The following is a 55805-nucleotide window of genomic DNA, read 5'->3' on the forward strand; positions in this document are numbered from 1 at the left end:
TTCCTTTCCGCGGGGGCCGTTGTTCCGGTCCTACGACGGAGAAGGCGCCGGCTTCGTTCAGGTGGCCGGAGTCGCCGCCGGGCGGCGGCCCGCGGCGGCCGCGGTGAGGCGGCCGAGGGCCTCGTCCCGGTCGCAGGCGTGGGCGCCCAGCCCGGTCTGGTGGGCGATGATCGAGCGTTCCAGGCGCATCAGGCGCCAGCCGCGGCGCAGGAGGAACGGGACCGACTTGCGGCCCTCCTTCAGGTCGCGCACGAAGCGGCGGCGGAAGGTCTTCACCGGTCCGCGGCTCAGGCACAGCGCGTCGGCCAGCACACCGAGTTCCCGGCAGCGGTTCACGATCTCGGCCGCGAAGATGCCCTCCGCGATGAACAGTGGGGTACGGCCGATCTCGACGGTCTCCTCGCCGGTGCGGGCGCTGAGCGAGATGTCGTACAGCGGCACGTTCGTACGGCCCGTGCGGCACAGCTCCGTGATCGCCGCCACGGCCGTGTCGGCGTCCCACGAGTCGGGGTGGTCCCAGTCGATGTCGGAGCTCCCGGGGACCTGCGGCAGGGTCGGGTCGTCGCCCTCTTTGTAGAAGTCGTCGAGCCGTAGCACCGGAAGGCCGGAGCGGGCGGCGAGAAGGGACTTGCCGGAGCCGGAGGGGCCGCAGAGCAGCACGACTCGCGTCGGTATGGGCGGATGGGAACTCACGGGACACCAGTGTGAGGCATGGCAGGGGCCGGGAACGACCCCGCGGGTCGGCTTTGCAGCGCGCGTCACATCCCAACTGCCCTTCGTGATGGACTGATTGCCCTGTGTGACGGGCGGGTGGCATGGCAGAGAGCCGCGCTTCCCCTGGACGGAGGGGAAACGCGGCTCTCCGGTCTCAGCGCCCGGCAGGCCTCAGCGGCCTCAGTACGACGAGCCCGACGCGCCCAGCGACCCCGTCGGGTGCCAGACCGTCTTGGTCTCCAGGAACGCCGTCATGCGGTCGATGCCGGGGGTGGCCGTGTAATCCACAGGCTGTGGACGCAGGACGCGCTTCAGGTTGTCCGCCGCCGCGATCTCCAGTTCCTTCGCCAGCACCTCGTCGGCGCCCGCGAGGTCGATCGCGTTGACGTCCTGGTGCGCGGCCAGCGGCGTCGCGATCTCGGCCGTACGGCCGGAGAGGACGTTGACCACGCCGCCGGGGAGGTCGGAGGTGGCCAGGACCTCGCCGAGGGAGAGGGCGGGGAGCGGGGACTTCTCGGACGCCACCACGACCGCCGTGTTGCCGGTGGCGATCACCGGGGCGACGACCGAGACCAGGCCCAGGAAGGACGACTCCTGGGGGGCCAGGACGGCCACGACGCCCGTCGGCTCCGGGGAGGAGAGGTTGAAGAACGGGCCCGCGACCGGGTTGCCGCCGCCGACCACCTGGGCGATCTTGTCGGTCCAGCCCGCGTACCAGACCCAGCGGTCGATCGCCGCGTCGACCTGCGCCGCCGCCTTCGACTTCGACAGGCCCTCGGCATCGGCGACTTCGCGGACGTACTGCTCGCGCCGGCCCTCCAGCATCTCGGCGATGCGGTAGAGGATCTGGCCGCGGTTGTACGCCGTGGCGCCGGACCACGCGCCGAACGCCTTGCGCGCCGCGACCACCGCGTCACGGGCGTCCTTGCGGGACGACAGGGGTACGTTCGCCAGCCAGTTGCCCTTGGAGTCGCTCACCTCGTACACCCGGCCGCTCTCGGAACGCGGGAACTTCCCGCCGACGTACAGCTTGTAGGTCTTGAACACGCTGAGCCGCGCTTCGGACTTCTCAGACATCGAGGTACGCCTCCAGGCCGTGGCGGCCGCCCTCGCGGCCGAAGCCCGACTCCTTGTAGCCGCCGAACGGCGAGGTCGGGTCGAACTTGTTGAACGTGTTGGACCAGACGACGCCGGCGCGGAGCTTGCCCGCCACGGCCAGGATCCGCGAACCCTTCTCCGTCCAGATGCCCGCCGACAGGCCGTACGGGGTGTTGTTGGCCTTGGCGACGGCCTCGTCCGGCGTGCGGAAGGTGAGGACCGACAGGACCGGGCCGAAGATCTCGTCGCGGGCGATCCGGTGCGCCTGGGTGACGTTCGTGAAGAGCGTCGGCGCGAACCAGTAGCCGCTCTCGGGCAGCTCGCACGCCGGGGACCAGCGCTCGGCGCCCTCCGCCTCGCCCTGCTCGACGAGCGAGGTGATGCGGGTGAGCTGCTCCTCGGAGTTGATCGCGCCGATGTCGGTGTTCTTGTCGAGGGGGTCGCCCAGGCGGAGGGTCGACAGGCGGCGCTTCAGGGCATCCAGCAGCTCGTCCTGGATCGACTCCTGGACCAGCAGACGGCTGCCCGCGCAGCAGACCTGGCCCTGGTTGAAGAAGATCCCGTTGACGATGCCTTCGACGGCCTGGTCGATGGGGGCGTCGTCGAAGACGATGTTGGCGCCCTTGCCGCCCAGTTCCAGGGTGAGCTTCTTGCGGCTGCCTGCGACCGTGCGGGCGATCTCCTTGCCGACGGCCGTGGAGCCGGTGAAGGCGACCTTGTTGACGTCCGGGTGCGCGACGAGCGCGGCGCCCGTGTCGCCGTAGCCCGGAAGGATGTTGACGACACCCTTCGGGAGGCCTGCCTGGCGGCAGATGTCCGCGAAGAAGAGGGCGGAGAGGGGGGTCGTCTCGGCGGGCTTGAGCACGACGGTGTTGCCGGTGGCGAGCGCGGGGGCGATCTTCCACGCCAGCATCAGCAGCGGGAAGTTCCAGGGGATGACCTGGCCGGCGACGCCGAGGGGCTTGGGGTTGGCCCCGAAACCGGCGTGCTCCAGCTTGTCTGCCCAGCCCGCGTAGTAGAAGAAGTGCGCGGCGACCAGGGGGAGGTCGGCGTCGCGGGTCTCCTTGATCGGCTTGCCGTTGTCCAGGGTTTCCAGGACGGCGAGCTCGCGGGCCCGCTCCTGGATGATCCGGGCGATGCGGAACAGGTACTTCGCGCGCTCGGAGCCGGGCAGCGCCGACCACTTCTCGAAGGCCTTGCGGGCGGCCTTCACTGCGCGGTCGACGTCCGCCTCGCCGGCCTGGGCGATCTCGGAGAGGACCTCCTCGGTGGACGGCGAGACGGTCTTGAAGACCTTGCCGTCCGCCGCGTCCACGAACTCGCCGTCGATGAACAGGCCGTAGGAGGGCGCGATGTCGACGATCGAGCGGGACTCGGGGGCCGGTGCGTATTCGAATGCCGATGCCATGGTGATCAGTCCACCGTCACGTAGTCGGGGCCGGAGTAGCGGCCGGTGGCCAGCTTCTGACGCTGCATCAGCAGGTCGTTCAGGAGCGAGGAGGCGCCGAAGCGGAACCAGTGGTTGTCCAGCCAGTCCTCGCCCGCGGTCTCGTTGACCAGTACGAGAAATTTGATGGCGTCCTTGGTCGTCCTGATCCCGCCGGCCGGCTTCACGCCGATCTGGATGCCGGTCTGGGTACGGAAGTCGCGTACCGCTTCCAGCATGAGGAGCGTGTTCGCCGGGGTGGCGTTGACGGCGACCTTGCCGGTGGACGTCTTGATGAAGTCCGCGCCCGCCAGCATGCCGAGCCAGCTGGCGCGGCGGATGTTGTCGTACGTCGACAGCTCGCCGGTCTCGAAGATGACCTTGAGGCGGGCGCTGGTCCCGCAGGCCTCCTTCACGGCGACGATCTCGTCGTACACCTTCAGGTAGTTCCCCGCGAGGAAGGCCCCGCGGTCGATGACCATGTCGATCTCGTCCGCACCGGCTGCGACGGCGTCGCGCACGTCGGCCAGCTTCACGGCGAGGGCCGCCCTGCCGGCCGGGAAGGCGGTGGCGACCGAGGCGACCTTCACGGTCGAGCCGGCGACGGCCTCCTTGGCGGTGGCCACCATGTCGGGGTAGACACAGACGGCCGCGGTCGCCGGGGTCGTACGGTCGGTGGGGTCGGGGTGGACCGCCTTGGCGCCGAGCGCCCGGACCTTGCCCGGGGTGTCCGCGCCTTCCAGCGTCGTCAGGTCGACCATCGAGATGGCGAGGTCGATGGCGTACGCCTTCGCGGTCGTCTTGATGGAACGGGTGCCGAGGGACGCGGCACGCCCCTCCAGGCCGACCGCGTCGACGCCGGGCAGCCCGTGGAGGAAGCGGCGCAGCGTGCTGTCGGACGCGGTCACGTCCGTGAGTGCGTGAGCGCTGGGGGTACCTCCCACGCTTTCGGCAGTGGGGGAGGGTGCATTGGTGGGCATGGTCACCAGACGAGCATATCTACGCGCGTAGCGGCTGTACAGGCCCGGATGCTCATCTTGTGCGGGGGGTGTGCGTATGAGCGCCGTCGGGGGCGTCGGGCAGAATCGGGCTCATGACGACCCCGGAGCATCAGCCCCCCACCCCCGATCCCGCGTCGAAGGACCGGATCTACCGCTCGCCCATGGGCATCGTCGGCGGTGTCGCGCTGCTGGCCATCGTGCTCTGGCTGGGCGGCGACGCGCTGGTGCGGGGCGAGGGGCGCACGCAGTGGCTGGCACTCGCGGCGCTGATCCTGATCGTGCCGCTGGTGTCCGCGTTCACCCTGCGTCCCGCCGTCTACGCCAACGAGGACCGACTGCGCATCCGCAATCCGCTCCGCGTGATCGTGCTGCCCTGGGGGCAGATCGCCGCACTGCGGTCCGGTTACTCGAACGAGGTCGTCACCAAGTCCGGCACCAAGTTCCAGCTCTGGGCGGTCCCGGTCTCGCTGCGGGCCCGCAAGAAGGCGGCGCGGCGCTCGGCCCGGGCGGCCGCGGAGCGGAGCGCTGCCGCGCGGGGTGAGCGGGGTGGTCGCGCGGGCGGGACGATGGGGCTCGGAGGGCTCGGGTTCGGGGCGCCGCGAGGGGATGCCGACGCGGAAGGGCCCATGCGGGCCGAGACCGACAAGGTCGTCGACGACCTGCGCGAACTGCTGGAGCAGCGGCAGACGGCGGAGTCCGCGCAGGGTGAGGTGACCGTGCGATGGGCTTATGAGGTGGCGGGGCCGGTGGTCGCGGGGGCTTTGCTGCTGGTGATTTTGCTGGTGGTGGGGTAGGGGCCGGGTATCGCCGGTCGCCGGGCGCTCGGCGTTGCGGGTTCTTCGACCGGAGCGCGGCCCTCCTCAGGGCGCGCCCGGATACACCAGTGCCATGTGCGCGCTGCAGTACGCCGACCCCGTGACCGCCGTCGTGAGGGCCAGCGTGCGGTAGCGGCGGGAGGCGCGGGACAGGTGCAGGGCGAGGGGGAGCAGAAGGGGGAAGGCGGGGAGGAGGAAGCGGGCGCGTGGGAAGTAGACGCCGCCGCTGCCCAGGACGATCGCCAGCAGTACGGCCGTGAACACCAGCAGCGGCACGGGCTGCCGGTCCCCCATCGACAGCCCGAACAGCACCACCGACGCGATCAGCGTGAGCGTCACCATCACCAGGAACAGCCGGGGATTGGGCTCGTACACCAGCAGCTGCCGCATCACACGCAGGGTCTCGCGGCCACCGTCCAGCTCGTTGCGCCACAGCCGCTGTACGGCGAAGTAGCCGTCCCAGCGGCCCACCCGCAGGCCCACCCAGCCGACGTATCCGCACCAGCCGAGCGGCGCGATCGCGGCGGCCGCGAGGGTACGGAGGCGGAAGCGGCGGCGTAGGGCGAGCAGGGCCGTCACCGTGACCGCCGCCGCCACCGCGATGCCGGTCGGGCGGGTCAGACCCGCGAGTGCCGCGAGCCAGGCGGCGGTGAGGAGGCGGCCGGTCAGCACGCCGTACAGCGACCAGGCCGCGAGCGCCGTGAACAGGGACTCGGTGTAGCCCATCCACTGGACCAGGCCGACCGGGAGCGCGGCCCACAGGACCGTGAGGAGGACGCCGACCCGGCGGCCGTGCAGCCGGTCGCCGACCGCGAAGACGCCCCACGCGGCGACGACGGAGGCGATCACGGCGAGGGCGAGGCCCGTGCTCGCGCGGGTCCCCGGCGTGACGGCGGCGACCGCCTTGACCAGGACCGGGTAGAGCGGGAAGAAGGCGAGGTTGTTGGCGCCGTACGCGGTGCCGAGTTCGTGCGCGTAGCCGTGGTCGGCGATGCCGAGGTACCAGTCGGCGTCCCACCGCGTCGCCAGGATCGGCCATACGCCGTGCCGTTGGCGGTGGGCCCAGACGGTGAGGAGCAGCAGGCCCGTGCAGCGGACGGCGAGGTAGGCGAGGAGGGCGGGGGCCGCGCGGCGCAGGGCGTGCAGCAGGGTGGGGAGCGCGCGCGGCGGGGACGGGGGCGGGGAGCCGGAGCGGGGGGCGGCGCCGGGGGCGGTGGCCGCTCGGGGTGTCGGCCGGAATGCGGTCGTGGACACGGCGGTGGCTCCAGGCAACTCGGTGGTGCGTTTCCGTTCCACCGTTGCCCGGGGGGCGGGACGGGGCGTGGAGCCCGGGTCAACCGCCGTGGGGAAATCGCCCGAAGGGGTGCCTCCGGATGGAGGCACCCCTTCGGGAACGACCAGAGGTTCGCGTACGGCTCAGATGCCTGCCGCCGCCGACAGGTCCCGCTTGATCGTCTCGAGCAGGTCGGTCGCCCTCGCACGGGCGGCCGGGAGGTCGGCGTGCGTCGCGACCGGGACGACGACCTCCAGGTAGCACTTCAGCTTGGGCTCCGTGCCGCTGGGGCGGACGATGACGCGGGCGCCTTCGAGGGTGTAGCGCAGGCCGTCGGTGGGCGGGAGCGTCTCGGTGCCCTGGCTGAGGTCCTCGGAGCGGGTGATGGCCAGGCCGGCGAGCTGGGTCGGCGGCTGCTCGCGCAGCCGGCGCATGGCGTTCGCGATGACCGACAGGTCCTGGACGCGGACCGAGAGCTGGTCGGTGGCGTGCAGGCCGTGCTCCACGGCGAGGTCGTCGAGCAGGTCGAGGAGCGTGCGGCCCTCGGCCTTGAGCACGGAGGCGAGCTCGGTGATCAGCAGGGCGGCGGTGATGCCGTCCTTGTCGCGTACGCCCTCGGGGTCGACGCAGTAGCCGAGGGCCTCCTCGTAGCCGTAGCGCAGGCCGTCGACGCGGGCGATCCACTTGAAGCCGGTGAGGGTCTCCTCGTACGCCAGCCCCGCCTTCTCGGCGATCCGGCCGAGGAGGGAGGAGGAGACGATCGACTCGGCGAACGTGCCCTGTGCTCCGCGGTTGACGAGGTGCGCGGCGAGCAGCGCGCCCACCTCGTCGCCGCGCAGCATCCGCCACGCGTCCCCGTCCTTGACGGCCGCGGCGCAGCGGTCGGCGTCGGGGTCGTTGGCGATGACGAGGTCCGGGTCGGTCTCGCGGGCCTTGGCGAAGGCCAGGTCCATCGCGCCGGGCTCTTCCGGGTTGGGGAAGGCGACGGTGGGGAAGTCCGGGTCGGGGTCGGCCTGCTCGGCGACGAGGGCGGGGGCGGGGAAGCCGGCGCGCTCGAAGGCGGCGAGGAGGACGTCCTTGCCGACACCGTGCATCGCCGTGTAGACGGTGCGGGCGGTGCGGGGGGAGTCGGGGGCGAGGACCGCGTCGGTGCGGGCGAGGTAGGCGTTCAGGACGCTGTCGTCGAGGGTGTCCCAACCCTCCGTGGGGCGGGGGACCACGGTGAGGGACGGGACGGCGGCGATCTCTTCCGCGATGTCGATGTCCGCGGGCGGGACGATCTGGGAGCCGTCGCCGAGGTAGACCTTGTAGCCGTTGTCGCGGGGCGGGTTGTGGCTGGCGGTGACCTCGACTCCGGCGACCGCGCCCAGGTGCCTTATGGCGTAGGCCAGGACGGGGGTGGGGAGGGGGCGGGGGAGTACGGCGGCGCGCAGGCCGGCGCCGGTCATCACGGCGGCGGTGTCGCGGGCGAAGTCCTCCGACTTGTGGCGGGCGTCGTAGCCGATGACGACGAGGCCGTTCTCGTGGCCCTGCTTCTTGAGGTACGTGGCGAGGCCGGCGGCGGCGCGGATGACGACGGTGCGGTTCATGCGCAGGGGGCCGGCGCCGAGTTCTCCGCGGAGGCCCGCGGTGCCGAACTGGAGCGTGCCGCTGAAGCGTGCGGCGAGCTCTTCGACGTCCGCGGCGTCGATGAGCTTGGCGAGCTCGTCGCGGGTCTCCGGGTCCGGGTCCTCGGCGAGCCATGCCTGGGCCCGGGCGATGAGATCGTCGTGCACGTCGGTCTGCCTCTCGTTCGTGTCGTTCGGAGCGGGTCGGGCTGGGAGGGTGTTTTCGCCCCCGCCGCCCCTACCCGTCCCATCCCTGGGGGCCTGCGGCCCCCAGACCCCCGCTTTCGGCCCTGAACGGGCCTCGTCCTCAAACGCCGGACGGGCTGAGTACGTCAGCCCCTCCGGCGTTTGAGGAGCGGGGTCGAAGGGGCGGAGCCCCTTCAAGGATGGGACGGGTAGGGGCGGCGGGGGCGAAGGAACGCCCTACAGTCGCCCCAGCACCTGCGCCAGCAGCGACCCCATCCGCGTCGCCGAGTCGCGCCCGGCCTGCAGGACCTCCTCGTGGTTGAGGGGCTCGCCCGTCATACCCGCCGCGAGGTTCGTCACCAGCGAGATGCCCAGCACCTCCGCACCCGCCTCACGCGCCGCGATGGCTTCCAGCACCGTCGACATGCCCACCAGGTCCGCGCCGATCACGCGGGCCATGCGGATCTCGGCCGGCGTCTCGTAGTGCGGGCCGGGGAACTGGGCGTAGACGCCTTCCTCCAGCGTGGGGTCGACCTCCTTGCACAGGGCGCGCAGGCGGGGGGAGTAGAGGTCGGTGAGGTCGACGAAGTTGGCGCCGATGATGGGGGAGGTGGCCGTGAGGTTGATGTGGTCGCTGATCAGGACCGGCTGGCCGGGGCGCATGCCCTCGCGCAGGCCGCCGCAGCCGTTGGTGAGAACCAGCGTCTTGCAGCCGGCTGCCACGGCGGTGCGGACACCGTGGGCCACCGCCGCGACGCCGCGGCCCTCGTAGTAGTGGGTGCGGCCCAGGAAGACGAGGGTGCGCTTGTTGCCGATCCGGTAGGAGCGGATCTTGCCGCCGTGCCCTTCCACCGCCGGCGGGGGGAACCCGGGCAGCTCGGTGACCGGGAACTCGGCCTCGGGGGCGCCGAGAGCGTCCACGGCCGGTGCCCAGCCGGAGCCCATCACGAGGGCGACGTCGTGGGTCTCGGCGCCGGTGAGTTCGCGCAGGCGAGCGGCGGCGGCGTCGGCGGCGGCGTGGGGGTCGCCCTGGATGTCGTCCGGAAGAAGAGATGCGTTCACGCGACTGAGGGTAGCCGGTTTGGGCCTACGCGCGTAGATGACAGAGCTCACGGGATGGCGATCGTTGTCTTGTCGTTTCCAACGAAAGGGGTGACAGGAGGGACCGGGGTGGCTGAAGGGCCGCTGGGCCTCAGCAAGGACGCTTCCGCAGCTCCATCACGTAATCGTGCGGCGCGCCGGCGGACTCCGCCGCGTCCGCGAGTTCGCCCAGGTAGCGGGCCGACGGCAGCCCGCCCTCGTAGGCGTTCAGCACGTACACCCACGCCGACTCCTCGCCCTCCAGCGTGTCGACCCGTACCCGGAGCCGCCGGTAGATGCCCAGGCCGACGCCCTCCCAGCGGTCCAGGGACTCCTCGTCCATCGGGGCGATGTCGTACAGCGCGACGAAGACCTGCTCCTTCGGCTCCTCGACGAGCGTCGCCAGCGCCCCGTCCCAGCCCAGCTGCTCGCCCCCGAACGTCAGTCGCCACCCGTTCAGCCAGCCGGTGGCGCGCAGCGGCGAGTGCGGGGCGCGGCGGGTCATCAGCCGCGCGTCGAGATTGCCGGCGTACGCGGCGTAGAGCGACATGCACAGAGGGTACGGCAGGTGAATCGTCCTCCCCTCCCGTAACAGTGGTGTCTCGGGCGGGCCCCCAGGCAGTGGCACGGTGAGGCGTGCGGGACAATGGAGTACGTGACTCGGATCGTGATCATCGGTGGCGGACCCGGCGGATACGAGGCGGCCCTGGTGGCCGCCCAACTCGGCGCGGAGGTGACCGTCGTCGACTGCGACGGCCTGGGCGGGGCGTCGGTGCTCACCGACTGCGTGCCCTCGAAGACCCTCATCGCCACGGCCGAGGTGATGACGACCTTCGATTCCTCGTACGAGGAGCTGGGGATCATCGTCGCCGACGACACCCCGCACATCGACACGCCCGCGCGTGTCGTGGGCGTCGATCTGGGCAAGGTCAACCGGCGTGTGAAGCGGCTCGCGCTCGCGCAGTCCCACGACATCACCGCCTCCGTCACGCGTGCCGGTGCGCGCGTGCTGCGGGGGCGCGGCCGACTGGAGGGCATGCAGGCCCTCGACGGCTCGCGCAAGGTCGTGGTGCGGGCCGCGGACGGCACCGAGGAGACCCTCGTCGCCGATGCCGTGCTCATCGCCACCGGTGGACATCCCCGCGAGCTGCCCGACGCCCAGCCCGACGGCGAGCGCATCCTGAACTGGACCCAGGTCTACGACCTCACCGAGCTGCCCGAGGAGCTCATCGTGGTCGGGTCGGGTGTCACCGGCGCCGAGTTCGCCGGCGCCTACCAGGCGCTCGGGTCACGGGTCACCCTCGTGTCGTCCCGGGACCGCGTGCTGCCGGGTGAGGACCCGGACGCCGCCGCCGTCCTCGAGGACGTCTTCCGGCGCCGTGGCATGAACGTCATGGCCCGCTCGCGCGCCGCCGCCGCCAAGCGCGTCGGCGACCGGGTGGAGGTCACCCTCGCCGACGGCCGTGTCATCAGCGGCAGCCACTGCCTGATGGCCGTCGGCGCCATCCCGAACTCCGCGGGCATGGGCCTGGAGGAGGCCGGCGTCAAACTGCGCGAGTCCGGGCACATCTGGACCGACAAGGTGTCCCGGACGACCGCGCCGGGTGTGTACGCCGCCGGTGACGTGACCGGTGTCTTCGCCCTCGCCTCGGTGGCGGCGATGCAGGGACGCATCGCCATGTACCACTTCCTCGGCGACGCGGTGGCCCCGCTGAACCTGAAGACCGTGTCGTCGAATGTCTTCACCGATCCGGAGATCGCCACCGTCGGCTACACCCAGGCCGACGTGGACGCGGGCAAGATCGACGCCCGGGTCGTCAAGCTGCCGCTGCTGCGCAACCCGCGCGCCAAGATGCAGGGCATCCGGGACGGCTTCGTCAAGATCTTCTGCCGTCCGGGTACGGGCATCGTCGTCGGCGGTGTGGTCGTGGCGCCGCGCGCCTCGGAACTGATCCACCCCATCTCGATCGCGGTCGACAACAATCTGACGGTCGAACAGATCGCGAACGCCTTCACCGTGTACCCCTCCCTTTCGGGGTCGATCGCCGAGGTGGCACGGCAGCTGCACACGCGGAAGTCCGGCGACGAGATCTGACGGCCGAAACCAACTCCTCGCTGGTCACGGGGAGTTGTCGAGCATGCGTACGGCATAGGCGGCGGGACTAGGCCCTATACCACTTCTCGCCCTTGCGTACGAACAACTTCTGTTATTCGGCGCAAACTGCTGAAACCAGACGGTCGTTGGGGTTACTGTCAGTTTCGTGTTCGCTGCAGAACGTCGCCAATTGATCCTCGAAATGGTGCGAGCGAACGGGGCCGTGTCGCTCCGTGAGCTCGCCCGCGTCGTCCAGACCTCCGAAGTGACCGTACGGCGGGACGTGCGCGCACTGGAGGCAGAAGGACTCCTCGACCGCCGGCATGGCGGTGCGGTATTGCCGGGCGGGTTCACGCGGGAGTCCGGCTTTCCGCAGAAATCACATCTCGCGACCGCCGAGAAGACGGCCATCGCCGACCTCGCCGCGAACTTCGTGGAGGAGGGCGAGGCGATCGTCGTCGGGGCGGGGACCACCACGCAGGAGCTGGCACGTCGGCTCGCTCGCGTCCCCGGACTGACCGTCGTCACCAACTCCCTTCTGGTGGCACAGGCGTTGGCCCATGCCAACCGGGTCGAGGTCGTGATGACCGGCGGCACGCTGCGTGGTTCGAACTACGCCCTGGTGGGCAGTGGCGCCGAGCAGTCCCTGCAAGGGCTGCGGGTGTCCCGGGCCTTCATCTCCGGGAGCGGGCTCACCGCCGAGCGCGGGCTGTCCACGTCCAACATGCTCTCGGCGTCCGTCGACCGGGCGCTGGTGCAGGCGGCCGCGGAGGTCGTCGTCCTTGCCGACCACACGAAGCTCGGTACGGACACGATGTTCCAGACGGTGCCCACGGAGGTCATCACGCGGCTCGTCACCGACGATCCGCCGGCGCATGACGACCGTGCCCACACCGAGTTGCAGGCCCTGGCCGACCAGGGGGTGCAGATCGCCGTGGCCGGGGCGACCGGGAACCCGGGGGGTGACGAGGTCCCGGCGCGGCGGCGTGCCCTGCCGGGGCCGAGGCGGGGGCAGGCGCCGGGTGCGCCCGGGCTGCGGTCCGCTGCGGCGGTGCTCGGTGAGCAGGGGCCGGAGAGGGAACGGGAGCGGGCCCGGGTCGCGGATCTGCGGCGGCGTTAGGTTCGCCTGTTCGCCGTAGGGGTTCGTGGTGGTGTGCGGGTGCGGGTTGATTGTGGCTTGTCGCGCCCGCGCGGCGGAGCCGCATATCGATACAGCCCCGCGCCCCTTCAGGTCGGCTGCCGCTCAGTCTGCTTTCAAGCCCCGCAGCGTCAGCATCAGCAACCGGTCGGCCAACTCCGGATCTCCCGGCGTCTCCTCCGCCGCCAGTGCGATCGCGTGGGTCAGTTGCAGTAGGTCGCCGATCGCCACGTCCTCCCGGACCCTGCCCGCCTCCTGTGCGCGTGCCAGCAGTGCGCCGCCCGCTTCTCTGATCGGGCCGCTGCACCGGGCCAGGGCCGAGGTGTTGTCGTACGACACGGACATCAGGGACCTGGCCAGGCCCCGGTACTCCCCGGCGTGGGTGACCATCTCGCGCAGCCAGGTCACCAGGGCCGCGCAGGGTTCCGGGGCGTGCAGGAGTTCTCGGGAGCGGGTCAGGAGGTCGCCGACCGCGTCCTCGAAGACCGCGCTCAGCAGGGCGTCGCGGTTGGGGAAGTGGCGGTACAGCGTGCCGATTCCGACGCCCGCGCGGCGGGCCACGTCCTCCAAGGACGCGTCCGTGCCGCGTTCGGCGAAGGCGGAGCGGGCCTCGGTGACCAGACGCTCGTAGTTGCGGCGGGCATCGGCGCGCATGCCTGCCGGCGGCCGGGCCATGGGGGTCACCTGCCCTTCCTTCACTTGTTCCGTGGCTTCAGCATGCCATCGGCGGCCGGACACCAAGAAAGAGGCGCCCGGTGGACTGATCGCTCAGTCCGCCGGGCGCCTCGGGACGTCGTACGTCTCAGTCCTTGATCTCGCAGATGGGGGCGCCGGAGGTGAGGGAGGCGCCGACCTCGGCGGACAGGCCCTTGATGGTGCCGGACTTGTGCGCGTTCAGGGGCTGTTCCATCTTCATCGCTTCGAGTACGACGATCAGGTCGCCTTCCTTGACCTCCTGGCCCTCCTCGACGGCCACCTTGACGATGGTGCCCTGCATCGGGGAGGCGAGGGTGTCGCCGGAGGCCGCGGGGCCGGACTTCTTGGCCGCGCGGCGCTTGGGCTTGGCCCCTGCCGCGAGGCCGGTGCGGGCCAGGGTCATGCCGAGCGAGGCCGGCAGGGAGACCTCCAGGCGCTTGCCGCCGACCTCGACCACGACCGTCTCACGGCCGGCCTCCTCGTCCGCCTCGGTGTCGGCGGGAGCGGCGAAGGGCTTGATGTCGTTGACGAACTCGGTCTCGATCCAGCGGGTGTGGACCGTGAACGGCTCGCTGGAGCCGGTCAGTTCCGGCGCGAACGCCGGGTCGGTGACCACCGCGCGGTGGAACGGGATCGCCGTCGCCATGCCCTCCACCTGGAACTCCGCCAGCGCACGGGCGGCGCGCTGCAGCGCCTGCTCGCGGGTGGCGCCGGTGACGATCAGCTTGGCCAGCAGGGAGTCCCAGGCCGGGCCGATCACGGAGCCGGACTCGACGCCCGCGTCCAGGCGGACGCCGGGGCCGGTGGGCGGGGCGAAGGTGGTGACGGTGCCGGGGGCGGGCAGGAAGTTGCGGCCCGGGTCCTCGCCGTTGATGCGGAACTCGAAGGAATGGCCGCGCAGCGGCGGGTCGTCGTAGCCGAGCTCCTCACCGTCGGCGATGCGGAACATCTCCCGCACCAGGTCGATGCCGGCGACCTCCTCGGTGACCGGGTGCTCCACCTGCAGACGCGTGTTGACCTCCAGGAAGGAGATCGTGCCGTCCAGGCCGACGAGGAACTCCACCGTGCCGGCGCCGACGTAGCCGGCCTCCTTCAGGATCGCCTTGGAGGAGGAGTAGAGATCGGCGACCTGCTCGTCGGAGAGGAACGGCGCCGGGGCCTCCTCGACCAGCTTCTGGTGGCGGCGCTGCAGCGAGCAGTCACGCGTCGACACGACGACCACGTTGCCGTGGGAGTCGGCCAGGCACTGGGTCTCCACGTGCCGCGGCTTGTCGAGGTAGCGCTCGACGAAGCACTCACCGCGGCCGAAGGCGGCGACGGCCTCGCGGACGGCGGAGTCGTACAGCTCGGGCACCTCTTCGAGCGTGCGGGCGACCTTCAGGCCGCGTCCGCCACCACCGAAGGCGGCCTTGATGGCGATCGGCAGGCCGTGCTCCTCGGCGAAGGCGACGACCTCCTCGGCCCCGCTCACGGGGTCGGGCGTGCCGGCCACGAGAGGAGCGCCGGCGCGCTGCGCGATGTGCCGGGCGGCCACCTTGTCGCCGAGGTCGCGGATGGCCTGCGGCGGCGGGCCGATCCAGATCAGACCGGCGTCCAGGACCGCTTGGGCGAAGTCGGCGTTCTCGGAGAGGAAGCCGTAGCCCGGGTGGATCGCGTCCGCCCCGGACTCACGCGCGGCCTTGAGGACCTTGTCGATGTCCAGGTAGCTGGTGGCCGGAGTGTCACCGCCCAGGGCGAACGCCTCATCCGCGGCGCGGACATGCAGAGCGTCCCGGTCCGGGTCGGCATAGACGGCCACGCTCGCGATCCCGGCGTCCCGGCAGGCCCGGGCCACGCGGACAGCGATTTCGCCACGGTTGGCGATGAGCACCTTGCGCACGATTGAGGCTCCCTCCTTGAAACAAGCCGAGTTTAGGGACTGCCGACACGCCACATCGACCCGTCCCCAGTGGTGAGCTTGCCCACACGGAGCGTGATTCCAGGCTCGCTCGACCTGCGAAATCCCATGTCGCGCCTCGGTACGCAGGTCTCTCCCGGCAAACCCTAGCCCTCCGCTGTGGTCAAGGTCTCTGTCATCACGTGCTGCGGGCCACTCTGTTTCTTTGTGGAATCCCTACGAATGGCCCAATGATTCTTTGCTGGCGCCCGAACCCTTGTCCCGGGGTTTACCCGTTAGTAGCGTTCGCGATGTCTCGTACGTACTTGGGGTAACAGCGCGGCTCGGAAGTGGGTGGGGACCGGTGGTACGCAGACCGGTGGCGTGGGTGGTGGCGCTCGTGCTCTTCGTCGAGGGGCTCGGCGTCGCGGCGCTGCAGTGGTTCCTCGGTGTCGTCGTCGACCGGCAGGACATGTCGCTGGCGGGCCTGGACCCTGACGTGATGTCGACGTCCTCGAAGGTCGGCGGCCTGGTCTTCGGCGGCTACTTCGCGCTGTGCGGGCTGGTGGCCCTGCTCGTGGCGGCGCGCGACCGCGCCCCGGTCGGCTTCGGGCGCATCCTGCTCATCAGCGCGGCCGTGGTGCACGGGCTGCTGGGCGCCTTCGCCTGGGGGCTGGTGGGCTGGGCGGCGTTCCTGTTCATGGTCGTCGTACTCGGCCTGATAGTGCTGCTGCTGATGACGTACGACGCCCAGGGCACGCCCGCCTCCGAGAAGCCCGCCGACGCCGCTCCCGACGGGGGCAAGGGCGGCGACGGCTCCCCGGCCGACGGTTCTCCGGCCGGCGGGCCCCCGGTCACCCCTCCGCCGGCGCCCACAACTCCGTGATGCCGATGCCCAGTTGGCTCAGCAGTCGCCGTACCAGCGGCAGGCTGATGCCGATCACATTGCCGTGGTCGCCGTCGATGCCGTCGATGAACGGGGCCGAGCGGCCGTCGAGGGTGAACGCCCCGGCGACGTAGAGGGGTTCGCCCGAGGCGACGTACGCGGCGATCTCCTCGTCGGTCGGCTCGCCGAAGCGGACGACCGTGGAGGCGGTCGCGGAGGTGTACCGGCCGGTGGCGGTGTCGTAGACGCAGTGGCCGGTCTGGAGGGTGCCCGCCCGGCCGCGCATCGACTTCCAGCGGGCCGTGGCCTCCTCGGCGTCGGCCGGCTTGCCCAGGGCCTCGCCGTCCAGGTCGAGGACCGAGTCGCAGCCGATCACGATGGCGCCCTTGACCTCCGGCTTCGCCGCCACGACGGAGGCCTTCGCCTCGGCCAGGGCCAGTGCCAGCTCGGCGGGGGTGGGCGCGGTGACGGCGTCCTCGTCGACACCGCTCACGATGACCTCGGGGTCCAGACCGGCCTGGCGGAGCAGATTGAGCCGGGCGGGGGACTGGGAGGCGAGGATGAGTCGGCGGCGCGGCTGATCAGTCATGCGGTCAGCGTATCGGCGCGCCCGGCCGGGCTCATCTCAGCCCGAGCACGATCATCGTGAGCACCATGGCCAGCGCCATGAGAACGCCCAGCCGCCGCAACATCTCCTGCATGTCGCGCAGTTCCTTGGGCGGCTCGTTCTCCGGGTCGGACCACAGCATGCCTTCCATCGTCGATCGGGGATCCGGGGCGGCGCCTGAGTACGCATACTCAACTTCCCTGCAAACGGTGCTACGGTTCCATTAGCTAAAGGGACTTTAGTTCTGTTTGGAGGATGTGCTGCCATGTTCACGACTTCCTGGACCGCGTCACCCCAACTGCCCAGCGAGGGCTTCACCCCCAACTGGTCCCGCGAGGGCTTCTGGCGCCAGTCACTGCGGCAGGTCGTACGGCTGTCGGCGGGCGGCGGCCGGGTGCGGGTGCGGCTCTCGCACGTCTACGGCGCCTCGCCCGTGCGCGTCGCGAGCGCGAGCGTGGGGCGTACGGCCGCGGGGGCGGCCGTGGAGCCGGGGTCGCTCGTGCGGCTCACCTTCGGGGGTGCCGCAGGTGCCGCTGTACCAGCACGCGGCGAGCTGGTCAGCGATGACGTCCCGCTCGCCGTCGCCGCCGGGGAGTCGGTGACCGTCACGCTGTACTTCGACACCACCACCGGGCCCGCGACCTTCCACGCCCAGGCCTTCGCGACCAGCTACCGGGGCGAGGGCGACCTGGCGGCCGACACCGGCGGCGAGGGATTCGACGCGGTGACCGAGTCCTGGTACTTCCTGTCGGCGGTGGAGGTCGACGCCGGGCGCGGGGACGCCGTCGCGCTCCTCGGGGACTCGATCACGGACGGGTTCGGGTCGACGCCAGGCGCCGACCGGCGCTGGTCGGACGTCCTCGCCGCGCGCACGGGCCGGCCCGTGCTCAACGCGGGCATCGGCGGGAATCTGCTGCTCAACGACTCCGCGTGGTACGGCGACGGCGGCATCCGCCGGTTGCGCCGGGATGTTCTCGACCGGCCCGGAGTGGACACGCTCGTCGTCCTGCTCGGGCTGAACGACATCGGTTTCAGCGAGACGGACGAGCAGCCGACCTACAAACCGGCGCCGGTGGTGGAGGCGGAGGAACTCATCGCCGGGCACCGGGAGTTGATACGGGAGGGCAGGGCGGCGGGACTGCGGGTGATCGGGGCGACTCTGCTGCCGTTCGGGGGCTCGGACCACTGGGGTGAGCACGCGGCCAAGGTGAGTCACGAGCTGAACGAATGGATTCGCTGCTCGGGGGAGTACGACGCGGTGGTGGATCTGAACCGGGCGCTGGCCGACCCCGCGGACCCCGACCGCCTGCACCCGGCGTACGACTTCGGCGACCACCTGCACCCGAACGATGCCGGGTACGAGGCGATGGCCGAAGTCGTGTCAACGCTCCTCTAAGCGGGCCAGTACGTACGCGCCCATGTCGTCGGGCCCGGCTGCGGCACCCTCTGCGCCGCGATACGGGCCGGGTCGGACCAGGAATCGCGCGGGGTGGGTGCGCCGGGCGGGACGGTGCTCGCCGCCGCGGCGCGGGCGCGGACCACCGCCAGTGCGGCGGCCAGCTCCTCCGGTGTCGGGTTGCCCCGTAGGACCTTGATGTTCATGACGGCTCCCAGCGGGCCTAGAGGGGGATGTTGCCGTGCTTCTTCGGAGGCAGGGATTCCCGCTTGGTGCGCAGCTGACGCAGGCCGCGTACGACGTGCAGACGGGTGTCGGACGGCATGATCACCGCGTCGATGTAGCCGCGTTCGGCCGCGACATAGGGGTTGAGGAGGGTGTCCTCGTACTCCTGGATCAGCCGGGCGCGCACCGCCTCCAGGTCCTCGCCGTTTGCCTCCGCTTCAGCGATGGTGCGCCGGTGCAGGATGTTGACGGCGCCCTGGGCGCCCATGACGGCGATCTGGGCGGTGGGCCAGGCGAGGTTGAGGTCGGCGCCGAGGTGCTTGGAGCCCATGACGTCGTAGGCGCCGCCGAAGGCCTTGCGGGTGATGACCGTGATCAGCGGGACCGTCGCCTCGGCGTAGGCGTAGATCAGCTTGGCGCCGCGGCGGATGATGCCGTCGTGCTCCTGGTCGACGCCCGGGAGGAAGCCGGGGACGTCGACGAAGGTGATGACCGGGACGTTGAAGGCGTCGCAGGTGCGCACGAAGCGCGCGGCCTTCTCGCTGGCCTGGATGTCGAGGCAGCCGGCGAACTGCATCGGCTGGTTGGCGACGATGCCGACCGGGCGGCCCTCGACCCGGCCGAAGCCGGTGAGGATGTTCGGCGCGAACAGCGGCTGCGTCTCGAAGAACTCGGCGTCGTCCAGGACGTGCTCGATCACCGTGTGCATGTCGTACGGCTGGTTCGCGCTGTCCGGCACGATCGTGTCCAGCTCGCGGTCCTCGTCGGTGACGGACAGGTCCGCCTCCTCCGGGAACGCCGGAGCCTCGGAGAGGTTGTTGGACGGCAGGTACGACAGCAGCTGCTTGACGTACTCGATGGCGTCCTTCTCGTCGCCGGCCATGTGGTGGGCCACGCCGGAGGCGGAGTTGTGGGTGCGGGCGCCGCCCAGCTCCTCGAAGCCGACGTCCTCGCCGGTGACGGTCTTGATGACGTCCGGGCCGGTGATGAACATGTGCGAGGTCTGGTCGACCATGATCGTGAAGTCGGTGATGGCGGGCGAGTACACCGCACCGCCCGCACACGGGCCGACGACCAGGCTGATCTGCGGAATGACCCCGGACGCGTGCGTGTTGCGGCGGAAGATCTCGCCGTACGCGCCCAGCGAGGCCACACCCTCCTGGATGCGGGCGCCGCCGGAGTCGTTGATGCCGATGACCGGACAGCCGGTCTTCAGCGCGAAGTCCATGACCTTGACGATCTTCTGGCCGTAGACCTCGCCCAGCGCACCGCCGAACACGGTGAAGTCCTGGGAGAACACGGCGACGGGGCGGCCGTCGACGGTTCCGTACCCGGTGACGACACCGTCGCCGTAGGGGCGGTTCTTCTCCAGGCCGAAGTTGGTGGAGCGGTGCCGGGCGAACTCGTCGAGCTCGACGAAGGAGTCCTCGTCGAGGAGGAGCTCGATGCGCTCACGGGCCGTCAACTTGCCCTTGGCGTGCTGCTTTTCGACGGCGCGAGCGGAGCCGGCGTGCGTCGCTTCCTCGATACGGCGCTGGAGATCCGCGAGCTTGCCCGCGGTGGTGTGGATGTCGATCCCTTGGGTCTCTTGGATCTCGTGACGCTCTTCCGGCTCGGACATCGGGATGGCGCTCCCTGCCTGCTCAAAAGGGGGGACGGTTACTCATCCGTAGAGTAGTGGGGGGCCTACGAATCAGCAGTGCGGCGTTTCACACACCTAGGGTGGCTTGCATGACGCCGCGAGATGCATCCGACGACAGCCGCTGGTCCGACCTGGAACGTCCGCCGCTCAACGTCGCCGCGCTGCGACGCGGGCTCGTGCGGGAAGGCGGCCTGTGGCGGGACGTGGAGGTGGTGCGGCGCACCGGCTCCACCAACACCGACCTGGTGGACCTGGCCACCGAGGGCAAGGCGAGCGAGGGCAGCGTCCTGGTCGCCGAGGAGCAGACGGCCGGCAAGGGCCGCCTCGACCGGCAGTGGACGGCCCCGCCCCGCTCGGGGCTGTTCTTCTCCGTGCTGCTGAACCCCGCCGAGGTGCCGCCGGCCCGCTGGGGCTGGCTCCCGCTGCTCACCGGGGTCGCCGTGGCGACGGGGCTGTCGCGGGCGGCGGGCATCGACACGGCACTCAAGTGGCCGAACGACCTGCTGGTGACCGTGGGCGGCGAGGAACGCAAGGCCGGCGGGATCCTGGCGGAGCGGGCCGGGAACGAAGGGGTGGTCGTCGGCGTCGGCATCAATGTCACGCTGCGTGAGGACGAACTGCCGGTGCCGCAGGCGGGCTCCCTGGCCCTCGCCGGGGCCGTGAGCACGGACCGCGATCCGCTGCTGCGGGGCGTGTTGCGGTCGTTGGAGGAGTGGTACGGGCGTTGGCGGGCCGCGGCTGGGGACCCGGTGGTGAGCGGGCTGCAGGAGACGTATGCGGCGGGGTGCGCGACGCTGGGAAGGGTCGTGCGGGCCGAGCTGCCGGGGGAACGGACGATCACGGGGGAGGCGGTCGCCATCGACGGGGACGGGCGGCTGGTACTGGCGACGGGGGAAGGGGTGCAGGAGCCCGTGGGGGCGGGGGACATCGTGCATCTGAGGCCGGCGTAGGTGCGGGTGGGGCCGTACGCCTCTCGGGAGTGAGGTGGCCCACACCTGCCGTAAAGTGAAGGCCGGTCGATTACTGACCGCGGCAGATCGGAAGGGCAGCAGGCGTGACCGTCGACGACACGGGCTCCGGCACGGGCGCGGACGGCCGGGTGGACCCCCACGCCGCCGAACCCGGCGAGGATCCGCTCGCGCTGCGCCTCGAACAGCTCATCCTCGGCGCCGAGCGGCGCTACACCCCGTTTCAGGCGGCCCGGAGCGCCGGTGTCTCCATGGAGCTGGCGTCCCGGTTCTGGCGGGCCATGGGGTTCGCCGACATCGGGCAGGCCAAGGCGCTGACCGAGGCCGACGTACTGGCGCTCAGGCGTCTCGCCGGTCTCGTCGAGGCGGGGCTGCTCAGCGAGGCCATGGCCGTGCAGGTGGCCAGGTCCACCGGGCAGACCACGGCGCGGCTCGCCGATTGGCAGATCGACTCGTTCCTGGAGGGCCTGACCGAGCCGCCGGAGCCGGGCATGACCCGCACAGAGGTGACGTATCCCCTGGTCGAGCTGCTCCTGCCCGAGCTGGAGGAGTTCCTCGTCTACGTCTGGCGCCGCCAGCTCGCCGCCGCGACCGGCCGGGTCGTGCAGGCCGCCGACGACGAGGAGATGGTCGACCGGCGCCTGTGCGTCGGCTTCGCGGACCTCGTCGGCTTCACCCGGCTGACCCGCCGTATGGAGGAGGAGGAGCTCGGCGAACTCGTCGAGGCCTTCGAGACCACGGCCGCCGATCTGGTGGCCGCACGCGGTGGCCGGCTGGTCAAGACCCTCGGCGACGAGGTCCTGTACTCCGCCGACGACGCGGCCGTCTCCGCCGAGATCGCCCTGCGGCTCATCGAGACGATGGCCAACGACGAGACGATGCCCGAGCTGCGCGTCGGCATCGCCTTCGGCACGGTGACCACCCGTATGGGCGATGTCTTCGGTACGACCGTGAACCTCGCCTCCCGGCTCACGTCGATAGCTCCGCGTGACGCCGTTCTCGTCGACAGCGCCTTCGCGGAGGAACTCATCCGAACGGGCGAAGCCCCTGCGTCGGAGGCGGAGGCCGCGGAGGCCGCTGCGGCGGCGGAGAAGGAGGGGGAGGAGGCGCCGGTGTATCGGTTTGCGCTGCAGCCGATGTGGCAGCGGCCGGTGCGGGGGCTTGGTGTGGTCGAGCCTTGGCTTTTGACGCGGAGGGCCTCCGGCGGGGGCGAGTGAGCGCCGTTTTGCTGACGGTTGTTTGGCGGCTGCGGGTGCGTTGTGGCTGGTCGCGCCCACGCGACGGAGCCGCATATGGATACGGCCCCGCGCCCCTTGGGGGGTTGCAGTGAGCGATCTTGTCAGGTGCCGTTGGTCAGGGGATCTACGCACAGGCCGATGACCGGGACGCAGACGGTGTTGTCGTCGGGGTGATCCGGCTGTTCGGTCGGGGGATTCGTCGTCGGCTTGCCCGGTGCGGGAGTCGGGGCCGCTTCGGGTGCGTGGGTGGGCGCCGCTGGTGGGCGGGGTGTGGGCGTGAGCGGCGGGGCGTCGGTCGTCGTCGTGCCGGGGCTGCCCGGCCGTGGCGTCGCTGTGGTGTTCGTCGTCGGTACGACGATCGTGGTGGGTGTCGGGTCCGTGTCCAGGGCGCCCATGACGGAGGTCGCCGATGGGCTTGTCTTCGGGGCAGGTGTCGGGACGGTGGCTGCGGCGTTGGGCGAGCGGTCCTCGTCCGTGACCGTGTCGGAGTCCGGGATGGGTTCCGTCTCCGTGGCGCTGAGGCCGGCGACGTCGGAGTCGGGGGTCAGTCGTACGAGGCTCAGTGCGCCGGCGGCCAGGGCCAGGCCGCCGGCTGCGAGGAGGACCTTGCGGGGGCGCGGGCGGCGGTGGCGGCCGCGGGGGCCGAAGAGGCGGGGCGTGGTCTGTTCCGCCTCGCCGGTCGCCCCGGTTTCCGCTGATGTCTCCGCCGTCACGCCCATCACGACCCCTCCCAACGCACTCGCGCCCCCAATGCGCCGTGGTGTCGCGCACGTTATGCGTTGTCGTGGGTGGTGAGGCGGGAGTTGGGTGGGATGTCACTCGAACGGGGTGTCGGCACTCGATTCGGGAACCGCTCGTCGGGCCTTTTCCCGGCGGGGTCCGGCTGCGATGATCGGGGCGATGTTGTTAACCCGCGTTAACCGGAGGGTGTCATGAGTGAGGAGCGGTACGGGGAGTTCGTGCTGGTGCGGCGGCACGGTGACGGGGGTGCCGGGCATGTCGCGGAGCTCGTCCTCGACCGGCCCAAGGCCATGAACGCCGTGTCGACGGAGATGGCCCGCTCGATCGCGGGGGCGTGTGCGGCGCTGAGCGCGGACAACGGCGTACGGGTGGTGGTGCTGACCTCGACGCATGCGCGGGCGTTCTGTGTCGGGGCGGACCTGAAGGAGCGGAATTCGTTCAGCGACGCCGATCTGGTGCGGCAGCGGCCCGTGGCGCGGGGGGCGTACACGGGCGTGCTGGAGTTGCCGGTGCCGACGATCGCGGCGGTGCACGGGTTCGCGCTGGGGGGTGGCTTCGAGCTGGCGTTGTCCTGCGATGTGATCGTGGCCGACCGGACGGCCGTGGTGGGGCTGCCGGAGGTGTCGGTCGGGGTGATTCCGGGGGGCGGAGGCACGCAGTTGCTGCCGCGGCGGGTGGGGGCCGCTCGGGCGGCGGAGCTGATCTTCACGGCGCGGCGGGTCGAGGCGGGTGAGGCCCGGGAGCTGGGGCTCGTGGATGTGCTGGTGGACGAGGGGCGGGATCGGGAGGAGGCCCTGGCGATGGCGGGCCGGATCGCCGCGAACTCGCCGGTGGGGTTGCGGGCGGCCAAGCGGGCGCTGCGGGTGGGGCACGGGTTGGATCTGCGGGCCGGGCTGGAGATCGAGGACGCGGCCTGGCGGGCGACGGCGTTTTCGGGGGACCGGGCGGAGGGGGTGGCGGCTTTCAACGAGAAGCGGCGGCCTGAGTGGCCGGGGGAGTGACGGGGTCCCTCTGCTGGAGGGGCGGGGGATTGCCTGGTCGGCACGGGTGGATCGCTGGTGGGGAGGAGGGGCGGCGGAATTCGGTGGTGAGCTCCCCGTTCGCCACGCCAACGTCCCGAATTGGCGCAAAACTACCTAGCCTGGAGTGATGGGTGAGGACAGACGGCTCGCGGCCGTAGTGGCGTTGGCGCAGGGGATGGCGGCGGCGCACACCCCGCGTGAGTCCTGGCGGGCGGCGGCGCTCGGGGCGTGTCGGGCGTTGGACGGGAGCTTTGCGGCGCTGTCGGTGTGGGAGCGGGAGCTCGGGCGGTTGCGGGTGCTCGTGAATGTGGGGGACCGGGCCCGGGGGGAGGAGGAGTTTCCGAGCGACGAGGCCTATCCGGTGCATCAGTTCCCGGAGATCACCGAGTTCCTGCACGAGCGGTGGGCCGCCGGGGGTGAGCCCAACGCCTGGGTGGAGACGGCCGACGGCCCCTCCACCGGTCATCCCGGGTACTGCCATCAGCGGGTGGCGGCTCTGCGGCGGCGTGGGCGGGGGTGCTGTGTCGTGGCGCCGATCGTGTTGAACGGGCGTGCTTGGGGGGAGCTGTATGTCGCTCGTTCCGCCGGTGTGCCTGTCTTCGACCGTGCGGACGCCGACTTCGCGACCGTGCTGGCCTCCGTCGTGGCCGCCGGGATGGCGCAGATCGAGCGGCTGGAGGAGGCTCGGCGGCTGGCGTTCACCGATGCGCTGACCGGGCTGGCGAATCGGCGTGCGGTCGATGTGCGGTTGGAGGAGGCCATTGAGCGGCATCGCAGTCACGGTGTCGTCGTGAGTCTCGTCGTCTGCGACCTCAACGGGCTCAAGCGGGTGAACGACACGCGGGGGCATGCCGTGGGTGACCGGCTTCTGGAGCGGTTCGGGTCGGTGCTGTCGCTGTGTGGCGCGATGCTGCCCGGGGCTCTTGCCGCGCGGCTCGGGGGGGACGAGTTCTGCCTGCTTGCCGTCGGGTCGCCCGTCGGCGATGTGGTGAAGGCTGCCGACGAATTGTGCCGTCGTGCGGCTGAGTTGGAGCTGGGGGAAGGGGTCGCGTGTGGGGTGGCGTCCACCGAGGATGAGATCGGGCCGGTTCGTTCTGCGCGTCGGCTGTTTCGGCTTGCTGATGCGGCTCAGTACCAGGCGAAGGCGGTTCGGGCCGGTAAGCCTGTCGTTGCGGGGCGGGAGGGGCCGGACGATCCTGTGGTGCGGCTCGCTGACGCGGAGCCGTCGGGAGAAGGGGTTGTGGAGCGGCGGCGGTTTCGGGGGCGGCTGCCGTGACGCTCCGCTGCGGGCCTCGCGGGAGTTTCGCCCCCGCCGCCCCTACCCGTCCCGTCCCCAGGGGCTGCCGCCCCTTCGACCCCGGCCTTCTGGGGGCCTGCGGCCCCCAGACCCCCGCTTCGGCCCTGAACGGGCCTCGTCCTCAAACGCCGGACGGGCTGAGATAGGAGACCCGGCGTTGTAAGGGGTGTACCGGGTGCCCGCTAGTGACATCTTCGTCTTCACTGCGTACGCTCCTGAATATGGATATGCACACTGTGGTGGTGGGGACGTCCGGGGTCACCGCGTCCGACGTCCTTGCCGTGGCGCGTGGTGGGGCGCGGGTCGAGTTGTCGGTGGAGGCGGTGGCGGCGCTTGCCGCGGCGCGGGAGATCGTGGACGCGCTGGCGGCCAAGCCCGACCCGGTCTACGGCGTCTCCACCGGCTTCGGGGCCCTGGCGACCCGGCACATCAGCCAGGAGCTGCGGGGCCGGCTGCAGCGCAACATCGTCCGCTCGCACGCCGCCGGGATGGGGCCGCGGGTGGAGCGGGAGGTCGTACGGGCGCTGATGTTCCTGCGGCTCAAGACCGTCTGTTCGGGGCATACGGGTGTGCGGCCCGAGGTCGCGCAGACCATGGCCGACGTTCTCAACGCCGGTATCACTCCCGTCGTTCACGAGTACGGCTCCCTCGGCTGCTCCGGTGATCTCGCTCCCCTTTCGCACTGCGCCCTCGCGCTCATGGGGGAGGGGGACGCGGAAGGCCCGGACGGGAGCGTGCGGCCTGCCGGGGAACTTCTCGCCGCCCACGGCATCGAGCCCGTCGAACTGCGGGAGAAGGAAGGCCTCGCCCTCCTCAACGGCACCGACGGCATGCTCGGGATGCTCGTCATGGCTCTCGCCGATCTCGACGTCCTTTACAAGTCCGCCGACGTCACCGCCGCGCTGAGCCTCGAAGGGCTCCTCGGGACCGACAAGGTGCTCGCACCCGAGCTGCATGCCATTCGGCCGCATCCGGGGCAGGGCGCCTCCGCCGCCAACATGCTGGCCGTGCTGAAGGGTTCGGGGCTGACCGGGCATCACCAGGACGACGCGCCCCGCGTCCAGGACGCGTACTCGGTGCGGTGTGCTCCGCAGGTCGCCGGTGCCGGGCGGGACACCATGGCGCATGCGCGGCTCGTCGCCGAGCGGGAGCTGGCGTCGGCGGTCGACAACCCGGTCGTGCTGCCCGACGGGCGCGTCGAGTCCAACGGGAACTTCCATGGGGCACCCGTCGCCTACGTGCTCGACTTCCTCGCCATCGCCGTCGCCGACCTCGCCTCCATCGCCGAGCGGCGTACCGACCGGCTGCTGGACAAGAACCGCAGCCACGGGCTGCCGCCGTTCCTGGCCGACGACGCGGGTGTCGACTCGGGGCTGATGATCGCCCAGTACACGCAGGCCGCCCTGGTGAGCGAGTTGAAGCGGCTCGCCGTTCCCGCGTCCGCCGACTCCATTCCCTCCTCCGCCATGCAGGAGGACCACGTCTCCATGGGCTGGTCCGCCGCCCGCAAGCTGCGTACGGCCATCGACAACCTCACCCGTGTGCTGGCGGTCGAGCTGTACGCCGCCACCCGTGCCATCGAGCTGCGGGAAGGGCTCGCCCCGGCACCGGCCTCGCAGGCGGTCATCGACGCCGTACGGGCCGCCGGCGTTCAGGGTCCGGGACCGGACCGGTTCCTGGCGCCCGACCTCGCCGCGGCCGACGCGTTCGTGCGTGGCGGGGAGTTGGTCGTGGCGGTGGAGAAGGTCACCGGGCCGCTTCAGTAATTCCGGTAATTCCGAAAGGGGGCCCTGTCGTACGAGCGACAGGGCCCCGGTGCGGCAAGGCGGGTTACTTCAGCTTCGTGGCCTGCGCGTCGATGAGGGCGGCCGGGACGTCGTACGCCTTGTCCGTCATCATCAGACCGAGGTTGATCGTGTAGTACGTGGCGATGGTGCTGCCGTGCCGGACCACCTCGATGTGCGTGGTGCCGACGTCGCCGTCCTCCATGTCGCTCACCGCGGCGAACGCCACCGACTCGTCACCGGCGCCGGACGCCTTCTCCGCGCTGATCTTGGTGATCTTCTGGTCCGTGCCCTGCATGGTGACGGGGAAGCCCCCGGAGCAGCTCTCCACCGCGTCCGACACGGACTTGAAGGTCTGCTCGGCGCCGTCACCGTCGTACGAGGAGAGTCCCACGACGGTCATGTTGAGGCTGAGCGCGTCCGCGAACGAGTCCTCGAACTCGCCCTCGGTCAGGTCCTCCAGGGACTTGGAGGCGGTGTCGGTGGGCTTCTTCTTGTCCTCCGTGGCCATGACGGCCGCGTTCGAGGCCGAGTCACCCGGCGCCAGGCCACCCATGGCGTAGGCCAGCGGGACGCACTTCTCCTCGCTGCTCTTGATGGCGTCCTTGGACTTCGGCAGCTGCTTGCCGGAGGTGTCCACCTTGTATCCGTCGACATCGCCCTGGGCGATGATCGCCTTCTTCAACTCCGCGGAGCTCAGCGCCTTCGCGTCCGAACCGCCGGAGTCTCCCCCACAACCCGCGACAAGGGCGAGCGTCAGCGCGCTCACGGCAACCGTGGCGGCTACACGCACGCCCGATGATCTCTTCATGGGCGGACTATGAAGCCCATGTCAAGGAATCGTCAAGCGAATTCAAAATCCGAGACGATCCCGGCGCACCGAATAGGCGACGAAGCCCGCGCCCAGCCCGAGGAAGACGGTCCCGCCGATGATGTACGGCGTGGTGTCGAAGCTTCCGGTGTCGGCGAGCCGGGTGCTGTCCGCGGCGGCGGCGTCCGTGCTCTCGGAGGCGGCCCGTGCCTGCTGGGTGACCTGCGTCGACGGGATCGCCGAAGGTTCCGTTCTCGCCGGCTCGTCCCCCGTCGCGTTGGCGGAGGGCACGAACCACAGGGCGCCCAGCAGGGCCCCCGCGGCGGTGGCGGTCAGCAGCGATCGGCGTGCGGTGGACGACGATCGGTGAGCGGCGGACACGGAATATCGATCCCCTTGTGGCGCTGGCGAATTGGCCGTGTGGGGCGATGTTAGTGAAAGTCGCGGGTCACGGGAAAGTCACGGGGGAAATCAGTCGTACGCTCCGGGCATGAGTGCACCAGAAACATCACGTTTTGTACGACTTCGCGTGGAACTCGTCCTCGAAGTTGAGGACGAGGACGCCCTGACCAAGGCCGCGCTGCGGCGCATCGCCGGCGACGAGACCATGCCGACCGACGAACGGGCCCACGCCGAAAGCGCTGTGACGGAAGACACGGCGGAAGCCCTCGCTTATCTCGTCGACCCGTTCGACCTGGTCAGCGAGGTGCCGGGAGTCGAGCTCGCGCAAGCCTCCTGGTCCAGTGAACGCATCGGCTACGACCCGGATTCGCCGGAGTGGGACCTCGACGACGATGATGTCGACGAGGACTTCGACGACGAAGGTGCTGACGGCGACGAAGGCGCTGAAGGGGCCGGAGAGGCCGGAGGGGCCAAGAGGGTCGGCTGACGCGGCTTGGGGAAATCGTGACCCCGGGCGGCAACCGCCGTCCGGGGTTTCGTCGTCTCATGGGGCGCACTGACCGACACCTGCACCACCTGCCCCGGCGGACGTGGTGTGCCCCACACATCCAAGAAATGTGGAACGGGACGAACCGGTCGTAGCGTTGAAGATTCTTGACGGGGACTCTCGGGCGTTTTGGGGATTCGGGAACAATGGAGAAGCGTGTGATGACGAACAGTAAGCGGCGCAAGGGCCTGGCGGTCGCGTCCGCACTGCTCGGTGGTGTCCTGGTGCTCTCTGCCTGCTCCGGCGGCGACGACAACGCCTCCGGAAGCGACGGTGGCGACTCCTCGCAGGCCAAGGTCGACGAGGCGGCCGCCAAGAAGACCTCCGAGGCCCAGATCAAGATCACGCCCGAGGACGGCACCGACAACGCCTCCATCAACAAGTCCGCCGCCGTCACCGTGAGCAAGGGCACGCTCACCGAGGTGACGATGAAGACCGCCGAGGGCGCCGTGGTCGAGGGCGAGATATCCGCCGACAAGACCAGCTGGAAGCCCAGCGCCCAGCTGGAGCGCTCCACGACCTACAAGGTCACGGTGACCGCGAAGGACTCCAAGGGCCTGGAGGCCCACGAGAACGCCTCCTTCACCACCGTCTCCCCGGACAACAGCTTCCTCGGCTACTTCACGCCGGAGGACGGCTCCACCGTCGGTGTCGGCATGCCCGTGTCGATCAACTTCGACAAGTCGATCACCAACAAGGCGGCCGTCCAGAAGGGCGTCACCGTCTCCACCACCAGCGGCCAGGAAGTCGTCTGCCACTGGTTCAACGACACCCGCATGGACTGCCGGCCCGACGAGTACTGGAAGGAAGGCTCCACCGTCACCCTGAAGATGGCCCTGGACGGGGTCGAGGGTGCCGACGGTGTCTACGGCGTCCAGGAGAAGACGGTCACCTTCAAGATCGGCCGCAACCAGATCTCGTACGTCGACGCGAAGACCAAGCAGATGAAGGTCACGCAGGACGGCAAGACCATCAAGACCATCCCGATCTCCGCCGGTTCGCCGGAGAACAAGACCTACGAGGGCATCATGGTGATGTCCGAGAAGTTCAAGGAGACGCGCATGAACGGCGCGACCGTGGGCTTCACGGACGACGACGGCAAGGGCGAGTACGACATCAAGGACGTGCCGCACGCCATCCGCCTGTCCACCTCCGGCACCTTCGTGCACGGCAACTACTGGGGCGCAAAGTCCATCTTCGGCAGCGTGAACACCAGCCACGGCTGCGTGGGCCTGTCCGACACCAAGGGTGCCAACGACAAGGGCACGGCGGGCTACTGGTTCTACAACAACTCGATCGTCGGTGACGTCGTGGTCGTCCAGAACACCGGCGACAAGACCATCGCGCCGGACAACGGCCTCAACGGCTGGAACATGGACTGGGCGCAGTGGAAGGCCGGTTCGGCCGTCTGACGGCCCCGCGGACTTTTTCGCGCGTAGCCGACCGACAGCTGCCGCACAGCTGACCGATGCCGCCCTCAGGGGCGGCATCGGTGTTTCCGGGCGAGGTCTCGGCCTTCTCATCCTTCTCTTATGTCGGCCTTATCCAGTCATCACGCGCCCTCCCTAGCTTGCGGCGCATGTTCTTCACCTACCTGAGGCGCGAGCTGCGCCGCCGCAGAAAGGCGGCCCTCGTCGTCGCCTCCGGACTCGCGCTGGGCATCGCGCTGGTCATCGTGGTCAACTCCGTGTCCTCCGGCATGAGCAAGGCCCAGGACAAGGTCCTGCAGTCCCTGTACGGCCTGGGCACGGACATGACCGTCACCAAGGCCGCCGAACCGGCCGCGAACAGCTCCGAGCGGCCGCGCTTCCAGTTCGACGCCCAGGACGACGGCTCCGACGAGGAGCAGTCCACCGACCGCGTCATGGTCCAGGGCTTCCAGACGCTGTCGAGCTCCACCGTCACCAAGGTCGGCGACCAGAGCGGTGTCTCGGACGCGGTCGGCGGGCTGAGCCTGCAGGTCATCAAGGTCAGCGGGCAGTTCACGCGGGGTCGGTTCCAGCAGGACCAGAGCAGCGGTGGCCGGCAGGGCGGTGGGCCCGGCCAGGGCGGCGGCGGCACGGAGCAGCCGCAGGGCGAAGTGCGCGGTGGTGGCGCCGACTTCGACGTCAACAACTACTCCGTCTACGGCACCGACGTCACCAAGCCGGCGCTCGGTCCGCTGACCTCGTCGAAGATCACCAGTGGCCGTACGTTCAAGACGTCGGAGACCGACGCCGAGGTCGTCGTCGCCGACACGTCGTACGCCAAGGAGAAGAAGCTCAAGGTCGGCTCCACCGTCACCATCAAGGGCACCAAGTTCAAGGTGATCGGCCTCGCCACGCCCGACAGCGGGGACGCGGCCGCCAACCTCTACATCCCGCTGAAGCAGGCACAGACGCTCGCCGACGCGAAGAACAAGGTCACCACCATCTACGTCAAGGCGACCGACTCCCAGCAGATCGACTCCGTCAAGTCGACGATCCAGAAGAACATCTCCGGTACGACGGTGACGACCTCCGCCGATCTCGCGGACACGGTGTCCGGCTCGCTGTCCACGGCGTCCTCGCTGGCGGCCGGCGTCGGCAAGTGGCTGTCCATCGCGGTGCTGGTGGCGGCGTTCCTGGTGGCCGGGCTGCTGACCTCCTCGGCGGTGTCGCGCCGGGTGCGGGAGTTCGGCACGCTCAAGGCGCTCGGGTGGAAGTCGGGTCGGGTGACCCGGCAGGTGGTCGGCGAGGCGATCGTCAACGGGCTGCTCGGTGGTGCGCTGGGTATCGCGATCGGGCTCACGGGGGCGTATGCCGTGACGGCGATCAGTCCGACGCTGCAGGCGCAGTTGGGCGGCGGCGGTGGCGGCGGCATGGGAGGCGGCCCGGGGGGCGGTGGCTTCGGGGGCGGCCCCGGGCGGCAGACGGCGTCCACGACGCTCGACGTCGCGCTGACCGCGCCCGTCAGTCTTACGACGGTTGCCCTTGCGGTCGGGCTTGCGGTGACGGGCGGATTGATCGCGGGCGCGTTCGGCGGCTGGCGTGCGTCTCGGCTCCGTCCGGCCGATGCACTGCGCCGTGTCGAGTAGCTGACGGCGGCTGCGGCTGCGGCTGGGCAGGGGTGGGTCGCGCAACCCGGCGCCGGCGGGGTGCCGCTCTCTTCGGGACGGGCGCCGCCCCAGCGGCACGACTGCCCGCAGCTACGCAGGTCGCGGCGGCGTCGCGCGGCTATGGCCGACGGGACCGCAACCCCCTCAGGGGCGCGGGGAACTGCGCGACCAGCCCCCACGCACCCGCAGCCAAAACGATCCGCACCATCTCCGAACCCCACCCCAACCCACCCAGGAGCCACCCACCATGTACGAACTCAAAAACGTCACCAAGCGCTACACCCGAGGCAAGGAAACCGTCGACGCCCTCGACGGAGTCGACCTCACCATCGCCGACGGGGACCGGCTCGTCATCCAGGGCCCCACCGGCGGCGGCAAGTCCACCCTCCTTCAGATGCTCGGCGGCCTGGACCGGCCCACCGCAGGTGAAGTCGTCCTCGACGGCACCGACTTGGCCAAGCTCTCCGAGACCCGGCTGACAAGGGTCCGCAGCGAGAACATCGGCTTCGTGTTCCAGTCCTTCAACCTCATCCCCACCCTCACCGCACAGGAGAACGTCGAGACCGCCCTCGTCCCCCTCGGCATCAAGACGAAGGAGCGGCGCGAACGGGCCGCCGAGGCACTGAAGTCGGTCGGGCTCGGAGAGCGCCTCGGGCATCTGCCGAGCGAGATGTCCGGCGGGCAGCAGCAGCGCGTCGCCATCGCCCGCGCGCTGGTCAAGGAGCCGAAGGTGCTGCTGGCCGACGAACCCACCGGCAACCTCGACGAGTCGATGCGCGACGAGATCATGGACGTACTCGAACGCATGTGGAAAGAGCTCGGGTTGACCTTCGTCATGGTCACCCACGACTCGGCGATCGCGAAAAAGGCCCCGAGGGTGGCGACCATCCGCAAGGGGCGGATCACTGTCAAGGAGAACGCGGGGGCGTAACTCGACAACTCTGTAACGGAGTTCGGGCCACCGCGTAACAGTCGGCAGGGCGGGCTTCTTACCTTCCTCTCATCTATTGAGGTGCCTGATCGCTCCTCGGCATACTGCGTATTCCGGGGGGCGAAGCGCGTGTGTGCGGGATCTCCTCCGGCCGGGTGAACAGGGAATTCGCCCGGACCTTCTGCAAGGGGGAAACTTGCGCAGAAATGTCAGAAGAACATGCGCGGCCTCTGTCGCCACGGCGGCCGCCGTCGCCCTCGCCGCGGGCATGACCAGCCCGGCGTCGGCCGAACCGGAGCAGCGCCCGACCAGCGCCTCCGCCTCGTTCACGTCCCCCCACCGCATCACCCTGATCACGGGTGACCGGGTCTCCGTCGACTCCAAGGGCCGCGTGGTCGGCCTGGAGCGGGCGAAGGGGCGCGAGCACATACCCGTACAGATACGCAAGGCCGACGGGCACACGCTCGTCACCCCGGCCGACGCGGCCCAGTTGGTCGCCGCCGGCAAGCTCGACCAGCGGTTGTTCGACGTCACCGAGCTCAACAAGTCGGCGACCCGCACCTCCCAGGCCAAGGGCCTGAAGGTCATCGTCGGCTACAAGGGCGCCGCCGCCGGCACCAAGGCGGACGTCCGTGACGCGGGCAAGCTCCGCCGGACCCTGAAGTCCCTCAACGCGGACGCGGTGCAGACTCAGCACCAGGACGCGCCCGAACTGTGGGACGCGCTCACCAACGGCGACAAGGCCGCCTCCGGCATCGCGCACATCTGGCTCGACGGCGTCCGCAAGGCCAGCCTCGACAAGTCCGTGTCGCAGATCGGCGCCCCCAAGGCGTGGGAGGCCGGCTACGACGGCAAGGGCGTCAAGATCGCCGTCCTGGACACCGGCGTCAACGCGACCCACCCGGACCTCAAGGACCAGGTGATCGCGGCCAAGAACTTCACGCCGTCCGCAACCGCCGAGGACAAGGTCGGCCACGGCACGCACGTGGCGTCCATCGCGGCGGGCACCGGCGCGAAGTCCGGCGGCAAGTTCAAGGGCGTCGCACCCGGCGCCGACGTCCTCAACGGCAAGGTCCTCGACGACGAGGGCTTCGGTGACGACTCCGGCATCCTCGCCGGCATGGAGTGGGCCGCCGAGCAGGGCGCCCAGGTCGTCAACATGAGCCTGGGCGGCGGCGACACCCCGGCGATCGACCCGCTGGAGGCGGCGGTCAACAAGCTGTCCGCCGAGAAGGGGATCCTGTTCGCCATCGCGGCGGGCAACTCCGGGCCGGAGTCGGTCGGTTCGCCGGGCAGCGCGGAGGCCGCGCTCACCGTCGGCGCCGTCGACGACAAGGACGTTCTCGCGCCCTTCTCCAGCACCGGCCCCCGGCTCGGTGACGGCGCCATCAAGCCGGACGTCACCGCGCCCGGTGTGGACATCACGGCGGCGTCCGCCAAGGGCAGCCTCATCGAGCAGGAGGTCGGCGAGAAACCGGCCGGCTACCTGACCATCTCCGGTACGTCGATGGCGACCCCGCATGTCGCGGGCGCCGCGGCGATCCTCAAGCAGCAGCACCCGGACTGGACGTACGCCGAGCTGAAGGGCGCGCTGACCGGGTCCACGAAGGGCGGCAAGTACACGCCGTTCGAGCAGGGTTCGGGCCGTATCCAGGTCGACAAGGCCATCAAGCAGACCGTGATCGCCGACCCGGTGGCGGTGAGCTTCGGGGTGCAGCAGTGGCCGCACACCGACGACAAGCCGGTCACCGAGAAGCTGACGTACCGCAACCTCGGTACGACGGACGTCACGCTCACGCTGTCCGCGACCGCGACCAACCCCAAGGGGCAGGCGGCTCCCGCGGGCTTCTTCAAGCTCGGCGCGACGAAGGTGACGGTCCCGGCGGGCGGCAAGGCCTCCGTCGACTTCACCGTCAACACCAAGCTGGGCGGCACGGTCGACGGCGCCTACTCCGCGTACGTGACGGCGACGGGCGGCGGGCAGAGCGTCCGTACGGCCGCCGCGGTGCAGCGCGAGGTGGAGTCGTACGACGTCACCGTCAAGCACATCGACAAGGAGGGCAAGCCGGCCCCCGACTACAACACCGTCCTGCTCGGCTACTCGGGTCTGGGGACCGACCGGGCCTTCCAGGTGCCGCTCGCCGAGTCCGGCACGACCAAGATGCGGTTGCCCAAGGGCACGTATCTGCTGGACGCCTGGATCGCCAAGGACTGGGTGAACCTGGAGGGTGGCCTCGACTGGGTGGTCCAGCCGAAGCTGTCCGTCACCAAGAACACCTCCGTGACGATTGACGGCCGCACGACCAGGTCGGCCGACATCACCGTGCCGGACGCACAGGCCAAGCAGGTGCTCGCCAGTACCGGTTACTTCTACGACACGGCGGGCATCGGCGTCGGTGTCGGGCTGGAATCCTTCGCCGACCTGCGCATGGCGCACCTGGGCCCGGAGATCGCGAGCGGCCTGAGCCAGACCTGGAACGGCCAGTGGACCAAGGGTGCTGACACCGAGTACGACGTCGCCACCACCGCCAAGGTCAAGAAGATCCAGGGCAAGAAGGTCCGCCACTTCAAGGCGGGCGAGCTCGCCAAGGTGAAGAACAACCTCGGTGCCCCGGCTCCCGACAAGACCGGGGTGGTGGTGCCTTTGGGGCTCTTCCCCACCGAGGCCGTATTCAGCACGCCGGTCGAGCAGAAGCTGCCGGGCTCGCGGACGGTGTACCTGTCGACGTCGGACAAGATCCAGTGGACCTTGGGCTTCGAGCAGCGCGCCGGCCAGGACGCTGACGGCTTCCCGATCGTCGACGCGGCCTACACGCTGGGCGCTCCGCAGATCTTCAAGGCGGGCCAGAGCTACACGAAGACCTTCAACACGGCGGTCTTCGGCCCGCACATCAACAAGGACCTGGGTCTGTTCCGCGACGGCAACCAGATCTACGGCTCACTGCCGCTGGTCGCCGACGCCAACAAGCACGCGGGCACGTCCGAGTTCACCGCGGTGGCCACCAACCTGTACCGCAACGGCACCAAGATCGGCACCAACAGCGACCCGCTGTACGGTGAGCCCTTCGACGTCCCGGCCGCGGAGGCCGAGTACAAGCTGACGACCTCGGTCAAGCGGAGCGCCAAGGTCGCGGCCGCCTCCACGCGGATCGACGCGAGCTGGACCTTCCGCTCCAAGAAGCCGTCCGGCGACCAGGTCAAGCTCCCGGCCTCCACGGTCCGCTTCAACGCCAAGACGGGCCTGGACAGCCGGGTCGAGGCCGACAAGAAGGTGACGTTCCCGGTCACCGTCGTGGGCTCGGCCGCGGGCAGCAACCTCAAGTCGCTGCACGTCTACGTGTCGTACGACTACGGGCAGACCTGGAAGAAGCTCGAGGTCAAGAACGGCAAGATCACCGTGAAGAACCCGGCGAAGGGGAAGGCCATTTCCTTCCACGCCAAGATCGCCGACAAGAAGGGCAACAAGTCGACGATCTCGATCTACAACGCGTATTACGGCAAGTGATCCACTCGTCGCCATGTGAGCCATGAGCGAACCGCCCGCCGGAAGTACAGCTTCCGGCGGGCGGTTCGTGTTTCGTTGAGGTCATGACGGCTCACACGGTGGAATACATCCGGTACCGCATTCCCGAGCAGAAATCGGCCGAGTTCCTGGCCGCCTACACCCGCGCCGCGGCTCGGCTGGCCGAGTCCCCGCACTGCGTCGACTACGAACTCGCCCGCTGCGAGGAGGACTTCCAGCACTACGTCCTGCGCATCACCTGGACGTCGACGCAGGACCACGTGGAGGGCTTCCGGAAGTCGGAGCTCTTCCCCGACTTCCTCGCCGAGATCCGCCCGTACATCCCGTACATCGAGGAGATGCGCCACTACAAGCCGACGACGGTCCGCGGCACGGGCGCGTCCGTGCCGACGCTGTACGCCTGGGCGGGCGGCGCCGAGTCCTTCGCCCGTCTGACGTCGGTCTTCTACGACAAGGTCCGCAAGGACGACCTGCTTGCCCCGCTGTTCGCGGGCCTGGACCCGGCCCACGCCGAACACGTGGCGCTCTGGCTCGGCGAGGTCTTCGGCGGCCCGCCCGCCTACTCCGAGACCCAGGGCGGCCACGGTCACATGGTCGCCAAGCACATGGGCCGGGGGATCACCGAGCCCCAGCGCCGCCGCTGGGTCGACCTCATCCAGGACGCGGCCGACGAGGCGGGTCTGCCGACGGACGCGGAGTTCCGTTCGGCGTTCCTGGCGTACGTGGAGTGGGGGACGCGGCTGGCGGTGCACTTCTCGGGTCCGGACGCGGCGGTGCCGGCGGAGCAGCCGGTGCCGAGGTGGAACTGGGGGGCCGCGCCGCCGTATCGGGGATGACGGCTCTCCGGGCGGAGGGGCCGTTGCGTAGGGGACGGCTCTCGGGGTGCCGGCACGCGGTTCGCGGCTGTTGCCCACACTGCCCGGACCGCGTCAGCCGCGGCTGCCGTACGGCCGTGTCAGGATCTCCAGGTTGTGGCCGTTCGGGTCTTCGAAGTACGTGCCGCGACCGCCGTCGTTGTGGTTGATCTCGCCGGGGCGGCGGTGGTACGGGTCGGCCCAGTACGTCAGGCCGGCCTCGCGTATCCGGCCGAAGATCGTGTCGAAGTCGTCCTCCGACACCAGGAACGCGTAGTGCTGCGGCGTGATCGAGCCGGGCGAGTCCAGGTAGTCCAGGGTCACCCCGTTGGGGATCTCGACCGGGATGAAGGGGCCGTACTGCGGGCTCACCTCCAGGCCCAGGAGGTCGGCGAGGAACCGGGCCGACGCTTTCTTGTCGTGCGCGGCGACGATGGTGTGGTCGAGCCGGACGGTCATCGGGGCTGCCTCCTCGTGTGCACGGATCGGACGGGCTCCTGGTTCCACGCTAGGCAGGGCGGCCGCACGGCACATCGGTCGTAGGACTGGGGTGCCTCTCCTCCTCCGGTGCTCCGCCTCCCGCTGCTTCGCGCTCCATCCTGGCCCTGTCCCTGCCCGCCGATCGGGTTCGTGGCACTGACCGCACCGCAGCTCGCCCGGCGACTCACCTGTACGCCCCAACTCCCTCTCTTCAACGCCGCGTTGACGGGCACTGTCGTCCTGGTCGCCGCCGATCTCGCCGCCCGTACCCTGCTGCCCCCGCTGGAGATCCCGGTCGGCGCGCTCACCGCGCTGGTCGGCGGGCCGTACCTGCTGTGGCTGCTGGGGCGCCGTACGGCGACACGCTGAGGGCCCCGGAGCAGTGCGGCTCCGGGGCCCTCGGGCTGCGGACGCGCGGGCGGCCGTTCATGGGCCGTTGGCGTCAGGCGGGTGGCGTCAGATCGTCGCCGTGTCGATCACGAACCGGTACCGCACATCGCTGCTGATCACCCGCTCGTACGCCTCGTTGATCCGGTCGGCGTCGATCAGCTCGATCTCGGCGCCGATGCCGTGCTCCGCGCAGAAGTCCAGCATCTCCTGGGTCTCGGCGATACCGCCGATCATCGAACCGGCGAGGGTCTTGTTGCCGCCGATGAGCGAGAACAGGTTCAGGGCGATGGGCTCCTCGGGGGCGCCCACGTTCACCAGGGCGCCGCCCGTCTTGAGCAGGCTGAGGTAGGCGCCGAAGTCCAGCGGTGCCGACACCGTGGAGACGATCAGGTCGAAGGAGCCGGCGAGCTCCTCGAACGTCTTCGGGTCGCTGGTCGCGTAGTAGTGGTCGGCGCCCAGCTTCAGACCGTCGTCCTTCTTGCGCAGGGACTGCGACAGGACGGTGACCTCGGCACCGAGCGCGTGGGCGATCTTGACACCCATGTGGCCGAGGCCGCCCAGGCCGACCACGGCGACCTTCTTGCCCGGCCCCGCGCCCCACTGCTTGAGCGGAGAGTACGTGGTGATGCCCGCGCACAGCAGCGGCGCGGCGACATCGAGGGACAGGCCGTCGGGAATGCGCAGGACGAAATTCTCGTCCACGACGACCTTCTCCGAGTAGCCGCCGTAGGTGGGCTCGCCGTCCTTGCCGATGGCGTTGTACGTGCCGACCGAGCCGCCGGTGCAGTGCTGCTCCACGCCGGCCTTGCAGTTCTCGCACTCACGGCAGGAGTCGACCAGGCAGCCGACGCCCACGCGGTCGCCGACCCGGTACTTGGTGACCCCGGAGCCGACCTCGGAGACGATGCCCGCGATCTCGTGGCCGGGGACCATCGGGAAGATCGCCTCGCCCCAGCCCTCTTGGGCCTGGTGGATGTCGGAGTGGCAGATACCGGCGAACTTGATGTCGATCAGGACGTCGAACTCGCCGACCTCGCGGCGCTCGATGGTGGTGCGCTCCAGCGGAGCCTTGGCGGCGGGTGCTGCGTATGCGGCAACGGTGGTCATGCCGGGGTTCTCCTAGAGGTTTCGCGCCCGGCTGCCTTCTGAATTGCTGCTCATTCGTCCGGGCACGGCATCCAGCCTGCGGGAACGCGCCGGAGTCACCCAGCCCTCCGTTGTACGTACGTCTGCCGGTCCTACCACTGGCGGGGACAGGATCGTGTGCCTATGACCGGGAATACTTGAGGCATGGACGATAATCCCGAATCCATGGCGGGACCCGCCGCCGACCTCGGTGCCGGCCTGGACCGGCGCGCCGAGCTCAGCGAGTTTCTGCGCACCCGGCGTGCCCGGCTCAAGCCGGAGGACGTCGGGCTGCCGGACTTCGGGCGGCACCGCAGGGTGCCGGGGCTGCGGCGCGAGGAGCTGGCACAGCTGGCCGGGGTGTCCGTGGCCTACTACACACGCCTGGAGCAGGGCAACGGGCGGAACGTCTCGGCGGAGGTCCTCGACGCGATCGCGCGGGCGCTGCGGCTGAGCGACGCCGAGCACGCGCACCTCACCCACCTCGCCAAGCCCAAGCAGCACAAGAAGAAGCAGGTCCCGCGCACGGAGCTGGTGCGGCCGGCGCTGCGGCAGCTGCTGGACTCGATCGACGGCGTACCCGCGTACATCTCGGGCCGGCGCTCGGACATCCTCGCCTGGAACCGGATGGCGGCGGCCGTCTTCGGCGACTGGTCGGAGCTGCCGCCGCAGGAGCGGAACTGGGCCCGGCTGGTGTTCCTGCGGCCCGAGTACCGCGACCTGTTCGTGGAGTGGGACCAGAAGGCGTACGACATGGTCAGCTACCTGCGCATGGACGCGGGCTGCCACCCGGACGACCCGCTCCTGTCCGCCCTGGTCGGCGAACTCTCCGTCAAGAGCGAGGAGTTCCGCCGACTGTGGGCCACCCATGACGTCAAGGAGAAGAGCTACGGCGTCAAGCACCTCCGGCATCCGCTGGTGGGCGGGCTGACCCTGAACTTCGAGTCGTTCCGCCTCTCCGACGGCACGGAACAGAGCCTGATCACCTACCACGCGGAGCCGGGATCGCCGTCGGCGGAGGCATTGCGCCTGCTGGCGAGCTGGGGCGCCGACGCCACGAAGGCGGGGGCGGCGGGTACGGCGGGTACGTCGGGTACGGGGACGTCGGCGCCGTCGGTGTGACGGGCGCCCGGGTCCCCGTCCCCGCCCCGAGGAGTGGGCGCTTGCGGCAGGCGACGGGGGAGGGCGCGCGATTCACACCAGTTCGGGCTGGGGTTCCGGTTGCGGCGCGGCTGCGGCCTTCGGCTCCCACGGTTTGGTGGTCCGCATGTAGCCGTAGATCACGGAAAGCATGGCCAGAATGAGAAGGGGCCCGAACACCCGCGGATGCGTCGCCATTTCCACCGCCAGATAGCGGTACGACACCAAGAGCGCGGCGAAGACCAGCACGCCGTAAGCGACCAGCTGGATTCCTGACCGATCCCAGCCGCGTTCGTGCGAGCGCAGAGCCGCCTCGACCGTGAGCACGAACACCACGCCGGCAATGAGATCCACGCCGTAGTGGTAGCCGAATCCCAGCGTCGCGCCGAGCGTGGCTATCAGCCAGAAGGTGCCCGCGAAACGCAGAATCCTCGGGCCCTTACGGGAATGGATGAAGAGCGCGGTGGCCCATGCGGTATGCAGGCTGGGCATGCAATTGCGAGGGGTGATCTCGTCGTACGGCATCGCGTGCGGCGTGCTGAGCGGTGGCGGCACGTCCGGCCACAGATTGGCCAGCGCCCAGTGACCGCCGCCGGTGCCGAAGGCGCCGGTGCCGTAGGCGAAGATCGGTCCGACCACCGGGAAGATCATGTAGATGCCCGGCCCGAGGAGGCCGATCACCAGGAACGTACGCACCAGGTGATGGCTCGGGAAGCGGCGCTCGGCCGCCACGTTGCGCAGCTGGTACAGCGTGATGACGACCGCGGCCACCGCTAGCTGGACGTAGACGAAGTCGAGAACATGGGCGCCGACCGGACCGGCGGCCCTGACCGCCCGGCCCACCAGCCACGACGGGTTGCCCAAGGCGTGATCGGCGGTGGCCAGATACGGGTCGAGCACCACCGGGCGGGTCTTCGCCGTGATGAGCAGCCAGGCGTCGCCCGTCTTGCGGCCGGCCACCAGCAGCAGGCCCAGTCCGACGCCCTTCAGCAGCAGGATGCGTTCCCGGCCGGTGCGGCGTGTGACGGCGATGACCGCACAGCCCAGGATCACCCACAGCGCGCCGTTGCCGAAGGGGTGGCCGTCGGTCGTCTTGATGTCGAACACCCAGCGCACCAGCACGAAGGCGAGATCGATGCCGATCGCGGCGGCAATCGCGATGAACCGTTGCCGCCAGGTGAGCACCACCATCATCAACGCCATGCTGGCGTACAGCAGAAACCCCGATTTGGGGGCGAATATCACCTCTCGCGCCTGGCTGGCGATCGGCCCCGGCAGGCCGTATTGGCGCGCGGTGACTTCCAGCGCGATGAGGAATCCGAGTGCCGTCGCGGCTGCGGTGGCCCACAGGATCGCCCGTGGCTGAAGCCGCGAGGCGAGTGTAATTCTGCGTCTTATTCGGGAAAATGCCCGGGGTGGTATAGGTATCAATTGTTTGGTCGATTTGTTATGTGTTGGCCGAATGGGTGGGTTTCGTGCTGAATGGCATCGTTTTTGGTCATGGATGGGCGATGGGCGTGATCGTCATAAGTTCGATCATGCTATCGGTTTGCTGTCAATAGTTCGGCGCCTTGGTGCGAACTTGAAGAGGTCCATCGAATCCCGAGGCTCCGGGATGAGGGGACGCGAACTGGGTACCTGTGTGTGTTGTCTGGAGGGCCTGGGCTGTGGAACTCACCGATTGGCTGCTGGCCTCGGGCGAACGCGGCAACAGCGCCACGCGTCTGGACAGCCGCCGATCGGATCGAGCCGCGTGGTCGTGCGGAAACCTCGTGCGGCCCCTCATCCACGGCGCGACGTACTTCCCGGAACTCCTCCGCGCGATCCGAGCGCAGCGCGCCGGAGACCTGCTCCTGTTCACCGACTGGCGGGGCGACCCCGACGAGCGCCTCGACGGGCCCGGCAGCGAAATCGGCACCGTCCTGTGCGAGGCGGCCGAGCGGGGTGTGATCGTCAAAGGGCTGGTCTGGCGCTCCCACCTGGACCGATTCCAGTTCAGTGAGGCCGAGAACCGCCACCTCGGTGAGGAGATCGAAGCGGCGGGCGGCGAGTGCCTGCTCGACATGAGGGTGCGCCCCGGCGGTTCGCACCACCAGAAGAGCGTCGTGCTCCGGCACTGCGACCGCCCCGAGCTCGACATCGCGTTCGTCGGCGGCATCGACCTGTGCCACAACCGCCACGACGACGCGAGTCACCTCGGCGACCCGCAGTCACTGCCCATCGCCGCCGCGTACGGACCGCATCCACCGTGGCACGACATCCAGCTCGCGATACGCGGACCGGCCGTCGGTGACATCGAGGCAGGCTTCCGCGAACGCTGGGACGACCCGGCGCCGCTCAGTCGCAGCCCGCTCGTGCGCCTGCGCGAGCTCGCTCACGGCGAGGACACACATGCGGACCCACTGCCACCGCAGTCACCCGACCCCTCGCCCTGCGGCACGCACACCCTCCAGGTCTTGCGCACCTATCCCAACCGGCTGCTGCGCGGCTACGACTTCGCCCCCGACGGCGAGCGCAGTATCGCCCGCGGCTACCGCAAGGCGCTGCGGCGGGCCCGCGCGCTGATCTACCTGGAGGACCAGTACCTGTGGTCGCCGCACGTGGTGGAATGCTTCGCCGAGGCGCTGATCGCCAACTCCGGCCTGCGCCTGATCGCGGTCATCCCCACCGTTCCCGAGCAGGACGGCCGACTCACACTGCCGATGAATCTGATCGGCCGGATCACGGCCCTGGACAGGCTGCGCCACGCCGGTGGTGGGCGCGTCGCGGTGTACGGGCTGGAGAACCACGCCGGGACACCGGTGTACGTGCACGCCAAGGTGTGCGTGATCGACGACGTGTGGGCCTCGGTCGGATCCGACAACATCAACCTCCGTTCCTGGACCCACGACTCCGAACTCACCTGTGCCCTCCTCGACGAGAGCACGGACCCACGCGAGCCGCGCGACCCCGGCGGTCTAGGAGACGGCGCGCGTACCTTCGCCAGGAATCTGCGCCTGGAACTCGCGCGCGAGCACCTGGACCTGGAAGCACCCCGGACCCCGTACGCGCCCGACCCGCTCTGCGATCCCCTGAGCGCCTTCGACGCCTTCGAGGCGAGCGCTGCCGCACTGGACTCCTGGCACGACAACGGCCGCCGCGGCCCCAGGCCACCCGGGCGCCTACGCGCCTATCGCCCGCCCGGCATTTCGCGCACGGCCAAGGCACTCTGCGCGCCTCTGCATCGCCTTCTCGTCGACCCGGACGGCCGCCCCTTCAGACTGCGGCGCCACAACGAGTACTGACGATCGAGCCGTCCCGCCCAGTCGCCCATCATCAGGCGGCGCCACGTTCCTCCCGATTCAGGCTGCCGCGGAGGCGGTGGGCGGCTGTGTCCGGTTGTGGCGCAGTGCTCAGCCCTCTGCGGGGGCAACGCCGATCGGGCAGGACACCCCGGTCCCGCCGATCCCGCAGTAGCCCGCGGGGTTCTTGTCCAGGTACTGCTGGTGATACCCCTCCGCCGGATAGAACGTCCGACCCTCCGCCGGAAGGACCTCGGTCGTGATCGTGCCGTAGCCGGATCCCGTCAGGACCTGCTGGTACGACTCGCGGGAGGCCTCGGCCGTCTTCGCCTGTTCCGGGGTGTGCGTGTAGATCGCGGAGCGGTACTGGGTGCCGACGTCGTTGCCCTGGCGGAAGCCCTGGGTCGGGTCGTGGGCCTCCCAGAAGGTCTTCAGGAGGCGTTCGTACGAGATCACGCTTGGGTCGAAGACCACGCGCACGGCCTCGGTGTGGCCGGTCATGCCCGAGCAGACCTCTTCGTAGGTGGGGTTCTCGGTGTGACCGCCCTGGTAGCCGACCAGAGTCGTCCACACGCCCGCCGGAAGCTGCCAGAACTTGCGCTCGGCGCCCCAGAAGCAGCCCAGACCGAAGTCGGCGACCTCGAGGCCCTCGGGGTAGGGGCCGAGCAGCGGGTTGCCGAGAACCGTGTGGCGGTCGGGGACCGTGAAGGCCGGCTCGGGGCGGCCTCGCAGCGCCTGCTCGGGAGTGGGCAGGACGGGCGTACGGCCGAAGAGCATGAGGGTTCCTTCCTCGCGGGACACACGGGCTCAGGGGACACGGGACTCACGGGGCCACTCGGACCTCGCGGGCCGGGGGCCACGACTGCGGTACGGCGGCAGGGATGCCTCCCCACCGGCCGGTACCCCCTTCAACGTACGGCCGCGTCCTCGGATTCCGCCCCGCGCCCCCAACCATGGTGAGGCTGTTGCTCAGTGCGGCAGCGTCGCCGGGCTGCCGCCGTTCGCCTCGTAGCCCGCCACCGCCAGCGCGCGGTAGACCGCGAACTCCGCGGCGGGGTCGGGCGAGAGGGTCCAGGGCAGCGCGCCCACGTGGCCGTCGACCGCTATCAGCTCGTTCATGGCCTCCGCCCAGCGTTCGCCGCGGACCAGGAAGAAGACCAGCAGATGACGTACGTGCGCCAGCATCGGGTCGTCGGGGCGGGCCGCGTGCACCGCGTACAGCGCGCCGTGGATCGCCTTCGTCACGACCTCGCTCTGGTAGAAGCCGCTGACCAGGTTCACCTCGGGCAGATGCTCGAAGACCGCGAAGAGCGGCATGGCGGCGAGGAGGGAGCCCTGGGGGGCGCGGGCCGCGGCCGCCTCCGCGAAGTCGTACGCCAACTTGCGCGAGCCGTGCCACTTCTCGCACCAGTAGTGCAGGGCCGCCAGGTGCGCGCCCATGTGGGCCGGGGCGCGGTCCAGGATCTTCAGCCAGAGCTGCTCGAACTCCGGCTGGGAGTAGGCGAGTCCGCGCGCGACCGACAGCTCGATGATGTACGGGATCGGGTCACCGGGGGCGAGCAGCGCAGCGTCGCCGCACGCCGACTTCGCCTCCTCCATGATGATCCGGAACTCGTCCGTGCCCGGCGTCGCGGTGCGCCACGCCTGCTGCACCAGGAACTCCGCGTGTACGGCCGCCCCGCCGGCGTCCTTGGGCTGCTCGGACCGCCACACCCGCAGCCACTGGCCGCCCGGCGACTCGCTGACTCCGCCCGGACGCTGCTGGAGCTCCAGGGACGCGGCGCCGGCGAAGGCCTGCACCCGCTGCCAGCGGACCTCGCCCGCCGCCTCCGTGCCGGCCAGCAGCTGCGAGGCCGCGCGGTAGTCCTGGGTGCGCTGCACCAGGTCCAGGACGTCGAGCAGGTCCTGGTCGGGGCCGGGCATGCGGACGTCCAGCTCCTCCTGCCGTACGAAGCCGTAGTTCGCCGGGTCCGCGGCGTCGGGGTGGCCCGGCGGGACCTGTTCGATCATGCCCCGGCGGCGCCTCATGAACGGCACCAGCACAAAGCCGATCATGACGAGCGCGATCAGGACCCAGAGAATCTCCATGCCTCCAGCGTTCCAGACGCCACTGACAATTGGCCAACGTGTTGGCCTCCGGCGGTTGGGCCGGGGGTGACTGCGGCGGCCTGTTGCTGTTCGGTGGGGGTGCGTGTCGGGTGCCTGCGGCGGCCTGTGCTGGTGGGGTGGGGGTGTGGGTAGCGCCTGCGGGTGGGTTGTGGGTCGGGGCCGTGCCGGGGGGTGTCCGTCCTCGGTCCGGTGGTGGGCGTTGGGCGAGAGGTGCCGTTTGTTGACACCGGACTCTGCGGGCGGACACCCCCCGGCACGTCCCCTTGCCGCCGTACGCGACTGCGGGCCGTCCCGCCCGTGCCGGGGGTCGTTCCGCCCGGGCCGGGGGGCGTTCCGCCCGGGCCCGGGGGGCCGTCTCGCCCCAGCCGCGGGCCGCGCCGCAGCCCTGGGGCATCCCACAGCTCAGCCGCCGACCATCCCGCCCCAGCCCCGTGGGTGCCCCGCCGTCCTAGCCGCGGGCAGTCGTGCCGCTGGGGCGGCACGGGTGGGCGCGGGCGGTGCCCCGTCAGCGCCGGGCTGCGCGACCAACCTCCGCCCAGCTCCCACGCCGGGCGACTCGCAAAGTGAACGGCGCCTGGGACTCGGCCCGGCCGACGCAGTCACCCGGCGCCGGGCAGCTGGCAGTCGGTCTCGGTCTCGGTCTCGGCCTCCGGTTCCGGGCGGCTGCCTGAAAAACCCCGCCGTCCGGCATCCGCCCCGTTCGCGCATTACGCTCGGTGCCCATGAGTGACAGGCACATCAGTCAGCACTTCGAGACCCTGGCGATCCACGCGGGCAACACCGCCGATCCCCTGACCGGCGCCGTCGTCCCGCCGATCTACCAGGTCTCGACCTACAAGCAGGACGGCGTGGGCGGCCTGCGTGGCGGCTACGAGTACAGCCGTAGCGCCAACCCGACCAGGACGGCCCTGGAGGAGAACCTCGCCGCCCTGGAGGGCGGGCGCCGGGGGCTCGCGTTCGCGTCCGGACTGGCGGCCGAGGACTGCCTGTTGCGTACGCTGCTCAGCCCCGGCGACCACGTGGTCATCCCCAACGACGCGTACGGCGGCACGTTCCGGCTGTTCGCGAAGGTCGTCGCGCGGTGGGGGGTCGAGTGGTCGGTCGCCGACACCAGCGATCCGGTTGCCGTGCGGGCCGCCATCACCCCGAAGACCAAGGTCGTGTGGGTGGAGACCCCCTCCAACCCGCTGCTCGGCATCACCGACATCGCCGCCGTCGCCCAGATCGCCCGGGACGCCGGCGCGAAGCTCGTCGTCGACAACACCTTCGCCACGCCGTATCTGCAGCAGCCGCTGTCGTTGGGCGCGGATGTCGTGGTGCACTCCCTGACCAAGTACATGGGCGGTCACTCGGACGTCGTCGGGGGCGCGCTGATCGTCAGCGACTCGGACCTGGGCGACGAACTGGCCTTCCACCAGAACGCGATGGGCGCGGTCGCCGGGCCCTTCGACTCCTGGCTGGTGCTGCGTGGCACCAAGACGCTGTCGGTGCGCATGGACCGGCACAGCGAGAACGCCACGAAGATCGCCGACATGCTCAGCCGGCACGCGCGCGTGACGAGCGTTCTGTACCCGGGGCTGCCCGAGCACCCCGGTCACGAGGTCGCCGCCAAGCAGATGCGAGCGTTCGGCGGCATGGTCTCCTTCCAGGTCGCCGGCGGCGAGGAGGCGGCCGTCGAGGTCTGCAACCGGGCCAAGGTGTTCACCCTCGGGGAGTCCCTGGGCGGAGTGGAGTCGCTCATCGAGCACCCGGGACGCATGACGCACGCGTCCGCGGCCGGCTCGGCCCTGGAGGTACCCGCCGACCTCGTCCGCCTCTCCGTGGGCATCGAGAACGTCGACGACCTCCTGGAGGACCTCCAGCAGGCGCTCGGCTAGTCAGGGGCCTGCGGGAAGGGCCCTCACCAGCCCGTCAGCGGTGGAGTCGTCTCCGACGGCGGCTCCACCCACGGGCGGGCCATCAGCGCCCACACGACGAACGCCACCGTCGCGGCGAACAGCAGCAGCCACATCAGCCGTACGGCGGCCGTCCTGCGGCGCAGCATGCGGCCACCGCGCCGCACGACCTCCGGGTACAGCTCCGGCGGCACCGACGGCGGCGTGCGCTCCATGATCCGCCGTGCGGCCGCCTCACGTTCGGTGCGATTCATGGGGACGCCACCTTCGCTTCGAGCCCGGCCGGTGCCGGCCCGCGCGGCGGATGCAGCAGGGTCGCCGTCGCCCGGTCGCAGAGCGCGTGGACACGCTCCCGGGGCAGGCCGAGCAGGGCCGCCGCCTGTTCCTCGGCGACACCCTCGTACAGTCGCAGGACCAGGATCAGGCGTTCCTGCGGGGAGAGCCGGGCGAGCGGGCTGTCGGGGTGCGGCCGGGAGCGGCCGAGGGAGCCCAGGCCGCCGTACTGATGCCAGGCGGCTCGGGAGAAGCGGGTGGCCAGGTACTCGCGGGCGCGGTCGTACGGGTCCTCGCCGCGCAGCCGGTCCCAGCACGCGTACGTGTGCGCGAGGGACAGCGTCAGCAGGCGCCGCGCGCGCGGGTTGTCGTCCGGCGGCTCCGCGGTGAGCAGCGTGGCGGCATGCAGCAGCCGCCCTGCCGCGCCCGCGACGAACGTCTCGAACTCCCGGGCCCGGCGGGCGTCCTGGTCCGCACGCCGTCGTCCCACCGCCCCTCCCGTCTTGAGCGCCCACCGGTTTCATATGAGGCCAGCGGCGGCCCAGGGTCAAGAGCCGGGAACCGATCACATGAGCACGCACGCGACGAGGCCACACCACCCCAAGCCTCCGCCCAGCGGCTGGGGGCTAGGTCTTGCGGCGCTGACCATCGCTTCTCGGTGCCGGCCCGCTTCATCCAGCCCGTCCGGCGTTTGAGGACGAGGCCCGTGCAGGGCCGAAGCGGGGGTCTGAGGGCCGCAGGCCCCCAGGAGGGCGGGGGCGAAGGGGCGGCAGCTCCTGGGGATGGGACGGGTAGGGGCGGCGGGGGCGAGACAGGATCCGGCACGCGCTGGGCGGGCGCCCCGCCCCTCAGGACGCCGTGGGCGACTCCGCGCCCGTGATCCCCTGCGCCGCCATCCGCGAGGACAGCGCGGTGTTGAAGCGGGTGAGGAGCGTGCAGAACGCCTCGCGCTCCTCCGGGGCCCAGTCGTGTGTGAGCTCGGCCATCAACTGACGCCGCGACGAGCGCACTTCCTCCAGCCGCGACTGCCCGCGCGGGGACAGCTGGAGCACCACGGCCCGGCCGTCCTCGGGGTGCGAGGTGCGCTTGACGAGCCCGGTGTCGACGAGGGGCGCCACCTGCCGGGTGACCGTCGAGGAGTCGATCCCCATGCTCGCGGCGAGCGCCTTCACGCCCATGGGGCCTTCCTTGTCGAGGCGGTTGAGCAGCAGGTATGCGGCTCGGTCCATGGAGTTGCGCACCTGCCCGACCCCACCGAGCCGGGTCTGTTCGGCACGACGGGCGAACACCGCCACCTCATGCTGCAGCGTGTCGAGGAGACCGCTGTCGGCGACGGTCGTCATGTCCATCGACATTTCAGGTGTTGTGGGCATGGCCGGGGGCTCACTTCATGAAGGGGGTGCTGGGTTGGGGGACAGGGTACGCGGCCCGGACGCGGGGTGTACCGGCGCTGCGCAAACACATCTCGGTGCTTGGTCACACCAGGGCGTCGCGCCTGTGAACTGCGAGACTTGAGTCATGAGCTACAGCACGGCTGACTCCTTGCCGCCCGTCACCCTCGACGACGTGCGCGGCGCCCAGAAGATGCTGACGGGCGTGGCACGGGTGACGGCGATGGAGGGCAGCAGGCACCTGTCCCAGCTGGTGGGCGCGCCGGTGCACTTCAAGTGCGAGAACCTCCAGCGGACGGGGTCCTTCAAGCTGCGCGGCGCTTATGTGCGGATCGCCGGGCTGCTGCCGGAGGAGCGGGCGGCGGGGGTCGTGGCCGCGAGCGCCGGCAACCACGCTCAGGGCGTCGCCCTGGCGTCGGCGCTGCTCGGCGTGGGCTCCACGGTGTTCATGCCGAAGGGCGCCCCGCTGCCGAAGATCAGCGCCACCCGGGACTACGGCGCCGAGGTGCGCCTGTACGGCCAGGTGGTCGACGAGACGCTGGCCGCCGCGCAGGAGTACGCGGCCGAGACGGGCGCCGTGTTCATCCACCCCTTCGACCACCCCGACATCATCGCGGGCCAGGGCACGGTCGGCCTGGAGATCCTCGAGCAGTGCCCGGAGGTGCGGACGATCGTCGTCGGCATCGGCGGGGGAGGGCTCGCCGCGGGTATCGCGATGGCGGTGAAGACGCTGCGGCCGGACGTGCGGATCGTGGGTGTGCAGGCGGCGGGCGCGGCGGCGTATCCGCCCTCGCTGGCGGCCGGCCACCCGGTCGCGGTCGACAACCCGGTGACGATGGCCGACGGCATCAAGGTAGGGAGGCCCGGTGACGTGCCGTTCCGGATCATCGGCGACCTGGTGGACGAGGTCCGCACGGTCACCGAGGACGAGCTGGCCACCGCCCTGCTGCTCTGCCTGGAGCGGGCCAAGCTGGTCGTCGAACCGGCCGGGGCGAGCCCGGTCGCGGCACTGCTGAGCGACCCCGGCGCCTTCGAGGGCCCGGTCGTCGCGGTGCTGTCCGGCGGCAACGTCGACCCGGTGCTGCTCCAGCGCGTCCTGCGGCACGGCATGGCCGCGCAGGGCCGCTACCTGGCCGTACGGCTGCGGCTGACTGACCGGCCGGGCGCGCTCGCCACGCTTCTCGGGGTGTTGTCAGTGGTGGACGCTAACGTCCTCGATGTGAGTCACGTACGGACCGACCCACGGCTCGGGCTCACGGAGGCGGAGGTCGAGCTGCACCTGGAGACGAAGGGCACCGCGCACTGCGTCGAGGTCGGCCAGGCCCTGCGCGAGGCGGGCTACACGGTCATCGGCTGAGGTCAGGCCACTCTTCGTCACTCGTTCGAGTAAGTCCATTGAGAGACGCGATACATCGCGTTATGGTGTGTCTGTGTTGCATGGCCAGTAATCCCCAACGACGTGGAGACTCATATGCCAGGCGCCATCTATGCCGAAGGCCTGGTGAAGACCTTCGGTGACGTAAGGGCTCTGGACGGCGTCGACCTCGATGTCCCCGAGGGCACGGTCCTCGGCCTGCTCGGGCCGAACGGCGCGGGCAAGACGACGACCGTCCGCTGTCTGACCACCCTGTTGCGTCCCGACAGCGGCTCGGCGGTCGTCGCGGGCATCGACGTCCTCAAGCATCCCGACGCCGTGCGTCGCTCCATCGGCCTGTCCGGCCAGTTCGCGGCGGTCGACGAGTACCTCACCGGCCGCGAGAACCTGCAGATGGTCGGCCAGCTCTACCAGATGAAGGCGAAGGCGGCGAAGGCCCGCGCGGTCGAACTGCTGGAACAGTTCGACCTCGCCGACGCCGCCGACCGTCCCACGAAGACCTACTCCGGCGGCATGCGCCGCCGCCTCGACCTCGCGGCCGCCCTGGTGGTCTCACCGCCCGTGATGTTCATGGACGAGCCGACGACCGGTCTCGACCCGCGCAACCGTCAGCTGCTGTGGGAGGTCATCAAGCGACTGGTCTCGGGCGGTACGACACTGCTGCTGACCACCCAGTACCTCGAAGAGGCCGATCACCTCGCGCACGAGATCGCGGTGGTCGACCACGGCCATGTCATCGCCACAGGCACCTCCGACCAGCTCAAGGCCCGCACCGGCGGCGAGCGCGTCGAAGTCGTGGTGCACGAGCGCGAGGACATCCAGTCCGCCTCAGAGGTGCTGCGCGGCTTCGGCAAGGGCGACACCACGGTCGAGGACCACATGCGCAAGCTCACCGTCCCCGTGACCGGAGGCGCCAAGCTTCTCGCCGAGATCATCCGCGAGCTCGACACCCGCGGTATCGAGATCGACGACATCGGGCTGCGCCGCCCGACCCTCGACGACGTCTTCCTGTCCCTGACAGGACACGTGGCCGAGGTGAAGGACGAGGCGAACGGCAAGGAGGCCGTCAAGTGAGTGCTCTCGACGCCGTGCGGGTCGCGCCGGCCACGAACCCGGTCAGCCAGTCCGTCCGGGACTCGATGGTCGTCGCGAAACGCAACCTGATCCGCATGTCCCGGATCCCCGAGATGATCATCTACGGGCTCATCCAGCCGATCATGTTCGTGGTGCTGTTCACCTACGTCTTCGGCGGCTCCATGCAGATCGGTGGCAGTACCAGTGCCGTCGACTACAAGAACTTCCTGATGGCGGGCATCTTCGCGCAGACCGTCACCTTCGCCACCGCCAGCTCGGGCGCGGGCATCGCCGACGACATGCACAAGGGGCTCATCGACCGTTTCCGCTCCCTGCCCATGGCCAGGGGTGCGGTGCTCACCGGGCGTACCTTCGCCGACCTCGTCCAGACCGCCCTGACCCTGGTCGTCCTGGCCGTGGTCGCCCTGCTGGTCGGCTGGCGCATCGGGTCGGACGGAAGCACCAACGCGGGCAGGGTGCTGGCGGCCTTCGGACTGCTGCTCCTGCTCGGGTACGCGTTCACCTGGATCGGCGCCCTGATCGGAATGTCCGTCAGTACTCCCGAGGCGGCCACGTCCAGCGGGCTGATCTGGCTCTTCCCAGTCACCTTCATCTCGAACGCGTTCGTGGACACCAGCCATATGACCCCGTGGCTGCGTCACGTCGCCGACTGGAACCCCTTCAGCGCCACGGTCCAGGCCTGCCGCGAGCTCTTCGGCAACCCGGGGGTCTCACCCTCGGACGCCTGGCCCATGCAGCACCCGGTCTGGGCCTCGCTGATCTACTCGGTCCTGATCATCGTGGTCTTCCGCACCCTCGCGGTACGGAAGTACCGCTCGGCGACGGCGTGACGAAACCCTGGGACGAAGTCCCGACGTGACGAAACCCCCGGCGCCACGTGGGCGCCGGGGGCTCGTCAAGGACGTGCCGGGCGGGGTCGGCCGCCGTGCGGTCCGGGTCAGCCGCTGTAGGGCTCGGCCTTCAGGATCTTCACCGAGGCCTTCTTGCCGTTCGGCAGCTCGTATTCCGCGTCCTCGCCGACCTTGTGGCCGATCACGCCGGAACCCAGCGGGGACTGCGGGGAGTACGTCTCGATGTCGGCGCTCGCGTACTCGCGCGAGGCGAGCAGGAAGGTCATCGTGTCGTCTTCGTCACCGTCGAAGGCGATCGTCACGACCATGCCGGGGGCCACCGCACCGTCCGCCGAGGCCGGCGCCTCACCGACCTTGGCGTTCTCCAGGAGCTGGGTCAGCTGGCGCACGCGGAGCTCCTGCTTGCCCTGCTCTTCCTTGGCCGCGTGGTACCCGCCGTTCTCACGCAGGTCGCCCTCCTCGCGCGCAGCCGCGATCTTGGCGGCGATCTCCGTACGCGCAGGACCAGACAGGTACTCCAGCTCGGCCTTGAGCTGGTTGTACGCCTCCTGGGTCAGCCAGGTGACGTTCTCGCTGGTCTGGGTCACAGGTGCTCCTCGTAGGTACTGGGAATACAAAGCATCGCCCTACCCAGAAGGATGTTCCTCCACGGATGGGCGAAACCACGAGCCTAACAATTCAATGCCCGAAGGGGGAGGACATAAGCCATCAGAATCACGTCAACGCAGGTCAGCGCCTATGGATTCCGGGCGAATCCGGTCGGTGTCGACCAGTGGCGGTCGATTCCGGTCGCGGTTCGATCGCGGGTCGGTCGCGGATCCGTCGGGGGCCGTCGCGGGTCCGAAGGCAGGGTCAGTCGGCGGGGTCAGTCGGCAGGGTCAGTCGGCGTGGCAGCCGAGCAGCTCGGCCGTCGTCCCCTGGGACGTCGTACGGAGCGTGACGACCTTGTCGATCCGGGTGGCGTCGCCCTCGAAGCGGAAGTCGGCCCGGCCGACCTCGGCGCCGCTCTCCGCCTGGGAGCGCAGCGTGCAGTACCCGGAGGCACCGGCGTCCTTGCGGACCTCCAGGTGGACCTTCACCGCGTCCTTGCCGGCGTCGAACTCGATCACCTCGGCGCTGATCTTGTTCTGGCCGACGTAGTGGTAGCCGAAGTAGCCGACCAGCGCCAGCAGGGCCACCCCGAGGGCGGCGCCGACGACCTTGAGCGTCCGGTCGGAGCGCGCGTCCGAGGAGCGGCCGTAGCGGCCCTCGGGCAGCCGCGTGCTCGCCGTGCTCATGATCGTCCTCTCGGCAGGGGCGGGACGGATCTCCCAAAAGGGGCCTGCGGGCCGTACCCCGGAATTATCCGCCCCCCGATTCGGTCACTATAGAAGCCGCCGATCGCACCGGTTCACACCGGGCGCCGACTTATGAGGATTGAGTCTTGACTGACCAGTTGCGACTGATGGCCGTCCACGCCCACCCCGACGACGAGTCGAGCAAGGGCGCGGCCACCATGGCGAAGTACGTGTCCGAGGGGGTGGACGTGCTGGTCGTGACCTGCACGGGCGGGGAGCGCGGCTCCATCCTCAATCCCAAGCTGCGGGGCGACAAGTACATCGAGGAGCACATCCACGAGGTACGCAAGAAGGAGATGGACGAGGCCCGCGAGATCCTCGGGGTCAAGCAGGAGTGGCTCGGCTTCGTCGACTCCGGCCTGCCCGAGGGCGACCCGCTGCCCCCGCTCCCGGAGGGCTGTTTCGCCCTGGAGGACGTCGACAAGGCGGCCGGCGAGCTGGTGAAGCAGATCCGCTCGTTCCGGCCCCAGGTGATCACCACCTATGACGAGAACGGCGGCTACCCGCACCCCGACCACATCATGACCCACAAGATCTCGATGGTGGCGTTCGAGGGCGCGGCGGACACCGAGAAGTACCCGGAGGCGGAGTTCGGGCCCGCCTACCAGCCGCTCAAGCTCTACTACAACCAGGGCTTCAACCGCCCGCGCACCCAGGCGCTGCACGACGCGATGATCGCGCGCGGCCTGGAGTCGCCGTACGGGGACTGGCTCAAGCGCTGGGACGAGTTCCAGCGCGACGAGCGCACCCTCACCACACACGTCCCGTGCGCCGACTTCTACGAGATCCGCGACAAGGCCCTGATCGCGCACGCCACCCAGATCGACCCGGACGGCGGCTGGTTCCGCGTGCCGATGGAGCTCCAGAAGGAGGTCTGGCCGACGGAGGAGTACGAGCTGGCGAAGTCCCTCGTCGATACCTCCCTCCCCGAGGACGACCTCTTTGCGGGCATCCGCGACAATGCCTGACATGAGCGCAAGCGCAAGCCTGGCAATGACACACCTCACCACCCTCGCCAAGGAGGTGGACGAGGACAAGGTCACCCCCGGCGTCCTCGGCTTCATCGTCTTCGCGGTGATGGCGTTGGCGGTGTGGGGCCTGATGAAGTCCATGAACCGCCACATGAGCAAGGTCGACTTCAAAGAGGCCCCGGACCCGAAGGCGGACGCCGGGAACGCCGGGAACGCCCAGGACACCACGGCCTCCCGCACGGCGAAGCCGTAGCAGGGCCGACCGGGCGGGTGCACGTACGCCGCACCCGCCGTTGAGCACGGGCGGCGTCCTCGCCGGTACGGTCCGTCACCCACAGGTGTGACGGACCGTACAGTCGTACTGTGCGCGGGCCCGCGCCCGACGCCGACGGTCCGTGCGTCTACGCCCCGGCCGCGACGCCCACCCCCATCACCTCCCGCGCATGACGGTTGGGCACCATGCCGAGCCGCCAGGCCTGCCACCCGTCCTCCAGGTTCACCCCGCGCTCCAGCAGGAGCAGATACGCCTCGACGTAGTCGCTGAGCTTGCCGTCCCGCAGCGCATGCCCGTCGCGCCCCAGCTGGGCCAGCTCCTCCTGCGCCACGGCCGTCCCGACCTCGACACCGCCCGGCGCCGCGTACGGCAGCAGCGTGCAGCGCAGGAAGCGGGCCCAGTCCTCGCCCCTGCGGTCGCCGTAGGACACGAACAGACCGACCGCGTCCTCGCACAGGGTCAGCGCCTGCTGCGTACGGGCGTTCCCGGCGTCCACCACCGCAAGCTCTAGGCACGTCCATGCCTCGCCGTGGGCCACGCCGATGCGCTGGAAGTCGGCGCGGGCGTCGACCAGGAGCTGGCGCGCGAAACCGGAGTTGCGCAGGGAACCCGTCTGGGCCGCCCGCTGGTCCCGTGTCACCCGCGCCGAGTGGTGCCGGGCGCACGCCAGGCCGTACACGTCCCGCATACGGGAGAACATCGTGCGTGAACGTTCCAGCTCCCGTACCGCGAGGTCCAGGTTGCCCGTCTCCTCCAGGGACTGGCCCAGGTAGTAGACGGACCACGCCTCGCCGCGCGCGTCCTCGTTGTCGCGGTGGCGCGAGGCCGCCCGGCGCAGGGCGTCCACCGCCGCCGACGGGTCG

53 protein-coding genes (1 of these 53 only partly in view) are annotated in these 55805 nt (G+C 70.2%); 25 read left to right on the top strand and 28 right to left on the bottom strand.

The annotated features are described in order from the left end of the window. Positions 1-57: 57 nt before the first annotated feature. The 4 genes from ACTMVF_RS21385 to deoC all read right to left on the bottom strand — a co-directional run bounded on the left by ACTMVF_RS21385 (position 58) and on the right by deoC (position 4218). Positions 58-762 (bottom strand): uridine kinase family protein, encoded by a 705-nt coding sequence (locus ACTMVF_RS21385; protein ID WP_441272676.1) that lies wholly within the window; start codon positions 760-762, stop codon positions 58-60. A gap of 132 nt (positions 763-894) precedes the next feature. Beyond that, entirely contained in the window at positions 895-1791 is an 897-nt protein-coding gene (locus tag ACTMVF_RS21390; protein ID WP_441272677.1) for an aldehyde dehydrogenase family protein, read from the bottom strand. Then, positions 1784-3220 carry an aldehyde dehydrogenase family protein gene (locus tag ACTMVF_RS21395; RefSeq protein ID WP_441272678.1) on the bottom strand — a complete coding sequence of 479 codons (1437 nt, stop codon included), beginning with the start codon at positions 3218-3220 and terminating at the stop codon, positions 1784-1786. The genes ACTMVF_RS21390 and ACTMVF_RS21395 overlap by 8 nt, the downstream gene beginning before the upstream one ends. Before the next feature lie 5 nt (positions 3221-3225). Further along, entirely contained in the window at positions 3226-4218 is a 993-nt protein-coding gene (deoC, locus tag ACTMVF_RS21400; RefSeq protein ID WP_441272679.1) for a deoxyribose-phosphate aldolase, read from the bottom strand. Positions 4219-4331: 113 nt separating this feature from the next. Here deoC and ACTMVF_RS21405 point away from each other — a divergent pair, with 113 nt between their 5' ends. After that, positions 4332-5033, top strand: a complete 702-nt coding sequence (locus ACTMVF_RS21405; RefSeq protein WP_441272680.1) for a PH domain-containing protein — start codon at positions 4332-4334, stop codon at positions 5031-5033. Positions 5034-5099: 66 nt separating this feature from the next. On the opposite strand, the gene ACTMVF_RS21410 is transcribed toward ACTMVF_RS21405, so the two are convergent. The 4 genes from ACTMVF_RS21410 to ACTMVF_RS21425 form a co-directional block, all read right to left on the bottom strand. Continuing rightward, a complete protein-coding gene (locus ACTMVF_RS21410) occupies positions 5100-6308 on the bottom strand; it encodes a hypothetical protein (RefSeq protein ID WP_441272681.1) in 1209 nt (402 codons plus the stop codon). 162 nt (positions 6309-6470) lie between these two features. Next, positions 6471-8102, bottom strand: coding sequence for a phospho-sugar mutase (locus tag ACTMVF_RS21415; protein WP_441272682.1), 1632 nt, complete (start codon positions 8100-8102; stop codon positions 6471-6473). 255 nt (positions 8103-8357) lie between these two features. Continuing rightward, entirely contained in the window at positions 8358-9182 is an 825-nt protein-coding gene (locus ACTMVF_RS21420; protein ID WP_441272683.1) for a purine-nucleoside phosphorylase, read from the bottom strand. Positions 9183-9312: 130 nt separating this feature from the next. Further along, complete coding sequence (locus tag ACTMVF_RS21425) at positions 9313-9750, bottom strand: gamma-glutamylcyclotransferase (RefSeq protein WP_441272684.1); 438 nt, start codon at positions 9748-9750, stop codon at positions 9313-9315. 96 nt (positions 9751-9846) lie between these two features. Between ACTMVF_RS21425 and ACTMVF_RS21430 the strand changes: the two genes are divergently transcribed. Continuing rightward, positions 9847-11295 (top strand): NAD(P)H-quinone dehydrogenase, encoded by a 1449-nt coding sequence (locus ACTMVF_RS21430; RefSeq protein WP_441272685.1) that lies wholly within the window; start codon positions 9847-9849, stop codon positions 11293-11295. A gap of 166 nt (positions 11296-11461) precedes the next feature. Beyond that, positions 11462-12415: a DeoR/GlpR family DNA-binding transcription regulator gene (locus tag ACTMVF_RS21435; protein ID WP_441272686.1), complete on the top strand. Its 954-nt coding sequence runs from the start codon at positions 11462-11464 to the stop codon at positions 12413-12415. Positions 12416-12538: 123 nt separating this feature from the next. Here the strand turns inward: ACTMVF_RS21435 and ACTMVF_RS21440 are convergent, their stop codons facing one another. Then, positions 12539-13108: a TetR/AcrR family transcriptional regulator gene (locus ACTMVF_RS21440; protein WP_302003594.1), complete on the bottom strand. Its 570-nt coding sequence runs from the start codon at positions 13106-13108 to the stop codon at positions 12539-12541. A 127-nt stretch (positions 13109-13235) separates the two neighbouring features. Continuing rightward, entirely contained in the window at positions 13236-15008 is a 1773-nt protein-coding gene (locus tag ACTMVF_RS21445) for an acetyl/propionyl/methylcrotonyl-CoA carboxylase subunit alpha (protein ID WP_441272687.1), read from the bottom strand. Positions 15009-15369: 361 nt separating this feature from the next. Between ACTMVF_RS21445 and ACTMVF_RS21450 the strand changes: the two genes are divergently transcribed. Further along, positions 15370-15891: a hypothetical protein gene (locus ACTMVF_RS21450; RefSeq protein ID WP_441272688.1), complete on the top strand. Its 522-nt coding sequence runs from the start codon at positions 15370-15372 to the stop codon at positions 15889-15891. On the opposite strand, the gene ACTMVF_RS21455 is transcribed toward ACTMVF_RS21450, so the two are convergent. Further along, positions 15860-16480 carry a Maf family protein gene (locus ACTMVF_RS21455; RefSeq protein ID WP_441272689.1) on the bottom strand — a complete coding sequence of 207 codons (621 nt, stop codon included), beginning with the start codon at positions 16478-16480 and terminating at the stop codon, positions 15860-15862. The genes ACTMVF_RS21450 and ACTMVF_RS21455 overlap by 32 nt on opposite strands. 31 nt (positions 16481-16511) lie before the next feature. Next, positions 16512-16640 (bottom strand): morphogenic membrane protein MmpB, encoded by a 129-nt coding sequence (gene mmpB, locus ACTMVF_RS21460; protein ID WP_093747104.1) that lies wholly within the window; start codon positions 16638-16640, stop codon positions 16512-16514. A gap of 123 nt (positions 16641-16763) precedes the next feature. On the opposite strand from mmpB, the gene ACTMVF_RS21465 reads away from it, so the two are divergent. Next, positions 16764-17894 (top strand): SGNH/GDSL hydrolase family protein, encoded by a 1131-nt coding sequence (locus ACTMVF_RS21465; RefSeq protein WP_441272690.1) that lies wholly within the window; start codon positions 16764-16766, stop codon positions 17892-17894. Here the strand turns inward: ACTMVF_RS21465 and ACTMVF_RS21470 are convergent. Beyond that, a complete protein-coding gene (locus ACTMVF_RS21470; protein WP_441272691.1) occupies positions 17891-18100 on the bottom strand; it encodes an acyl-CoA carboxylase epsilon subunit in 210 nt (69 codons plus the stop codon). The two genes, ACTMVF_RS21465 and ACTMVF_RS21470, sit on opposite strands and share 4 nt — an antisense overlap. 17 nt (positions 18101-18117) lie before the next feature. Beyond that, positions 18118-19740, bottom strand: coding sequence for an acyl-CoA carboxylase subunit beta (locus ACTMVF_RS21475; protein ID WP_441272692.1), 1623 nt, complete (start codon positions 19738-19740; stop codon positions 18118-18120). A gap of 110 nt (positions 19741-19850) precedes the next feature. On the opposite strand from ACTMVF_RS21475, the gene ACTMVF_RS21480 reads away from it, so the two are divergent. Together ACTMVF_RS21480 and ACTMVF_RS21485 are read left to right on the top strand one after the other, a co-directional pair. Then, positions 19851-20711: a biotin--[acetyl-CoA-carboxylase] ligase gene (locus tag ACTMVF_RS21480; protein ID WP_441272693.1), complete on the top strand. Its 861-nt coding sequence runs from the start codon at positions 19851-19853 to the stop codon at positions 20709-20711. A 104-nt stretch (positions 20712-20815) separates the two neighbouring features. Then, on the top strand, positions 20816-21946 hold the full coding sequence (locus tag ACTMVF_RS21485; RefSeq protein ID WP_441272694.1) for an adenylate/guanylate cyclase domain-containing protein: 1131 nt from the start codon (positions 20816-20818) through the stop codon (positions 21944-21946). A gap of 122 nt (positions 21947-22068) precedes the next feature. Here ACTMVF_RS21485 and ACTMVF_RS21490 read toward each other — a convergent pair whose 3' ends face one another. After that, on the bottom strand, positions 22069-22686 hold the full coding sequence (locus tag ACTMVF_RS21490) for a hypothetical protein (protein WP_441272695.1): 618 nt from the start codon (positions 22684-22686) through the stop codon (positions 22069-22071). A 213-nt stretch (positions 22687-22899) separates the two neighbouring features. Here ACTMVF_RS21490 and ACTMVF_RS21495 point away from each other — a divergent pair, with 213 nt between their 5' ends. The 3 genes from ACTMVF_RS21495 to hutH all read left to right on the top strand — a co-directional run bounded on the left by ACTMVF_RS21495 (position 22900) and on the right by hutH (position 26793). Next, positions 22900-23709: an enoyl-CoA hydratase/isomerase family protein gene (locus ACTMVF_RS21495; RefSeq protein ID WP_441272696.1), complete on the top strand. Its 810-nt coding sequence runs from the start codon at positions 22900-22902 to the stop codon at positions 23707-23709. A gap of 148 nt (positions 23710-23857) precedes the next feature. Continuing rightward, the gene (locus ACTMVF_RS21500; RefSeq protein ID WP_441272697.1) at positions 23858-25006 is read left to right on the top strand and encodes a diguanylate cyclase domain-containing protein; all 1149 of its coding nucleotides are present in this window, start codon (positions 23858-23860) and stop codon (positions 25004-25006) included. Positions 25007-25254: 248 nt separating this feature from the next. Further along, a complete protein-coding gene (gene hutH / locus ACTMVF_RS21505) occupies positions 25255-26793 on the top strand; it encodes a histidine ammonia-lyase (RefSeq protein WP_441272810.1) in 1539 nt (512 codons plus the stop codon). Between the two features lie 64 nt (positions 26794-26857). On the opposite strand, the gene ACTMVF_RS21510 is transcribed toward hutH, so the two are convergent. Further along, on the bottom strand, positions 26858-27622 hold the full coding sequence (locus ACTMVF_RS21510; protein WP_441272698.1) for a hypothetical protein: 765 nt from the start codon (positions 27620-27622) through the stop codon (positions 26858-26860). Positions 27623-27664: 42 nt separating this feature from the next. Next, a complete protein-coding gene (locus ACTMVF_RS21515; RefSeq protein WP_441272699.1) occupies positions 27665-28003 on the bottom strand; it encodes an LPXTG cell wall anchor domain-containing protein in 339 nt (112 codons plus the stop codon). A gap of 109 nt (positions 28004-28112) precedes the next feature. Here ACTMVF_RS21515 and ACTMVF_RS21520 point away from each other — a divergent pair, with 109 nt between their 5' ends. The 6 genes from ACTMVF_RS21520 (at position 28113) to ACTMVF_RS21545 (ending at position 36937) form a co-directional block, all read left to right on the top strand. Then, positions 28113-28511 (top strand): hypothetical protein, encoded by a 399-nt coding sequence (locus ACTMVF_RS21520; RefSeq protein ID WP_441272700.1) that lies wholly within the window; start codon positions 28113-28115, stop codon positions 28509-28511. Positions 28512-28732: 221 nt separating this feature from the next. Beyond that, positions 28733-29983: a L,D-transpeptidase gene (locus ACTMVF_RS21525; protein WP_441272701.1), complete on the top strand. Its 1251-nt coding sequence runs from the start codon at positions 28733-28735 to the stop codon at positions 29981-29983. A 167-nt stretch (positions 29984-30150) separates the two neighbouring features. Then, positions 30151-31626, top strand: a complete 1476-nt coding sequence (locus ACTMVF_RS21530) for an ABC transporter permease (RefSeq protein ID WP_441272702.1) — start codon at positions 30151-30153, stop codon at positions 31624-31626. 268 nt (positions 31627-31894) lie between these two features. Then, positions 31895-32578: an ABC transporter ATP-binding protein gene (locus ACTMVF_RS21535; protein WP_441272703.1), complete on the top strand. Its 684-nt coding sequence runs from the start codon at positions 31895-31897 to the stop codon at positions 32576-32578. Between the two features lie 196 nt (positions 32579-32774). Continuing rightward, on the top strand, positions 32775-36083 hold the full coding sequence (locus ACTMVF_RS21540; RefSeq protein ID WP_441272704.1) for a S8 family serine peptidase: 3309 nt from the start codon (positions 32775-32777) through the stop codon (positions 36081-36083). Positions 36084-36166: 83 nt separating this feature from the next. Continuing rightward, positions 36167-36937 carry a group II truncated hemoglobin gene (locus ACTMVF_RS21545; protein ID WP_441272705.1) on the top strand — a complete coding sequence of 257 codons (771 nt, stop codon included), beginning with the start codon at positions 36167-36169 and terminating at the stop codon, positions 36935-36937. A 93-nt stretch (positions 36938-37030) separates the two neighbouring features. Here the strand turns inward: ACTMVF_RS21545 and ACTMVF_RS21550 are convergent, their stop codons facing one another. Then, positions 37031-37414, bottom strand: a complete 384-nt coding sequence (locus tag ACTMVF_RS21550; protein ID WP_441272706.1) for a VOC family protein — start codon at positions 37412-37414, stop codon at positions 37031-37033. A 171-nt stretch (positions 37415-37585) separates the two neighbouring features. Between ACTMVF_RS21550 and ACTMVF_RS21555 the strand changes: the two genes are divergently transcribed. Next, complete coding sequence (locus ACTMVF_RS21555; RefSeq protein ID WP_441272707.1) at positions 37586-37804, top strand: iron chelate uptake ABC transporter family permease subunit; 219 nt, start codon at positions 37586-37588, stop codon at positions 37802-37804. An 87-nt stretch (positions 37805-37891) separates the two neighbouring features. Here the strand turns inward: ACTMVF_RS21555 and ACTMVF_RS21560 are convergent, their stop codons facing one another. Further along, complete coding sequence (locus tag ACTMVF_RS21560) at positions 37892-38932, bottom strand: NAD(P)-dependent alcohol dehydrogenase (RefSeq protein WP_441272708.1); 1041 nt, start codon at positions 38930-38932, stop codon at positions 37892-37894. Positions 38933-39115: 183 nt separating this feature from the next. On the opposite strand from ACTMVF_RS21560, the gene ACTMVF_RS21565 reads away from it, so the two are divergent. Next, positions 39116-40072, top strand: coding sequence for a helix-turn-helix domain-containing protein (locus ACTMVF_RS21565; protein WP_441272709.1), 957 nt, complete (start codon positions 39116-39118; stop codon positions 40070-40072). Between the two features lie 72 nt (positions 40073-40144). Here ACTMVF_RS21565 and ACTMVF_RS21570 read toward each other — a convergent pair whose 3' ends face one another. Further along, positions 40145-41443: a phosphatase PAP2 family protein gene (locus tag ACTMVF_RS21570; protein ID WP_441272811.1), complete on the bottom strand. Its 1299-nt coding sequence runs from the start codon at positions 41441-41443 to the stop codon at positions 40145-40147. A gap of 314 nt (positions 41444-41757) precedes the next feature. On the opposite strand from ACTMVF_RS21570, the gene ACTMVF_RS21575 reads away from it, so the two are divergent. Continuing rightward, the gene (locus tag ACTMVF_RS21575; protein ID WP_441272710.1) at positions 41758-43374 is read left to right on the top strand and encodes a phospholipase D family protein; all 1617 of its coding nucleotides are present in this window, start codon (positions 41758-41760) and stop codon (positions 43372-43374) included. A 108-nt stretch (positions 43375-43482) separates the two neighbouring features. Here the strand turns inward: ACTMVF_RS21575 and msrA are convergent, their stop codons facing one another. Both msrA and ACTMVF_RS21585 read right to left on the bottom strand, forming a co-directional pair. After that, a complete protein-coding gene (gene msrA / locus ACTMVF_RS21580; RefSeq protein WP_441272812.1) occupies positions 43483-44148 on the bottom strand; it encodes a peptide-methionine (S)-S-oxide reductase MsrA in 666 nt (221 codons plus the stop codon). A 192-nt stretch (positions 44149-44340) separates the two neighbouring features. Further along, positions 44341-45459, bottom strand: coding sequence for a hypothetical protein (locus ACTMVF_RS21585; RefSeq protein ID WP_441272711.1), 1119 nt, complete (start codon positions 45457-45459; stop codon positions 44341-44343). Between the two features lie 743 nt (positions 45460-46202). On the opposite strand from ACTMVF_RS21585, the gene ACTMVF_RS21590 reads away from it, so the two are divergent. After that, a complete protein-coding gene (locus tag ACTMVF_RS21590; RefSeq protein ID WP_441272712.1) occupies positions 46203-47357 on the top strand; it encodes a cystathionine gamma-synthase in 1155 nt (384 codons plus the stop codon). A 23-nt stretch (positions 47358-47380) separates the two neighbouring features. On the opposite strand, the gene ACTMVF_RS21595 is transcribed toward ACTMVF_RS21590, so the two are convergent. From ACTMVF_RS21595 to ACTMVF_RS21605, 3 genes are all read right to left on the bottom strand, one after another. Next, complete coding sequence (locus tag ACTMVF_RS21595; RefSeq protein ID WP_441272713.1) at positions 47381-47629, bottom strand: hypothetical protein; 249 nt, start codon at positions 47627-47629, stop codon at positions 47381-47383. Continuing rightward, positions 47626-48138 carry a sigma factor-like helix-turn-helix DNA-binding protein gene (locus tag ACTMVF_RS21600; RefSeq protein WP_441272714.1) on the bottom strand — a complete coding sequence of 171 codons (513 nt, stop codon included), beginning with the start codon at positions 48136-48138 and terminating at the stop codon, positions 47626-47628. The genes ACTMVF_RS21595 and ACTMVF_RS21600 overlap by 4 nt, the downstream gene beginning before the upstream one ends. A 358-nt stretch (positions 48139-48496) precedes the next feature. Beyond that, on the bottom strand, positions 48497-49003 hold the full coding sequence (locus ACTMVF_RS21605) for a MarR family winged helix-turn-helix transcriptional regulator (protein ID WP_441272813.1): 507 nt from the start codon (positions 49001-49003) through the stop codon (positions 48497-48499). A 163-nt stretch (positions 49004-49166) separates the two neighbouring features. Between ACTMVF_RS21605 and ilvA the strand changes: the two genes are divergently transcribed. From ilvA to ACTMVF_RS21620, 3 genes are all read left to right on the top strand, one after another. Further along, positions 49167-50396 carry a threonine ammonia-lyase gene (gene ilvA, locus ACTMVF_RS21610; protein ID WP_441272715.1) on the top strand — a complete coding sequence of 410 codons (1230 nt, stop codon included), beginning with the start codon at positions 49167-49169 and terminating at the stop codon, positions 50394-50396. Between the two features lie 114 nt (positions 50397-50510). After that, entirely contained in the window at positions 50511-51488 is a 978-nt protein-coding gene (locus tag ACTMVF_RS21615) for an ATP-binding cassette domain-containing protein (RefSeq protein ID WP_441272716.1), read from the top strand. Beyond that, entirely contained in the window at positions 51485-52339 is an 855-nt protein-coding gene (locus ACTMVF_RS21620; protein WP_441272717.1) for an ABC transporter permease, read from the top strand. Before ACTMVF_RS21615 ends, ACTMVF_RS21620 begins: the two co-directional genes overlap by 4 nt. A 107-nt stretch (positions 52340-52446) precedes the next feature. On the opposite strand, the gene greA is transcribed toward ACTMVF_RS21620, so the two are convergent. Further along, on the bottom strand, positions 52447-52947 hold the full coding sequence (gene greA, locus ACTMVF_RS21625; protein WP_441272718.1) for a transcription elongation factor GreA: 501 nt from the start codon (positions 52945-52947) through the stop codon (positions 52447-52449). Between the two features lie 291 nt (positions 52948-53238). After that, positions 53239-53637, bottom strand: a complete 399-nt coding sequence (locus ACTMVF_RS21630; protein ID WP_441272719.1) for a DUF4307 domain-containing protein — start codon at positions 53635-53637, stop codon at positions 53239-53241. Positions 53638-53783: 146 nt separating this feature from the next. Between ACTMVF_RS21630 and mca the strand changes: the two genes are divergently transcribed. Continuing rightward, entirely contained in the window at positions 53784-54665 is an 882-nt protein-coding gene (gene mca, locus ACTMVF_RS21635) for a mycothiol conjugate amidase Mca (RefSeq protein ID WP_441272720.1), read from the top strand. Then, a complete protein-coding gene (locus ACTMVF_RS21640; protein WP_441272721.1) occupies positions 54658-54921 on the top strand; it encodes a hypothetical protein in 264 nt (87 codons plus the stop codon). Before mca ends, ACTMVF_RS21640 begins: the two co-directional genes overlap by 8 nt. A 148-nt stretch (positions 54922-55069) precedes the next feature. Here ACTMVF_RS21640 and ACTMVF_RS21645 read toward each other — a convergent pair whose 3' ends face one another. After that, a protein-coding gene (locus tag ACTMVF_RS21645; protein WP_441272722.1) for a tetratricopeptide repeat protein crosses the window boundary here: on the bottom strand, positions 55070-55805 show its 3' portion. The gene runs 2501 nt beyond the window's last position; only the last 736 of its 3237 coding nucleotides appear in the window; its start codon lies beyond the right edge, outside the window — the gene reads right to left on this strand; it ends in the stop codon at positions 55070-55072.

This window comes from Streptomyces sp. SD31, from assembly GCF_052068475.1.
In the GTDB taxonomy this organism is placed as follows: Bacteria; Actinomycetota; Actinomycetes; order Streptomycetales; family Streptomycetaceae; genus Streptomyces.

What these genes read in the sequence shown, in the direction of transcription:
- ACTMVF_RS21390 (WP_441272677.1), bottom strand. Translation starts at nt 1,791, where the DNA reads ATGTCTGAGAAGTCCGAAGCGCGGCTCAGCGTGTTCAAGACCTACAAG.
- ACTMVF_RS21395 (WP_441272678.1), bottom strand. Translation starts at nt 3,220, where the DNA reads ATGGCATCGGCATTCGAATACGCACCGGCCCCCGAGTCCCGCTCGATC.
- deoC (WP_441272679.1), bottom strand. Translation starts at nt 4,218, where the DNA reads ATGCCCACCAATGCACCCTCCCCCACTGCCGAAAGCGTGGGAGGTACC.
- ACTMVF_RS21405 (WP_441272680.1), top strand. Translation starts at nt 4,332, where the DNA reads ATGACGACCCCGGAGCATCAGCCCCCCACCCCCGATCCCGCGTCGAAG.
- ACTMVF_RS21425 (WP_441272684.1), bottom strand. Translation starts at nt 9,750, where the DNA reads ATGTCGCTCTACGCCGCGTACGCCGGCAATCTCGACGCGCGGCTGATG.
- ACTMVF_RS21430 (WP_441272685.1), top strand. Translation starts at nt 9,847, where the DNA reads ATGGAGTACGTGACTCGGATCGTGATCATCGGTGGCGGACCCGGCGGA.
- ACTMVF_RS21440 (WP_302003594.1), bottom strand. Translation starts at nt 13,108, where the DNA reads ATGGCCCGGCCGCCGGCAGGCATGCGCGCCGATGCCCGCCGCAACTAC.
- ACTMVF_RS21455 (WP_441272689.1), bottom strand. Translation starts at nt 16,480, where the DNA reads ATGACTGATCAGCCGCGCCGCCGACTCATCCTCGCCTCCCAGTCCCCC.
- mmpB (WP_093747104.1), bottom strand. Translation starts at nt 16,640, where the DNA reads ATGCTGTGGTCCGACCCGGAGAACGAGCCGCCCAAGGAACTGCGCGAC.
- ACTMVF_RS21465 (WP_441272690.1), top strand. Translation starts at nt 16,764, where the DNA reads ATGTTCACGACTTCCTGGACCGCGTCACCCCAACTGCCCAGCGAGGGC.
- ACTMVF_RS21470 (WP_441272691.1), bottom strand. Translation starts at nt 18,100, where the DNA reads ATGAACATCAAGGTCCTACGGGGCAACCCGACACCGGAGGAGCTGGCC.
- ACTMVF_RS21475 (WP_441272692.1), bottom strand. Translation starts at nt 19,740, where the DNA reads ATGTCCGAGCCGGAAGAGCGTCACGAGATCCAAGAGACCCAAGGGATC.
- ACTMVF_RS21480 (WP_441272693.1), top strand. Translation starts at nt 19,851, where the DNA reads ATGACGCCGCGAGATGCATCCGACGACAGCCGCTGGTCCGACCTGGAA.
- ACTMVF_RS21490 (WP_441272695.1), bottom strand. Translation starts at nt 22,686, where the DNA reads ATGGGCGTGACGGCGGAGACATCAGCGGAAACCGGGGCGACCGGCGAG.
- ACTMVF_RS21495 (WP_441272696.1), top strand. Translation starts at nt 22,900, where the DNA reads ATGAGTGAGGAGCGGTACGGGGAGTTCGTGCTGGTGCGGCGGCACGGT.
- ACTMVF_RS21500 (WP_441272697.1), top strand. Translation starts at nt 23,858, where the DNA reads ATGGGTGAGGACAGACGGCTCGCGGCCGTAGTGGCGTTGGCGCAGGGG.
- hutH (WP_441272810.1), top strand. Translation starts at nt 25,255, where the DNA reads ATGCACACTGTGGTGGTGGGGACGTCCGGGGTCACCGCGTCCGACGTC.
- ACTMVF_RS21510 (WP_441272698.1), bottom strand. Translation starts at nt 27,622, where the DNA reads ATGAAGAGATCATCGGGCGTGCGTGTAGCCGCCACGGTTGCCGTGAGC.
- ACTMVF_RS21520 (WP_441272700.1), top strand. Translation starts at nt 28,113, where the DNA reads ATGAGTGCACCAGAAACATCACGTTTTGTACGACTTCGCGTGGAACTC.
- ACTMVF_RS21525 (WP_441272701.1), top strand. Translation starts at nt 28,733, where the DNA reads ATGACGAACAGTAAGCGGCGCAAGGGCCTGGCGGTCGCGTCCGCACTG.
- ACTMVF_RS21530 (WP_441272702.1), top strand. Translation starts at nt 30,151, where the DNA reads ATGTTCTTCACCTACCTGAGGCGCGAGCTGCGCCGCCGCAGAAAGGCG.
- ACTMVF_RS21535 (WP_441272703.1), top strand. Translation starts at nt 31,895, where the DNA reads ATGTACGAACTCAAAAACGTCACCAAGCGCTACACCCGAGGCAAGGAA.
- ACTMVF_RS21545 (WP_441272705.1), top strand. Translation starts at nt 36,167, where the DNA reads ATGACGGCTCACACGGTGGAATACATCCGGTACCGCATTCCCGAGCAG.
- ACTMVF_RS21550 (WP_441272706.1), bottom strand. Translation starts at nt 37,414, where the DNA reads ATGACCGTCCGGCTCGACCACACCATCGTCGCCGCGCACGACAAGAAA.
- ACTMVF_RS21560 (WP_441272708.1), bottom strand. Translation starts at nt 38,932, where the DNA reads ATGACCACCGTTGCCGCATACGCAGCACCCGCCGCCAAGGCTCCGCTG.
- ACTMVF_RS21565 (WP_441272709.1), top strand. Translation starts at nt 39,116, where the DNA reads ATGGACGATAATCCCGAATCCATGGCGGGACCCGCCGCCGACCTCGGT.
- msrA (WP_441272812.1), bottom strand. Translation starts at nt 44,148, where the DNA reads ATGCTCTTCGGCCGTACGCCCGTCCTGCCCACTCCCGAGCAGGCGCTG.
- ACTMVF_RS21585 (WP_441272711.1), bottom strand. Translation starts at nt 45,459, where the DNA reads ATGGAGATTCTCTGGGTCCTGATCGCGCTCGTCATGATCGGCTTTGTG.
- ACTMVF_RS21590 (WP_441272712.1), top strand. Translation starts at nt 46,203, where the DNA reads ATGAGTGACAGGCACATCAGTCAGCACTTCGAGACCCTGGCGATCCAC.
- ACTMVF_RS21595 (WP_441272713.1), bottom strand. Translation starts at nt 47,629, where the DNA reads ATGAATCGCACCGAACGTGAGGCGGCCGCACGGCGGATCATGGAGCGC.
- ACTMVF_RS21605 (WP_441272813.1), bottom strand. Translation starts at nt 49,003, where the DNA reads ATGTCGATGGACATGACGACCGTCGCCGACAGCGGTCTCCTCGACACG.
- ilvA (WP_441272715.1), top strand. Translation starts at nt 49,167, where the DNA reads ATGAGCTACAGCACGGCTGACTCCTTGCCGCCCGTCACCCTCGACGAC.
- ACTMVF_RS21615 (WP_441272716.1), top strand. Translation starts at nt 50,511, where the DNA reads ATGCCAGGCGCCATCTATGCCGAAGGCCTGGTGAAGACCTTCGGTGAC.
- ACTMVF_RS21630 (WP_441272719.1), bottom strand. Translation starts at nt 53,637, where the DNA reads ATGAGCACGGCGAGCACGCGGCTGCCCGAGGGCCGCTACGGCCGCTCC.
- ACTMVF_RS21640 (WP_441272721.1), top strand. Translation starts at nt 54,658, where the DNA reads ATGCCTGACATGAGCGCAAGCGCAAGCCTGGCAATGACACACCTCACC.